Origin of the sequence: Caballeronia sp. INML1, from assembly GCF_023631085.1 — a bacterium.
Classification (GTDB): Bacteria; Pseudomonadota; Gammaproteobacteria; order Burkholderiales; family Burkholderiaceae; genus Caballeronia; species Caballeronia turbans.
This window is the reverse complement of the sequence record NZ_JALQDT010000045.1, coordinates 1-57,254: the sequence shown is the minus strand read 5'-3', so window position 1 is coordinate 57,254 and position 57,254 is coordinate 1. Positions and strand designations below refer to the sequence as shown.

Here is a 57,254-nt window from a genome sequence, read left to right as displayed (position 1 = left end):
TGCTCGGCGACCGGCAGGACGTCATCCTGTTCCGGCGCGCAGGCTCGGCGCCTTTCATCAACGTGGATCCGGAACAGATGCCGTTGCCGCCGCTTCATATCGTGCCGATGACGCGGGCCATCGGGCTCGACGATCTTTACGAAGGCTCGCGTGCGGACGGCGTGCGCATGCGCTGGGTCGGCGCACAGGCGCGTATCGGCCAGAGCGGCGAAGTGGTGGAGATCATCGCGGCGCACGTGATGACACAGGAAGCGATCGTCTTGTCGGCGTATCTGGAACGCGTGTGGATCACGGTGATCGGCGCGGTGCTCGTGACGCTTCTGCTCGCGTACTGGGTCACGAGCCGCGGACTCATGCCGCTGAAGGCAATGGCCGACAAGGCCGCGGAAATCACGCCGAACCGGCTTTCCGCGCGGCTCGATGTTGCGCACGCGCCCGCCGAGTTGCAGAGCCTCGCGGCATCGTTCAACGCGATGCTCGATCGTCTCGAACACGGCTATGAGCGCTTGCTGCAATTCTCCGCGGATCTCGCGCATGAGGTGCGCACGCCGATCGGCGTGTTGATCGGCGAAACGCAGGTTGCGCTCGCGCATGAGCGCAATGTCGCTGAGTATCGCGGCGTGCTGGAATCGAATCTCGAGGAACTGGAGCGGCTCGCGCGTATCGCGCAGAACATTCTGTTTCTTGCGCAGGCGGATCACGGGCGGCAGCGCATCGAGCGCGAACGGCTCGATATCCGCGAGGAACTCGAAACCATCGGCGCTTACTTCGAAGGCATCGCCGAAGAACGCCGCATTACCTTCGATATCGACGCCGACGGCGAAATGGTTGCAAATGCAATCATGTGCCGAAGGGCCATTGGCAATGTGGTTGTGAATGCGGTGCGTTATGCGACGCCGGGCACCGTGGTGCGGCTGAGTGGACACGCGGACGAACAGGGTGCGCGCATCGTGGTGGGCAATCGCGGGCCGCGCATCGGGCGGGAGGAGCTTGGCAAGCTCTTTGACCGCTTCTATCGTGGCGATGCGGCGCGTAGCGAGTTCACTGAATCGAGCGGGCTCGGGTTGTCGATCGTTCAGGCGATCATGCGGTTGCACGGCGGTAGTGTGACCGCTGACTGCACTCGTGATGAGTGGATCGAGTTTTCTTTGCTGTTTCCTTCTTGAGTTTGTTTTTGCTTTTCGCCTGGTCCCGTATTGGTGTTGGTTTATTAGCACTGCCCCTGTGCGGGGCGGCAGTCACTTTCTTTGCTGCTGCAAAGAAAGTAACCAAAGAAAGCAGCTCCACACGCCCGCGGTCACACGCAGTTTGACCATGCTTGCCATGTGACCGTGGGCTGCCTAAGTGTCGCCCTCATAGGCCCAACCGCGCTTGGCTCGCGCACGGTCTGTCTCATCGCACCACTCCACTTGCTGGTTCAGCACCAAATAGCTTCGGCAAAGCGCTACGCGCTGCCGACGGGTCTATCAGGGAAACCAACCTGTCGCACCTGCAGTGCGATGGAAGCGTTAGCGACGAAGCGCGCGCAAACCCGATGAACCCAGCGGCCGCGAAGCAGGCCGGAGCCATTTAGTGCTGAACCGCTCCGCTGTGCGGCGCGAGGTGACAGACCGTGCGCGAGCCAAGCCCGATTAGTCTTGTGAGGGCGACACTTAGGCAGCCCACGATCACATGGCAAGCATGGCCAAACTGCGTGTGACCGCGGGCCTAACAAGCTGCTTTCTTTGGTTACTTTCTTTGCTGCTGCAAAGAAAGTGACTGCCGCCCCGCATAGGGGCAGTGCTAATAGACCAACACGAATACGGGATCCAGCAAAAGCGAAGCAAAAAAAAACCTCACCCCACCCCCAATGCCTCCCGCTTGGCGAGCAGCCCATGAATCTGGGCAACCACCGCCGCCCCCTCCCCCACCGCAGCCGCAACACGCTTGGTCGAATTCGACCGCACATCACCGATGGCGAACACCCCCGGCACGCTGGTTTCCAGCGCCATCACGCCTTGCGTGCGTCCGTCGTGGGCCTCGGGCCCAGTGAGCACGAAGCCCTTGCCATCGACATTCACATTGCAGTTGCGCAACCAGTCGGTATTCGGATCCGCGCCGGTAAAGAGAAACAGATGCCGCGAGTCGATCTTGAGCGGTCCATCCGGCGTACTGCAATTGACGGCGGTCAGTGCGCGGCCATCGCCATCGAGCGAGGTGATCTGCGTATGCGTGCGCACCGTGACGTTCGGCAACGAGCCGATGCGCTCCACCAGATAATGCGACATGCTCGCCGATAGCCCCGCGCCGCGAATCAGCACATGCACATGCTTCGCGTGCGTCGCGAGATACACCACGGCCTGTCCCGCCGAATTGCCGCCGCCGACGAGCACCACTTCCGAGTTCTTGCACAGCTTCGCCTCGACCGGCGACGCCCAGTAATACGTGCCGTGCCCCTCGTACCGCTCGAGTCCGGCGATATCCGGTCGCCGATACGCCGCGCCCGATGCGATCACCACCGTCTGCGTCGTCACGCGCGCGCCGTTCTCCAGTTCGATCTGGATCGGATTGCAATCGCAATGCAGCGCCTTGATCTTGGTCGGAATCGCGATATGCGCGCCGAACTTCTGCGCCTGCACGAACGCGCGCCCGGCGAGCGCCTGGCCGGAGATCCCGGTCGGAAAGCCGAGATAGTTCTCGATGCGCGAGCTCGCACCCGCCTGCCCGCCCGGCGCGCGGCAATCGAACACCGCCACCGACAAGCCTTCGGACGCCGCATACACCGCCGTCGCGAGACCCGCCGGCCCCGCGCCGACGATCGCGACATCGTAGACATGCGCCGGATCGAACTCGGGCAGCCAGCCGAGCTGCGTCGCGATCTGATTCTCGCTGGGCGCGCGCAGCACGGTGCCGTCCGGGCAGATGACGAGCGGGAAGTCGGACGTCGATGCCGAGATGCGTTCGAGCAGCGAAATCGCATCGGGATCGGTGCACGCGTCGATCACCGTGTGCGGATAACCGTTGCGCCGCAGAAAGCCCTGCAGCGAGACCAGATGGCCATCGTCCGACTGCCCGAGCAGCACCGGGCCGCTGCCCTTTTCGATCAGCCCCACGCGCCGCAGGATCAGCGCGCGCATGATGCGCTCGCCCAGTTCCGCTTCGGCGACGAGCAGCGCGCGCAGCCGCTCAGGCGGAATCACGATGCCGTCGACGTCCTCGGCGGCGACGCCATCGACGAGACACGGCTTGCCCGAAAGCTGCGCCACTTCCGCCAGAAAATGCCCCGGCCCGTGCTCGACGACGAGATGCTCCTGCCCGAGCGCGTTGCGGCGCGTCACGCGCACGAGCCCTTTCAGGACGACCACCATGCCGCGCCCGGTCTCGCCCATGCGGAACAGCCACTCGCCCTGACGCCAGTGCGCGGCAGTCCCGAAGCGGCTCATGCGCTCGATCTCGTTGTCGGTCAGGCGCGGAAACATCTGGTGCGCGCGCGTTTCGAGCGGCGAGAAAGGCGCGCTGTCGTCGGACGCGGCGGCGGCTGCCGGCGACGGCACGACGTTCGGATCGGTATTCTGCACCGGCTCGCGTGCGCTCCACGCGACGACATTCGGCATGCCTTGACCAGGCTCGTTGAACGGCGTTGTGCTCATGCGCGATCTCCGTGTGGAAAACCAGCTTCGTGCAGGGATGCCGGGCCCGCGGGCGATGCCGCCGGCGCTTTCACGGGCCAGGGGCACATCGCCGCCATTTCCGCGACCTCCTCCGGTGTGGTCGCCGCGAGCTCGCCGAACTCGGTCAGCGTCGCGACCTCGAAACCGGCGAGGCGCCAGGCGTCCAGTCCGCCCGTGAGCGGCACTACGTCCCGGAAGCCCGCGTTGCGCATGGTCTTGGCCATCCACGCAGCCGACACTTCGTTCGGACACGAGCAGTAGATGACGACCTTGCGCGACTTGTCGTAGTTCTCGATGATCTTCGCGAGATCGCGCTCGTCGGCGAAGAGAGAGCCGGGAATCGCGGCCGGATCGAGCATGCGCTTCTCCGGCGAGCGAATATCGAAGATCACGGGCAGCGGCTCGTCGTTCATCAGCGCATACAGCTCGTCCACGCTGATGCGCGCCTTTTCCAGCGTCGCCATGAGCGCGCGGCGGCGCCACCAGCGATACGCGACGTAGACCGCGAGCAGCACCGCGACGACGGCCACCGCCTGTCGCCCGAGCTGCGAGATCATCGCGAAGACCATTTCCAGCTGCGCCGCGAAGATGACGCCGACGCTCAGCCCGACCGCGCCCCACAGCGCGATGCCCGCGCCATCGTGCGCGATGAAGCTGCGCAGCTTCACGCCCATCGCGCCCGCGAGCGGCACGGACACGAGCGAAAGACCGGGGATGAACTTCGCGACGAGCAGAATCCGCACGCCCCAGCGGCCGAAGAAACGTTCTGTCTTCTTCACGCACGTATCGCGCGACAGGGACAGCTTGCAGATGGTCTTGAGCGTCTTGTCGCCGTACTTGCGCCCGCCCTGGAACCAGACGAGATCGCCGAGCACGCCGCCCGCCACCGCGACGCACAGCACGCCGAGCAGCGCGGGCCAGAACGCGCCGCCGTTCACGGCCATCAGCGCGATGGAGGCGCCGACGACGATCATCGTCGGCATCGCGGGCACCGGAAGCCCGAGTGCCGAGCCCATTACGTTAATGAATACGATCGCCGGGCCGAATCGATCGACTAGCTGATGCAACAACATGGGAATCTCCCGCGCGGGAAGGTGTGGTCACGGGACGACGGGACGCGCGCCGCGATGCCGGCGTTGCGAAGGCGCAAGAAGCACGAAAGCGAAAGAGATACGAGCTTGCGGCCGCTCGTGGTTCAACGCGGTGCACGCGGCGCCGGGCCGACGTTCGTCACATTTAAGAGACAAGTGTAGCCCGGAAATGCGCATGTAAGCATGACAGGCGCGCGGGGACGCGGGCATCGCGCGCGCGACGCCCGGTGCAGAACGAATCGATGATGCAAGAAGTGGGATTCAGCCGCGTTCGTCGGCGATATAGGCGCGGATCACGTCGGCGAAATTCTTGTCGCCCACGAGGCCGAGTTGCTCCGCGCGTGCCGGGTTCCACGCGCCGGGCCAGCTGCAGACGATTTTCTCGATGCGTTCGTCGCGCTGCCAGTCGATGCGCTGCACCGCTTCCTCGCCCGCCACTTCGCGCAGCGCCGCGACCATCTCGTTCACGCTGACCGACAAGCCCGGCAGATTGATGACCGGCCGGAGCCCGAGCTTCGCGCGATCGATCTCGCAGCCCGCGATCAGCGCTTCGATCGCGCTTTTCGGCGACAGAACCCAGACGCGCGTGTCGCCATCGACAGGACACGTCGAGCGCTCGCCGTTCAGCGGCTCGCGAATGATGCCGCTCGCAAACGACGACGCCGCCGCGTTCGGCTTGCCGGGCCGCACGCTGATGGTCGGCAGGCGCAGCACGCGGCCATCGACGAAACCGCGCCGCGCGTAGTCGGAGAGCAGCAACTCGGCGATCGCTTTCTGCGTCCCGTACGACGATTGCGGATTGAGCGCGGTGTCGTCCTGCACGACATCGGGCAGCGTGCCGCCATACACCGCGACCGAACTCGTGAACACGACGCGCGGCTTATGGCCCGCAGCGCGGCACACTTCGAGCAACGCCCGCGACGCGTCGAGATTGATCTTCATGCCGAGATCGAAGTCTGCTTCGGCCTGGCCGCTCACGATCGCGGCAAGGTGGAAGATGGCTTCGGTCTGCGTGTCGATGTGGCGTTGCAGCACGGCCGGATCGGAGATGTCGCCGGTTTCGGCGCGCACGCGTTGGTCGGCGAGCAGTCGTTCGTCGTTCGGGCGCGCGACGTCGAGCAGCACCAGTTCCGTGACCGGCTTGCCGTTGAGTTCATTGCGCTCGAGAAGGCGCTTCGCGAGCCGCTGACCAAGAAAGCCCGCGCCGCCGGTGATGAGAATTTTCATGTAATCGCTTCCTTTCTCACAGATAAGGTTTGAGCCAGCCGAGGCCTTCGCTCGTGCCCGCCTTCGGCTTGTATTCGCAGCCGATCCAGCCTTCGTAGCCGAGCGAATCGATCAGCTCGAACAGATACGGATAATTGAGTTCGCCGATGCTCGGCTCGTGCCGCTGCGGCACGCCCGCGATCTGAATGTGGCCGATGCCCGCGTTCGGGCGCTTCATGTCGCGTCTGAGCTTCATCTCGATATCGCCTTCGACGATCTGGCAGTGGTAGATATCGAACTGCACTTGCAGGTTAGGCGCGCCGATTTCGTCGCAAATGGCTTGCGCGTCGTCCTGGCGGTTCAGGAAGAAACCGGGAATGTCGCGCGTGTTGATCGGCTCGATCACGATGCCGATGCCCGCCTTTTCCGCTTCCTTCGCCGCGTATTCGAGATTCTTCAGATACACCGCGCGGTGTTTTTCTCTTGGCTGATCCGCCGCGATCAGGCCCGCCATCACGTGCAGTTTTTTGTTGCCCAGCACGGCGGCGTATTCGAGGCCTTTTGCCACGCTCTGCCTGAATTCCTCTTCACGGCCCGGCAAGGACGCGATGCCGCGCTCGCCCTTCGCCCAGTCGCCCGGCGGGGCGTTGAAGAGCGCTTGCGTCAGGCCGTTGTCCTTCAAGCGTTGCTCGATGTCCTTCGCTGCGAATTCGTACGGGAACAGGAATTCAACCGCCTTGAAGCCGTCTTTCGATGCTGCGGCGAAACGGTCCAGGAACGGGTGCTCCGTGTACATCATCGTCAGGTTTGCGGCGAATTTTGGCATTTGCGTTGCTCCTGGTTTGATCTGGTTCGGCTCTCGTGGAATCCTGATTTCTTGTCGGTCTGCTGGCTGTGCCCCTGTCTGGGGCGGCAGTCACTTTCTTTGCTGCTGCAAAGTTGGCCGTGCTTGCCAGGTGAGCGTGGGCGGCCTGAGTGTCGCCCTCATAAGACTCACCCGGCTTGGATCGCGCACGGTCTGTCGCCTCGCTCCGCTTCACTCACTGGTTCCGCACCACACGGCTCCGGCCCGCTGCGCGGCCGACCGGCATTTCTTTACCATCGGGCGTTGAATGTCGCTCGCAAATCCTCGATCGCCGCTTCCGGTAACGGCTCGGGGCGCGGCATCGTCGATAGATACAGCCGCGCCGTCTCCTCCAGCTCCTCCAGCGCGTAACTCGCGTGCGACACCGATTTCTCCCACACCACCGGCCCAAGGCGCTCCAGCAACACCGCGCGCACCTTCGACGCCAGCGCCGCCACTTCCTCCGCCACGGCCGCATCGCCCGGACGGCGATATTCGATCAGTGGCACGTGGCCCACCTTCATCACGTAGTACGGCGTGATCGGCGGCAGGACATCTTCCTTCTTCCAGACGCCCGCCAGCGTCAGCGCCACGAGATGCGTCGAATGCGTATGCACCACGCCGCGCGCATCCGCATTGCTCTCGTAGATGCGTCGATGCAGCGCGAGCGTCTTCGACGGCCGTCCGCCCGACACGTGATTGCCCTGAAGATCGACCTTCGCGATGTCGTTTGGATCGAGGCGGCCAAGGCACGCATCCGTCGGCGTGATGAGCCAGCCGTCATCGAGCCGCGCGCTGATGTTGCCCGCACTGCCGACCGTATAGCGCCGCTCGTACAGGCTCTTGCCGGTGACGCAGATCTCTTCGCGAATGGAATGTTCGTTCGATGCCATCACAGTGCCTTCAACGCCTTCTCGAAGAAATCGGTCGCGCCGAAATTGCCGGACTTGAGCGCGAGGGCCAGCGATTCATCGGCATTCGCGCCGATCGACTGCGTCGCCGGCACGCCCGGATCGATCTGCGGCCCGATGCGCAGCGTGCGCACATCGAGCGCCTGCACGACCGCGCCCGAGGTCTCGCCGCCCGCCACGACGAACTTGACGCAGCCTTCGTCGCGCAGCGTGCGCGCGATGGACGCGAGCGCGTCTTCGACCAGTTGCCCCGCCTTCTCGACGCCCAGTTCCTTCTGCACCGCCTTTACTTCATCGGGCGACGAAGTCGCGTAAATGAGCACAGGCTCGTTGTGCGTGCGCGCGAATTCGACAGCGTTTTGCACGACCGGCTCGCCGCGCGACAGCGCCAGCGGATCGATACGGAAACCCGGCTTCGACTCGCGCCAGTGCGCGACCTGCGCGTTCGTCGCCTTCGATGCGCTGCCCGCCAGCACCACCGACTTGCCTTCGATTTTCGGCAGATCGGCGGCATGTTCCGCATGCGCGAGCAGGTTCGCGGCGCGGAAGTTTTGCGGAAGCCCGAGCGCGATGCCCGAGCCGCCCGTGATGAGCGCAAGTTCGCGGCACGCGTCGCCCAGCGTGTAGAGATCGGCGTCGGATATGGCATCGGCGATGGCGAGGCGCACGCCGTCTTTCTTCAACTCGTCGATGCGCGCCCGGATCGCGTCCGCGCCCTTGGCGATCGTGTCGTAGCGGATCAGCCCGACTTTCGATTGCGTCTGACGCTGCAAGACGCGCACGAGGTTCGGATCGGTCATCGGCGTGAGCGGATGATTCTCCATGCCCGACTCGTTCAGCAACACATCCCCGACAAACAGATTGCCGCGAAAGATCGTGCGGCCGTTCTCGGGAAACGCGGGGCAGGCGATCGTGAAATCTGCCTTCAGCGCATCGAGCAACGCGTCCGAAACGGGGCCGATGTTGCCCTTATCGGTGGAATCGAAGGTCGAGCAATACTTGAAGAAGAACTGGCGGCATCCCTGCGCGCGCAGCCATTCGAGCGCGTCGAGCGACTGGCGCACGGCCTCGGCGGCGGGAATCGTGCGCGATTTCAGCGCGACGACGATCGCGTCCGCATCGATTAGCGTGCCCGCTTCGGGAATGCCAATGGTCTGCACCGTGCGCATGCCGCCGCGCACGAGCATGTTGGCGAGATCGGTCGCCCCCGTGAAATCGTCGGCGATACAGCCGAGCAGTGTCTGCGCCGTCTGCGTCATTCCTTCGCTCCCTTCGGGATGTCGATGCCCGGAAAAATCTTGATGACCGCGGAATCGTCCTCGCCGCCGTGGCCGGCGGTGGACGCCATCATGAACATCTGGTGCGCCGCCGCCGAGAGCGGCAGCGGGAATTTCGACGTGCGCGCCGTATCGAGCACGAGGCCGAGGTCCTTCACGAAAATATCGACGGCGGAAAGCGGCGTGTAGTCGCCCGCCAGAATGTGCGGCACGCGGTTCTCGAACATCCACGAGTTGCCGGCGCTGTGCGTGATGACGTCGTAGAGCGCATCGGGATCGACGCCTTCGCGCAGGCCGAGCGCCATCGCTTCGGCGGCCGCGGCGATATGCACGCCCGCGAGCAGTTGATTGATGATCTTCACCTTCGAGCCCGCGCCGTGCGCGTCGCCGAGACGATAGACCTTGCCCGCAATCGCACCGAGCACGTCTTCGCACGCGGCGTAGGCGTCGGCCGGGCCGGAGGTCATCATCGTCATGTCGCCGGAATTGGCCTTGGCCGCGCCGCCGGACAGGGGCGCGTCGAGCAGCAACACGCCTTTTTCCCCGATGCGCCGGCCGAGGTCGGCGGCGAATTGCGGCGATACCGTCGCGCATGCGAGCACGACGCTGCCGGGTTTCATCGCCTCGAGCGCACCGTTCTCACCGAACAGCACAGCCTCCGTCTGCGCCGCGTTGACGACGACCGTCAGCACGACCTCGCACTTGCCGCCCAGTTCCGCCGGCGACGCGCACGCAAGGCCGCCTTCGGCCGCGAACGCATCGAGCGCGGGCTTCTTCACATCGTACGCATGGACGGCGAAGCCCGCGCGCAGCAACGAACGCGCGACGCCCATGCCCATTGCGCCCAGGCCGATGACTCCCACGTTTCTCGTCATAGCGTTTCTCTTCCCGATGAATTAGCAGATGCCCGCTTCCGCCAGGCGGCGCGCGGCGTTGATGAGATGGGTCTGGGCGGCGTTGCGCGCGGCGACCGAATCGCGCGAGCGGATCGCCTCGACGATCGCCGCGTGCTCCTCGCGCACCTGACGCATGAAGTCCTCGCGCAGGGCCTCGTTGCCGCGCGTGACGAGCGTGCCGGCTTCGAGATACTGATTCAGAAAGGTGAGGGTTTTCAGGAAGTACGGGTTGCCGGTCGCGTTCGCGATTTCGCGATGGAACGCGACGTCTTCCGCGACGCCGTCCCTGCCTTCGCGAACCGCTTCGTCGATGCGCCCGAGGGCGTCATCGATAGCGGCCAGGTGCTCGTCGGTGCGGCGCAGCGCGGCCTCGGACGCGACTTCGGCCTCGATCGCCCGGCGCAGCGCGAGAATCTGGACGACCGCGCCCGGCTCGACGGCCTGCGCGTAATCGATGCGCAACGGCCGGATGCCCGCCCGCTCCACGATGAACACACCGCTGCCCTGGCGCGGCTCGACCATGCCTTCGTTCTTCAGCCGTGAGATGGCTTCGCGGATCACGGTGCGGCTCACGCCGAATTCCTGCGCGAGCACGGCTTCGGTCGGCAGCTTGCCGGTCGTGGCGAAGCTGCCGGTCTCGATGAGCTTCTGCAATTTCTGCGCGACCGTGTCCGACAGGGCGCGCGGCGGGATCTTCTCGAACATGCGACTCGATGGAACGCGTAAAGTCATCGGGTCATCATACAAGTTTCGGGAGCGGCGTTGACCGAGGAATAACCCTCGGAGGAACGCTATTGCGCGAGCGGTTCGTCGATGAGCGCGAGCGCGTCGCGTATTTCGGAGACGTCGCCGGGGCGCACGAGGCGCGCGACTTCCTTGCCGCCGAGCATGAAGACGAGCGTCGGCCAGAGCTTCACGCGAAACGAGCGGCCGAGCGGTCGGCCGCTGCCGTCTTCGATCTTCATATGCTTCACCGCGCCATGACCCTGGAACGCCTGCGCGATGAGCGGCTGCGCGGCGCGGCAGAAGCCGCACCAGTCGGTGCCGAACTCGACGACCATCGGGCCGCTCAGCGCGTCGATTTCGGCGCGCTCGGGCGCGGTCTTCGCGTATTCGATATTCATGCTCATGACGCTCGTCCTTGCTCCCTTGTGATTTCGGTGAAACTAGCAGAAAACTTGCCCACCCGCCGTAGCGAGCGGGCGCGGGAGCAGGGATATTACGATCCGACGGCGATCGCAGTCACCTCATGATTGGCGCCGCCCGTTATCGTGACCGGAATGTTCATCCGCAGCGCCATCATGAAAAGGCTGTTTCGGTTGTCGTAGTTATCCCTGTTGGGCCACATCTGGGCGCAGTATCGCGAGCCGTCGCTCGTCTGGAGCACGTAGGTGACCGCCGAACCTGGATCCTTGTCGACGATTCTCACCACCGTGCCGGTACGCGTGTCCTGCAACTTTAGAAACGCGGAATTCAGGGATGGAATCGGCGAATCACTCTTCGCAACGGCGAGGCCGGTTATGTTTCCCGAATCGTCACCCGAGAGTGTGACGGGCAGACCGTAATCCAGCGCCATCATCAGGAGATTGTTTCTATTTTCGTGAGTGACGATATTCAGTTGACCACAATATAACGCGCCCTCTCCGGTTCGAATGACGAAATTAACGTTCTCGAGATCATTCGAATCGATTATGCGGGTGAGAAAACCACCCTTGACGCCCGTGAGCGGAATGCCGCCTCGCACAAGGCCGAGGTTGACGGAACTATCAATGTTTCTCACTCGTGATCCTTTTTTCATGATTCCAAAATCGCGCGCCTCCGGATAATGGAGCGACGCGGCATGTGACTTTTTACGGGCGCCCGCTACGCGCGTCGTTTGGGTTCGATCCACCAGTCGATTCAAAAAGCGCATGACTGGGAGCGCCGACCATCGCCGCCTTCACATAACTGTTGATTCCGCCGATAACCATGACCGAGCGTCCTGATTCCAGCGCGAGCCGCAGCAGCGCATCGCGATTGCGCCGGCGCCGGACGTCCATCTGCCCGCAGTATTGCGTGCCGTCCGCCGTCTGAACGAGGTAATTCGCATACACCGACGCATCCGAGTCGATGATACGCACGACCACGCCGGCCTGCGCGCCATCGAGGGGAACCCCGGGGCAGATGAGCGATGGGATTACAGGCGAACTTCTGATTTTCATTTAAACGTCTCCTGACATGTAATTGGCCATTCAGGGAAATGGATGTTTATGCGAACAAGGCGATTATCGTTCGTTGAAAGGCTCTTCTCAGTTTTACGCTGATTGACATATATCACGCTTGGTATGTAAATTCTTAATCATGTTTTCGTACAAATTCGCGTCAACCAGTAAAAATTCAACGGCGAACAAAGTCCGCGCGCATCGCCAAAAGGCGTTGCGTGGCCATAAACAAGCTATTTAATATTACTAATGCGGTCAGGAAAACGATTAATCAGCGCCGATATTCGCGACTTGTCGCAGGCAAAATCTAGTAGCGAAAATTATGTCAGTCAATTTAGTAATTGTCATTTTTTGAGATGTCACTGACATAAAAATCCAACGCCGCCATTTCGGCGGCGCGTGAATCGTGGCAGGTAATGCTCAGGCGCGGGACATGCGAGCGCGCCGTGCCTCGTAGGCCTTCAGATGCGCATAAGCCACCGCGAGCGCCGACACACCGCTGAAAGCGGTGCGCCGCCGTGCCAGCAGATCCCCGACGATGTGATCCGCCTCGATCGGCGCGCCGTTCTCCAGATCGCGCAGCATCGACGCGGTCATCAGCGAGCCGCGTTCCGCGAAGAACGCACGGGCGCGCGCGACGACCGCCTCGCCCGGCGCGTGCGTGTTGTCGGCGGCGATGCCGCGGCATTCGTCGAAGAGCTGGAACAGCAGCGCTTCGCCGCCCGGTGCCGCGAGAATATCGCCGATGGGTGCGCGCATCAGGCACGTTCCCGTCGCGAGCGTCGCGAGGAACACCCACTTGTCCCACATCGATTGCAGGATGTTTCCGCTTACGTCCAGATCGAAGCCCGCGCCGCCGAGTTGTGCAGCGATCGCGTCGATGCGCGTTGTGCGGCCGCCGGCGCGTTCGCCGATGGTCATCGAATGCATCTTGTTCAGGTGCAGGATCTCGCCCTCGGCGTCGAGCGTCGCGGCGATCACGCATTGGCCGCCGAGCACGTTCGCCGGATCGAAGCGGGCATCGAGCGCATCGAGATGGCCCATGCCGTTCAAAAGCGGCAGGATCGCGGTGCCGGGGCCGACCGCGGGCGCGAAGGAATCGATCGCGCCTCGCAGGTCGTAAGCCTTGCAGCTCAGCAACACGAGGTCGTAAGGCCGGTCGATGTCCTTTGCGAGCACCATCGGCGGACAGGCGAACGCGAGATCGCCCTCCGGGCTCTTCACTTTCAGGCCGCATTGCCGCAGCCGCTCGGCGCGCCGCTCGCGCACGAGGAAGGTCACGTCCCTGCCCGCATCGAGCAGCCGCGCGCCGAAATATCCGCCGATGGCCCCCGCGCCCACTATCAGAATCCGCATGTATCGCTCCTCATGGTTTGATGCACCGCTTTACGCCTGCCACACGCCATAACCCGCTTCCCGCAAACCTATCGCCAGTTCCACTTCCATGTCGCGCGCGCCGTCGTAGGGCATCGGGTTGTACATGTCGTACAGATGCGGCAGAAGCCGCAGCCCGAACTCGCGTACGAAGCGGTTCGACTGGATGCCCGCCTTGTGCTTGTCGAAGCGCACGTCGGGATCGATGCCCGTCATGCCCACATACACGAACGGCATGCCGGTCACGTAGTCCGGATTCGCGCGGCGAAAGCGCGCTTCGTTCCAGACCGTGCCGGACAGTTCGATCACATAGACGGAGTAATGATGGCTGCGCGCGCGCCGGGATGGCGGCATGTCTCGGGTGGCCTTCGCGGCGTGCTCGTTGCGGGCGTTCATTCTAAGACTGCGTGACGCAACGCGCTCGATCGTCCGGCGCGCGGCCTGCCGGATGCGGCTCGAAGTGGTAAATTCGGGGCGGTCTGCGCTCGCGCAAGATGATCGGATCGCCGCACCGCCCGTCGAGCCGCCGATCAAGACTGAGATGACCTCTCACGCGAGCGCCGCTCCCATCGACACGTTTTCATCCCGAAGCCGCGCCACGAGCCGCGTCCGCTTCGGTTATCCGGAGATCAAGCATGAGCAAACAAGCTATCGGCGTGGTGGGCCTCGCCGTCATGGGCCGCAATCTGGCCTTGAACATCGAGAGCCGCGGTCACGCCGTTTCGGTCTACAACCGCAGCCGCGCCAAAACCGACGAACTGATTGCCGAACATCCCGACAAGAAGCTCGTGCCGACCTACACGCTCGAAGAGTTCGTCGAGTCGCTCGAAAAGCCGCGCCGCATCCTGATGATGGTGAAGGCGGGTGCCGGCACCGACGAGACCATCGCTTCGCTGCGTCCGCTGCTCGAGAAGGGCGACATTCTCATCGACGGCGGCAACACGCATTTCACCGACACCATCCGCCGCAATCAGGATCTCGCGAAGTCGGGCCTGCATTTCATCGGCACGGGTGTGTCGGGCGGCGAGGAAGGCGCGCTGAAAGGCCCGTCGATCATGCCGGGCGGACAGAAAGAAGCCTACGAACTCGTCGCACCGATCCTCACCGAGATCGCGGCGAAGGCGCCGGACGGCGAGCCGTGTGTCGCCTACATGGGTCCGGACGGCGCGGGCCATTTCGTGAAGATGGTGCACAACGGCATCGAGTACGGCGACATGCAACTGATCGCCGAGAGCTATGACGTGCTCAAACGTGTCGCCGGTCTGTCGAACGAAGAACTGGGCAAGGTCTACGTCGAGTGGAATCAGGGCGAGCTGGACAGCTACCTGATCGAGATCACGTCGAAGATCTTCTCGAAGAAGGACGAGGAAACCGGCAAGGATCTCGTCGATGTGATTCTCGATCGCGCCGCGCAAAAAGGCACGGGCAAGTGGACGAGCCAGAATGCGCTCGATCTCGGCGCACCGCTGCCGTTGATCACCGAAGCGGTGTTCGCGCGCGTGCTGTCTTCGCTGAAGGATCAGCGCGTGGCGGCGAGCAAGGTTTTGAGCGGCCCGTCGCCGAAGTTCGATGGCGATCGCGCGGCGTTCGTCGAGTCGGTGCGGCGCGCGTTGTATCTGTCGAAGATCGTTTCGTATGCGCAAGGGTTTGCGCAGTTGCGTGCCGCATCGGAAGAGTACAAATGGGACCTGCATTACGGCGAGATCGCGAAGATCTTCCGCGCGGGCTGCATCATCCGCGCGCGCTTCCTGCAGAAGATCACCGACGCGTATGAGAAGAATCCGCAACTCGCAAACCTTCTGCTCGATCCGTATTTCAGCGATATCGCCGCGAAGTATCAGGACGCATTGCGCGATGTGGTCGTCGCGGCGGTGAAGGCGGGCATTCCGGTGCCCGCGTTTTCATCGGCGATCGCCTATTTCGATGCGTATCGCTCCGAGCGGCTGCCCGCGAATCTCGTGCAGGCGCAGCGCGATTTCTTCGGTGCGCATACGTTCGAACGCGTGGACAAGGCGGGAAGTTTTCACGCGAATTGGGCGTGATTCCGTAACGATTGCGGCTCTGAGTTGAGAAACGCGGCTCTTGCGGGAGTCGCGTTTTTTCGGATGTACCAAATTAATATCGTCCGACTTATGAATGATTCACGGACGAACATGGGCCAGCGCTACCAATACGGCATGCATACGGATTTAGAGCCCGCCGAGCTGTTTTTCTTATCACAATCGATGAGATTTACAGAGAGACCGGCATAGACGATCTGTCGAGCATCGCGATGACCCTGCTGGGTCAGTTGCGTCGATCGTCTCCAGAACGATGCTGCCCTTCGACATCAAGTACAGAATTTTGCCGACGGTGACATCCTTTTGCGCGTCAAGTTCACTCGCAATCTGGGAGCCTTCGTTGCAAGGGCGATTCCGGGCGTCGGCTGGGTGCTTCTCGCCACCGATGTATCGACCATTCTGTTTCGATCGGTTCAGTCTTACAACGGTATCGTGAAACCCGAGGATCGGCTGTAAATGATTGCTCGACCGGAAGCGTGGGAGCGGCTCGTCGACTTCATAGAAGCCAAGCTGGGCAAACCGTTCCTGGGACAGAACAGCCTCGCGCCCGAGACCGATCTGTATCACGACCTCGACTTGAATCCACCGGAGATTTCAGCGTTGCTCAGCGAGTGGGGAACGAAATTCGACGTCGACATGAGCGAATTCCAGCTTGGCCACTATTACCCCTTCATTCAGTTGAGCAAGCCGGCGTTTTTCTGAACAGTACTCAAGTCCCCCTTCAGCCTCGAGGCTCGAGAAACGCTCGGCGGATGGCAGCTCACACTCGGCATGCTGGAGGAAGCGATGATTCGGGGAAAATGGGTGATCGACTAAAGCATCCGAATCAAGCAAGCGTCACCCATTCAGCATTCCTCTCGCTGCTTCTCAACACCGCATCCACGAACCTCAATCCCGCGACGCCGTCCTCGACCGTCGTAAGCCAGTCATCCCCTTGCGTAGTTCCGCTCGCGATGCACGCCGCCGCATCCGTATAAAGCTGCGCGAACGCTTCCAGATACCCTTCGGGATGCCCCGCCGGCACGCGCGTCGCATGCTGCGCTTCGGGGCTTTGCACGCGGCCACGCGTGATCCGTTCCGACGCGCCGCCGATAGTCGTGAACCACAACTCATTCGGCTTCTGCTGATCGAATGCGATGCCCGCCTTCGTCCCATACACACGCAAACGCAGCGCGTTCTCCTCGCCCGCCGCAATCTGGCTCGCCCACAACATTCCGCGTGCGCCGCCGGTATATCGGAACATCGCCTGCACGTGATCGTCCACACGGCGATTCGGCACGAATGTCGTCACCTCCGCCGACAACTCCGCCGGCCGCATGCCCGTCACGTAGTCCGCGAGCTGATACGCGTGCGTGCCGATATCGCCGAGACAACCCGCCGGACCCGCCAGCGCAGGATCGGTGCGCCACACCGCCTGGCGGTTCGCCTGCGTCTCGACGGGCAGCGAAAGCCAGTCCTGCGCATACTCCACCTGCACGACGCGAATATCGCCGAGCAGGCCGCGTCGAACCATTCCGCGCGCATGACGCACCAGCGGATAGCCCGTATAGGTATAAGTCACCGCGAACACGCGATCCTTCTCGCGCGCGAGTTTCGCGAGCGCCTCGCCTTCATCGAGCGATACTGCGAGCGGCTTGTCGCAAATCACGTGAATGCCCGCTTCGAGAAACGCCGTCGCGATCGGCGCATGCAGATGATTCGGCGTGACGATCGCCACCGCCTCGATGCCGTCCGAGCGCCCCGCCTCGACGCGCGCCATCTCGCGATAATCGTCGTAACTGCGCGCAAGCCCGATCGCCGCCGCACTCGACGCCGCACGCCGCGCATCCGACGACAACGCGCCCGCGACGAGTTCATAGCGATCATCGAGCCGCGCCGCGATGCGATGCACCGCGCCGATGAACGCGCCCTCGCCGCCGCCGACCATGCCCAGCCGCACGCGGTTCATCGCGTCTCTCCCGCCTGGTCTCCGATCCCGAGCACACCGCGCATCTGCTCGCGGCTCGCGCCGCTGCCCGCGAAGTCATCGAATGCACGCTCGGCCACGCGGATGATGTGATCTCGAATGAACACGGCGCCCTCGCGCGCGCCGTCTTCCGGATGCTTCAACGCGCATTCCCACTCGAGCACGGCCCAGCCGGGAAAATCGTATTGCGCCATCTTCGAGAAGATTGCCTTGAAGTCGATCTGGCCATCGCCCAGCGAACGGAAACGTCCCGCGCGATCGGTCCATCCCGAATAGCCACCGTACACGCCCTGCTTTCCATTCGGCCGGAACTCCGCGTCCTTCACATGAAATGCCTTGATGCGCGCGTGATAGATGTCGATGAACGCGAGGTAATCGAGTTGCTGCAGCACGAAGTGACTCGGATCGAACAGGATGTTGGCGCGCGGATGATCGTCCACCGCCGCGAGAAAGCGCTCGAACGTGACGCCGTCGTGCAAGTCCTCGCCCGGATGCAGTTCGTAGCACACGTCGATGCCCGCGCGATCGAACTCGTCGAGAATCGGGCGCCACCGTTTCGCGAGTTCCTCGAACGCGGCTTCGACGAGACCCGCCGGACGCTGCGGCCACGGATAGACATAGGGCCACGCGAGCGCGCCCGAAAACGTCACGTGCGCGCTCAGGCCAAGACGCTTCGACGCCGCCGCCGCGAGCTTCAATTGCGATATCGCCCATTGCGTGCGCGCCGCCGGATTGCCCCGCACGTGCGGTGCGGCGAACCCGTCGAACAGCGTGTCGTACGCCGGATGCACCGCGACCAACTGGCCTTGCAGATGCGTGGACAATTCGGTGATCGCCACGCCCGCATCGTCCACCGTGCGGCGGATGTCGTCGCAATAGGCATCGCTCGAGGCGGCTTTTTCCAGATCGATCAGGCGCGGATCGGCGGGCACCTGGATGCCTTGATAACCGAGCGAAGCCGCCCACGACGCGAGGTTCTCCAACGTATCGAACGGCGGCTCTTCGCCCATGAACTGCGCGAGAAATATCGCCGGCCCTTTGATGGTCTTCATCTTTCGCCTCTAGGAGAAAGAAGGCCGGGTGAACGGCCTTCGCACATCAGAACGGCGAGTTCGGGAAATAGAACTGCTTGGCGTTGTCCTTCGTGATGAGCACCGACGGGATGATGGTCGTCGGCGGCAGCTTGTCGCCCTTGAGGCGCGCCTCGGCGGTCAGCTTGATCGCGTCATAGATGAACTTCGGCGAGTACGACACGTCGGCCTGCACGCGCTTGTCGCCGTCCATGATGCGCTTCACGGCTTCCTTCGATCCGGCGCCGCCGAAAACGATCTTGACGTCCGTGCGCTTCGCCTGATCGATCGCCTTCAGCACGCCGACCATCATGTCGTCGTCGGCGGCCCAGACGGCGTCGATGTGCTTGAAGCGCGTGAGATAGTCCTGCATCACCTTGAAGGCATCGTCGCGGTTCCAGTTCGCGTACTTGGCGTCGAGAATCTTCATGTCCGGATGCTGCTTGATCACACCTTCGAACGCGGTCCAGCGCTCGTTGTCGAGGGTCGTCGGAATGCCGCGCAGCGCGACGATGTCGCCCTTGCCGTTCAGCGTCTTCGCGATGTATTCCGCGGGAATCTTGCCGAATGCGGTGTTGTCGCCGGCGACATAGGCATCCTGCGCGCTGGGGTCGGTGAGACCGCGATCGACCACCGTCACATAGACGCCCTTCTTCTTCACCTGCGCGACAGGTTGCGTGAGCGAAGCCGATTCCTGCGGGAAAATCACGAGCGCATTGATCTTGTTGACGGTCACGAGGTCCTGCAACTGGTTCGCCTGCTCGGGCGCGGTGCCGGCGGTCTTCACGATGACCTTCAGGTCCGGGTGCGCCTTTTCCAGCTCCTTCTTCGCTTCGTTGGCCCACCACACGATGCCGCCCGTGAAGCCGTGATCCGCGGTCGGAATGGCGACACCGAGCACGACCTTGTCGGCGGCGTGAGCGCACGGCAATGAGGCGGCGAACGCACTCGCCGCAAGCGTGAGCGCGCCGAGCGCGCGAAGCATGTTCTTCATGACGAAGTCTCCTTGTCTTGTGGATATTCCGGCTAACGACGACCGCGCTGCAAAAATGCTACGAGGATGATCACGGCGCCCTGCACCGCCGCGTTCAGATACACGCTGATGATGCTCGTCAGGTTCAGGATGTTGTTGATGACCGAAAGCAGAATCGCGCCGATGACGGTGCCGATCACGCGCCCTTCGCCGCCTTTCAGCGCAGTGCCGCCGACCACGACGGACGCGATCGCTTCGAGCTCCCAGAGGAGGCCCGTCGTCGGCGTGGCGGAGCCGAGGCGCGGCACGTACAGAATCGTCGCGACGGCAACGCACAAGCCGAGCAGCACATAGGTGACGATCTTCACGCGATCCACGCGAATGGCCGCATAACGCGCGACCTGCTCGCTCGAACCGATCGCCTGCACATGCCGTCCATACACCGTCCGATTGAGCACGACGGCGCCGCCCGCCGCGACGATCAGGAAGATCCATATCGGCACCGGCACACCGAAGAGGCTCGCGTAATAGACCGGCCCGTAGAGATCGACGAGCGAGTTGTCCAGCGTGAGCGCGCCGCCGTCCGCGAGCCATGTGAGCAGCGCGCGAAAAATGCCGAGCGTGCCGAGCGTGACAATGAACGGCTCGATGCGCCCCTTCGTCACCAGCACGCCGTGCGCGAAGCCGAACAGCCCGCCCAGCACGAGCGCGAGCACGACGCCGAGCGCGATGATCAAGAGCGGCGGCACCGCGTGCCCGTGAAAGCCCTGCATGAGCGCGTTCATCATGTAGATCATGCTGCCCGCGATCAGCGCGGCCATCGACCCGACCGACAGGTCGATGCCGCCCGAGATGATCACGAAGGTCATGCCCACCGCGATGATGCCGATGAACGATGTGCGCGTGAGCACGTTCATCGCGTTGTCGAGGGTGGCGAAGTCGCCGTTGAGCAACGTGCCGCCGACGCACAGCGCGATCAGCCCGATCAGCGGCCCGACGCCGAACAGAAAGCGCGCGGCGGCGGAAAGACGGCTCTCGCTGTCGATGTCTTCAGTGTGTGCCGGTCGCATGCGCGATCAACCTCTCTTCGGTCAAAAGATCCATGCCGAGCGTCGCGACGAGCTCGCCCGCGCGCATCACCGCGACGCGATGACACAAGCCGATCAGCTCGATCAGCTCGGATGAAATCACGATCACCGCGCGGCCCTCGGCGGCCAGCCGGTGAATCAGGAAATAGATGTCGCGCTTGGCGCCGACATCCACGCCGCGTGTCGGTTCGTCGAGCACGATCACGCGCGGATCGGGATTCAGGAACTTCGCGAGCGCGAGCTTCTGCTGGTTGCCGCCCGACAGCATGCGCGCGCGAATCGACGTGTTCCCCGTGCGAATGCCGAAATCGTTCACGGCTTTCTTCAACGCGTCGCGTTCGGCGTGCATGTCGATGAACGGATGCGCATAGCGCTCCAGCGTCATCATCGTCAGGTTGTCCTTGAGCGCCATGTCGACGTGCAGTCCGCGTCCTTTTCTATCCTCGCTCAGGTACGTGAGGCCCTGCTTCATCGCTTCGCGCGGGCTCGTCAGGCTGACGGTCTTGCCGTCGATCACGACGTGTCCCGCGCTCAACGGCCGCAAGCCGACGAGTGCCTCGAACAACTCCGTTCGTCCCGCGCCGACGAGTCCCGCGAAGCCGAACACTTCGCCTTTGCGCACCGAAAAGCCGATGCCGTTCGCCCAGCCCGGAACCGATGCGCCTTCGACCTCGAATGCGACCGGCGCGTCGTCGGTCAGCGGTGGCTTGTCGGGAAACATGTCGGAGACTTCGCGGCCGACCATCAGATTGGCCATCTGCTGGCGCGTGAGCTCCTCGGTCGGCGCGCGCGCGACGAAGCGGCCGTCGCGCATCACGATCACTTCGTCGGTCACGCGCTCCACTTCGTCGAGCTTGTGCGAGATATACACGATGGTCGTGCCCGCATCCTTCAGGCGCGCCATGAGGCTGAACAGACGCTGTGTCTCCGATGGCGTCAGCGTCGCGGTCGGCTCGTCCATGATGAGCAGCCGCGCGTCGCGCAGCATCGCCTTCGCGATCTCGACGAGCTGCTTCTCCGCGACGATCAGGTCGCGCACCTTCGTATCCGGATTCTTGTGCAGGCCGACGTCGTTCAGTCGCGCACGCGCGGCTTCGCGCATCGCCGGTTCGTCGAGGAAAAGGCCTTTCTTCAGCTCGTGGCCGAGGAACATGTTCTGCGTGATGCTCAAATGATCCGCGAGATTGAGTTCCTGGTGAATCAGCACGATCCCCGCGTGTTCGGCCTCGCGTGAACTCGCGAAGTCGCGCACGCGTTCGTCGATATACAGCTCGCCCGCGTTCGCGCGCTCGTAGCCCGCGAGGATCTTCATCAGCGTGGATTTGCCCGCGCCGTTTTCGCCGAGCAATCCATGGATGCGCCCCGGCGCGATATCGAAGGTGACGCCGTGCAGCACGCGCACCGGCCCGAACTGTTTTTCGATGCCCTGAAAGCGCACGGCGAGGCTCATCGTCACGCGCTCCTTCTTTGAATCAGCCGATGCGGCAGCAGCACGCCCGGCACTTCGGCGCGCGGATCGCGCAGGCGCTTGAGCAAGAGTTCAGCGGCGGTTTCGCCGAGCAGTTGCATCGGTTGCGACACGGTCGTCAGGGGCGGATAGACATGCGCGGCGACGGCGATATCGTCGAAGCCCACGACCGCGACATCGTCCGGCACCGCGAGCCCCACGCCGCGAAAGCCGTTCATCACGCCGATGGCGAGCGTATCGGAGACGGCGAAGGCGGCGGTCGGCCTTGCATCGCCGAGTGAAGCCAGTTGCACGGCCGCGCGTTCGCCGGCGTCGTAGTCGAGACTGTCGAGCTCGATCAGCCACTCCGCACGCGGCTCGATGCCCGCGTCCTTCAGCGCGTCGCGATAACCCGCGAGGCGTTGACGCCCGTACAGATAGCCCTGTCCCGAGTTGATGAGCGCGATGCGCCGATGACCCTTGGCCGTCAGATAGCGCACGACGTCGCCTGCCGCGAGATGATTGTCGATGCCGACATACGGCACGCCCGCCGCCGGATCGAACTCGCAGCACGCGACCCACGGCAGCGCCGACGCTTCTTCGGCGAGCGCCTTTTGCACGGCGGCAGGATCGAGGCAGATCGCGCCATCGGCGCGGCGTCCGCGCAGAAGATCGAAATAGCTGCGCTCGCGTAGCGGGTCCGCACCGGTGTCGCACAGCAGCATGAAGTAGCCGTTCTGGCGCGCGACGCTGTCGATGCCGCGCACGATCGCCGCATAGAACGGGTTGCCGAAGTCGGGGACCATCGTGAGCAGCAGGCGGCTTTCCGCCGTGCGCAGATTGCGCGCGAGCTCGTTGATGCGATAGCCGCTCAGCGCGACCGCTTCGCGGACTTTTTCTCGCGTCGCCTCGCGAACGTTCGTGTGGCCGTTAAGCACGCGCGAAACGGTGGCCACCGACACGCCCGCGCGCTCGGCGACGTCGGCAATCGATACTTCCTCACGTGGACGAACCGTATCTGACATTGCGGCGTCGCTCGCGGCGATCGAGATGTAATGGATTACATTATTTGATCGTACGAGCGCAATGGCAACAGCAATCGACTAGGGACAAACGCTTAAGACAGAAATCCACGGGCATGTGTCGATCCCTTGCAGGGTTGCGCGTCGTAAGGTGTGAGCGGGCCGATCACGCTCGACACCAATACACTCTTTTGAAGGAGCAATCCACATGCGATTCATGATGCTGATGATCCCGCGCGGCTACGAAAGCGCGGAGCCGGGCGCGATGCCGAGTGCGGAAGCCGTCGCCGCCATGATGAAGTACAACGAGGAATTGCAGAAGGCCGGCGTGCTGCTCGCGCTCGACGGACTGCATCCGCCGTCGATGGGCGCGCGCGTCACGTTCGAAGGCGGCAAGCCGCGCGTCACCGACGGACCGTTCGCCGAGGCGAAAGAAGTGCTCGGCGGCTACTGGATGATCCAGGTGAAGTCGCGCGAGGAAGCGATCGAATGGGCCAAGCGTTGTCCCGGATCGGAGAACGAGATGATCGAAGTGCGGCAGGTACAGGAGATGGAGGATTTCCCGCCGGACGTGAAGGCAGCCGCGGCGGGGTTCGACGAGATGCAGAAAGCGGTCAGGAAATGAGCGAGAGCCGGCCCCGATCGTGCCGGCCCCGCTCACGTCACGACGCTCAGATCAGGCGCTCCAGCGCGAGCGCAATGCCCTGCCCGCCGCCGATGCACAACGTGACGATCGCGCGCTTCACGCCGTCACGGCGCATTGCGTGCGCGAGACGCGTCGTGAGCACCGCGCCGGTCGCGCCGATCGGATGCCCGTGCGCAATCGCGCCGCCCTCCACGTTGACGATATCGTCCGGCACGCCGAGCGTCCTCGCCACGGCGATCGGCACCGCCGCGAAGGCTTCGTTGATCTCGAAGCGCTCCACATCGGCGAGGTTCCATCCCGCGCGCTGCAACGCCTGCTGCACCGCAGGCACCGGCCCGAGCCCGAACATGCCCGGTTCGACCGCCGCCACGCCGAACGCCGCGAGCCGCACGAACGGTTCGATACCGCGCGCATCGGCTTCCTTGCGGCTCGTCACGATCATCGCCGACGCGCCGCTGTTCAGCCCCGGCGCATTGCCCGCCGTGATCGTGCCGTCGGGACGAAACGCCGGGCGCAGTCTGGCGAGCGTCGCGAGACTCGTGTCGGGGCGCGGCTGCTCGTCGCGCGCGAACGTGACGGTTTCCCGGCCCGCCTTCACATCGACGCCGACGATTTCCGCATCGAACGCGCCGTCCTGCTGCGCGGCCGCGAACAACTGTTGCGAACGCTCGGCCCAGCGGTCCTGCGCTTCACGCGTGATATCCAGCTTCGTCACGAGGTCTTCGGTGTGCCAGCCCGAATGCTCGCCGGAAAACGCATCGACGAGGCCGTCGCGCAGCATGCTGTCGTAGATCTGCGCGTTACCCATGCGATAGCCGCGGCGCCCGCCGTCGAGCAGATACGGCGCGCGATCCATGTTCTCCATGCCGCCCGCGACCGCGAGCCTGGCGATGCCCGCCGCGATCTCGGTCGCGGCTGTCGCAATGGCTTGCGCGCCCGAGCCGCACACGCGATTGACGCTCAGCGCGGGCACGGAGACGGGCACGCCGCCGCCGACCGACGCCTGCCGCGCCGGATTCATGCGGTTGCCCGCCTGGATCACGTTGCCGAACACGACCGAGTCGATCGACGCGGGATCGAGCGCGCTGCCCGCCCGCCGCAGCGTTTCCGCGATCGCCGCCGCGCCGAGATCGACGGCGGGCGTGTCCTTGAGCGCGCCGTTGAACGCGCCGATCGCCGTGCGCACCGGATGAGACAAAACGATGTCTTGCGCAAACATGGCGGTGCCTCGCTTAGCGTGGGATGCCGGTGAGATAGATCGGCGTGTCGGTGGAGAGCGAACGCTTGACGTCGCGCCCGGTGTCATCGACGAGCACTTCTTCCTGGTTCTTTTCCAGCGCGGCGAGCACTTCGTTCACCACATGCGCCGGCGTCGACTTCGGCGCGGTGACCTGCGCCGTCATGTCGGTGTCGATGTAGCCGGGATGCGCCGCCACGACGAGCGTGCCCTGCTCGCGCAATTCCTCGCGCAATGCGTTGGTGGCCGCCCACGCCGCCGCCTTCGAAATGTGATACGCGCCGCCCGCCGGCAACGAAACCCAGCTCAGCACCGACAGAATGTTGACGACCGCGCCGCCGCCGTTCCTCTTCAGAACGGGCGCGAACGCCTGCGTGAGCGCGATCGGGCCGAACGTGTTGATCTCGAGCAGATCGCGGATGCCTTGCGTCGATGCCGGATCGACGAGCAGGCCGCGCGTCGTCGCGCCCGCGTTGTTGACGATCACCTGCACGTCGCTATAAGTCGCGGCCGCTTCGGCGATGTCGGCCGCGTTGGTCACGTCGAGGCGGATCGCTTCGACGCCGGGAATATCGACGCTCTTCGGATCGCGAGCGGCGGCGTAGACCTTCGCCGCGCCCGCTTCGAGCAGCGACTTTGCGAATTGCTTGCCGAGGCCGCGATTGGCGCCGGTGACGAGAACGACTTTTCCTTTGATCTGCATGATGTGCTCCATCAAACTGTGCATATGCACTAATACGATACGAAAAAGGCCCGCGCCCGGCGAGCCTGGTCGATGCCGCTCACTCCATCGTCGTCAGTTCGAACAGCGATTGACGCAATGCCTTCGCGCGCTTTTCGCCGAACTTCGCTTCGAATTCCGCCTGCGCGACACGCCATTGCGCCGATGCCTTGACGAGCGTGTCCTTGCCGGATGCCGTCAGCCGCAGACCGACCGCGCGCGAGCTGGCGGATTCCTGCGCCGCTTCGACGAGGCCGTCGCGCTGCAAGGGCTTGAGCGCGCGCACGAGCGTGGTGCGGTCCATCACCATCGACTCGGCGAGCTCGGCCATCTGCACGCCGGGCCTGCGCCCGATCGCCGCGAGAATCGTGAACTGCGCCGCCGTGATGCCGACCACGTTCAGGTGCCGCTCGTACATCTGCGACACATAACGCGCCGCCTGGCGGATAGCGAAACAGTTGCAGTCGAGAGGAGAAGAGTGGGAAGTCATGTCGAGCAGGATATGAGTGCATATGCACTTTGTCAAGCAAGGGAATATCGATCGTTGCGATAGGCGCCGCCCGGCGATGGTCGGGAATCGTCGTTCGCCGCGCGGTGCCGAAACGCGCCGAGCCGCCCCCGGCTTGCGATCGCGGCACATCGGGCCTGTGCCGAAATCCGCATCGGACGCGCGACTTAACACCAAGACGCGGCGAAATTGGCTTTCTACATTGCGCATGTCCGCTGCCTGTGCCGGGCCGCGCGCGAAGCGGCTGCTTTCATCGCCGGATTGCCGGCCGTCGAGGGCAAGTCCGTCTTGCCGGCACTGGACCGGTCGTGTTCCATTCGATTGCCAAATCAAAAGGGAGAGGAAAACCATGCGCATCCGTACCAAACCTTTGGCATGGCTCGTGGCATGCGCCGCGGCCACCTTCGCCGCCGCGCCCTTCGCCGCGAGCGCCGACGAACTGCCGGTGAAAGTGGGTTTTGCCGCGCCGCTGACCGGCGCGAACGCGGGTTACGGGAAAGACCTCCAGAACGGCGTGCAGCTCGCGCTCGACGAAGCCAACGCGAAGAAGATCATGATCGGCGGCAAGACGGCGAAGTTCGAGATCCGCGCGGAAGACGACCAGGCCGACCCGCGCGTCGGCGTTCAGGCGGCGCAGAAGCTCGTCGATGATGGCGTGGTAGTCGTCGTCGGGCACTTCAATTCGGGCACGACGCTGCCCGCCTCGCCGATCTACAACAGCGCCGGCATCCCGACGATCGACCCCGCCGCGACCAATCCGACCATCACGACACGCGGCCTGGAGAACATGTTCACCGTGATTTCGAGCGACGCGCAAAACGCGGGCAACGCCGGCGCGTATGCAGTGACGACGACGAAGGCGAAGCGCATTGCGATCATCGACGATCGCACGGCCTTCGGTCAGGGCGAAGCCGACGAGTTCGAGAAGGCAGTGAAGGCGAAAGGCGGCACGATCGTCACGCGCGAGTACAGCGACAATCAGACCGTCGATTTCAGCGCGCAGCTCACGCGCATCAAGGCCGCCAACGCCGATCTGATCTTCTTCGGCGGCCTCGACCGCCAGGCGGCGGCAGTCGTCAAGCGGATGAAGCAGCTCGGCATGAACGCGCAGTTCGTCGGCGGCGGCGGCGTGATGGACGCCGATTTCCTCAAGCTCGCGGGCGATGCCGCCGAGGGCGCGCAGGCGTGGGAATACGGCAGCCCGCTCGACAAGCTGCCCGAAGGCAAGGCGTTCAGCGACAAGTTCCAGAAGCGCTTCGGCGTCGCGATTCTCTCGTATGCGCCGTTTGGCTACGACGCCGCATGGGCCGCGATCAACGCGATGCAGAAGGCCAATTCCATCGATCCGAACGTGTACCGGCCCGTGCTGAAAACGAACACGTTCCAGGGCATCACCGGGCCGATCGCGTTCGACAGCAACGGCGCGCTGAAGAACGCATCGTCGACGCTGTATCAGGTGAAGAACGGACAGTGGGCGTCGGTCGTCACCAAGCACGGCATGTAACGATGCTTCAGGCCGGCGCCGCGTGCGTCCGCGCCTGAAGTCCCGCGCGCGTTTTCGCCGCCTCGTCGCCCAGCCATTGCGCGAATTGCTGCAATGCGGGCGACGGCGCGGGCCGCTCCGGATACGCGAGGTAATACGCCGCGCCGCTCGTCACGCACAGCGGGAACGGCGCGATCACGCGCTTCGCGCGCAAATCTTCCTCGATCAGCGAGACATCGCCGATCGTCACGCCCAGACCCTGCATCGCCGACGACATCGCCAGATCGAGCGTGTCGAAATGCTGCGCTTTCGTCGACGGCAGGCCCGCATAGCCGTAGGCGCCGAGCCACAGAAGCCAGTCGCGGCGGTCTCGCGTGGGATGCAGAAGCGTCTTGCCGGCGAGATCGTCGGGCGCGGGCGCGGCGTGCTTTTTCGGCTTCCACAATTCGGGCGCGCAGACGGGCGTCAGCACTTCATCGAAAAGATGATGCGACACCACGCCTCTGAGCGACGGCGCGGCGCCGAACACGATCGCCGCATCGAACGCCTCCGCGCCGAACTCGACGCCGTGCGACACCGACGCCGTCACCTCCACCACCAGCTCCGGGCGCTCATTCTGCAAGCGGATGACGCGCGGGAGCACCCAGCGCATCGCGCAGGTCGGGCACTTCACGCGCAGAATGCCGGATTGCGCGCCGCCTTTCGCGAGCGCATCGTCGATATGCGCGAACGCCTGTTGCAAGGGCGCGACGAGCAGCGCGCCGTGCTGCGTCAACGCGAGCCCGCGCGCCTGCCGCGTGAAAAGCGCGTAGCCGAGATGCGCCTCGAGTCCCGCAATCTGGCGGCTGACCGCGCCTTGTGTCACGTTCAGCACCTCGGCGGCGCGCGTGAAATTCAGCTTCTGCGCGACCACGAGAAAGGTCTTGAGCAGGTCGAGGGAGGGGAGCTGTTTCATCGGAGCTATCGGGTTTTTGACATGTAGCCATGAATTGCAAGCATGGCTAGTATGACAAAGTTTCGATTGTCCGCGCTTTATTGCTGCGGTTGAATCGACGGCAGTCATCGCCGAACCGCAATACCGGAGACACTCGCCGTGCAAAGCGCCTGCATTCCCGAATCGAAGCTGCCGAAAGTCGGCACGACCATTTTCTCTGTCATCGGCCAGTTGGCCGAGGAGCATCACGCGCTCAACCTGTCGCAGGGCGCGCCGAACTTCGCGTGCGATCCGAAGCTGATCGAAGGCGTCGAGCGAGCCATGCGGGCAGGACATAACCAGTATTCGCCGATGTCCGGCGTCTTCGCGCTGCGCGAGGCAATCGCCGTGAAGACGCAGAAGCTGTATGGCGCGCAGTACGATCCGGACACGGAAATCACGGTGGTCGCGAGCGCGAGCGAAGGCCTGTACGCGACGATCAGCGCGCTCGTGCATCCCGGCGACGAGGTCATCTATTTCGAGCCGTCCTTCGACAGCTATGCGCCGATCGTGCAGTTGCAGGGCGCCACGCCCGTCGCAATCAAGCTTTCGCCCGAGACTTTCCACATCGACTGGGACGAAGTCGCCGCCGCGATCACGCCGCGCACGCGCATGATCCTCGTCAACACGCCGCACAATCCGACCGGCAGCGCGTTCACATCCGCCGACATCGAACGGCTCACCGCCCTCACGCGCGACACGAAGATCGTCGTGCTGTCGGATGAAGTCTACGAGCACGTCGTCTTCGATGGCGCGCCGCATCACGGCATGGCCCGCTATCCCGAGCTGGCGCAACGCAGCGTGATCGTGTCGTCGTTCGGCAAGTCGTATCACGTCACGGGCTGGCGCGTCGGCTACTGTCTCGCGCCGGCGCCGTTGACGGCCGAGATCCGCAAGATCCACCAGTTCATGACCTTCTCCGCCGATACGCCGATGCAAATGGCTTTCGCCGAAGCACTCGCGGACGAAGCGAGCTATCTGAATCTCGGGCCGTTCTATCAGCACAAGCGCGACCTGCTCGCCGAATCGCTGAGGCAATCGCGCTTCGAACTGTTGCCGAGCGCGGGCAGTTTCTTCATGCTGGCGCGGTATGACGCGATCTCGAACGAGTCCGACAGCGACTTCGTGCTGCGCCTGATCCGGGAAGCGCGCGTCGCGACGATTCCGCTGTCCGCGTTCTACACCGACGGCACCGACAACCACCTGATCCGTCTTTCGTTCGCGAAAGACGACGACACGCTCGTCGAAGGCGCGCGCCGCCTTTGTTCGATCTGACGATTTCCCTGGAGACCAACACGATGAAACTCAAACACATCGCCAGCGCCCTGTTCGTCGCATGCACGTTCGCGAGCGGTGCGGCGCTTGCCGCCGATACGCTGCGCTTCGGACTGGAGGCGCAATACCCGCCGTTCGAATCCAAATCGTCGACGGGCGAACTGCAAGGGCTCGACATCGACGTCGGCAACGCGGTCTGCGCCGCCGCGAAGATGCAGTGCAAGTGGGTCGAGACGTCGTTCGACGGCCTGATTCCCGCGCTGCAGGGCCGCAAGTTCGACGCGATCAACTCCGCGATGAACGCGACCGACCAACGCCGCCAGGCGATCGACTTCACGACGGTCGTGTATCGCGTGCCGACGCAACTGATCGCGAAGAAAGGCAGCGGTCTGGAGCCGACGTCGGCATCGTTGAAGGGCAAGAGCGTGGGCGTGCTGCAAGGCTCCATTCAGGAGACGTTCGCGAAGGCGCACTGGGAGAACGAAGGCGTGAAGGTCGTGCCGTATCAGGATCAGAACCAGGTATATGCGGATCTGAAGTCCGGCCGTCTCGACGCGACGCTCGTGCTCGCGCCCGCCGGACAGACCGGGTTCCTGTCGAAGCCGGACGGCGAAGGCTTCGCGTTCGTCGGTGCGCCGGTGCGCGACGACAAGATTCTCGGCAGCGGCATCGCTTACGGCGTGCGCAAGGGCGACGATGCGCTGAAGGCGAAACTCAACGCGGCGATCGAGAAGGTTCGGGCGGACGGGACCATCGACAAGTACGCGAAGAAGTATCTCGGCAATATCGATATTTCAGCGAAGTGACACGGCGGCGGCTTCAGCAGCTTTTTTTGAGCGCAGGCACACTGGCGGCTTGACCTTCTCGGCCGCGGCGCGACCATCGCGGCCCCGAGCATTGGAGCCGCATGAGCACGCCGACGACGCCCCGTTCCGCCGCCGCATCGCCACCTGCGCCGCCTGCGCCGCTCGCAGGCGGCCAGCTCGTCCTCGCCACCTTCGCGGTGGCGCTCGCGACCTTCATGAACGTGCTGGATTCGTCGATCGCCAATGTCGCGATTCCGACGATCTCCGGCAATCTCGGCGTGTCCGTCAACGAGGGCACGTGGGTCATCACCGTGTTCGCGGCATCGAACGCCGTCTCCATTCCGCTGACCGGCTGGCTCACACAGCGGCTCGGGCAAGTGCACCTTTTCGTCGGCGCAATCCTGATGTTCGTGCTGTCGTCGTGGCTGTGCGGCCTCGCGCCGAATCTGCCGGTGCTGCTGTTCGCGCGCGTGTTGCAGGGCGCGGTCGCCGGGCCGCTGATTCCGCTGTCGCAGGCGATCCTGCTCGGCTCGTATCCGAAAGAGAAATCGTCGATGGCGCTTTCGCTCTGGGCGATGACCGCGACCGTCGGGCCGATCGCCGGTCCCGCGCTCGGCGGCTGGATCACCGACAGCTATTCGTGGTCGTGGATCTTCTACATCAACATTCCGGTGGGCATCTTCGCGGCGGGCGTCACGTGGCTCATCTACCGCGATCGCGAATCGCCGACGCGCAAAGCGCCGATCGACGTCATCGGTCTGCTGCTGCTCGTTTCGTGGGTGGCGTCGCTGCAGATCATGCTCGACAAGGGCCGCGACCTCGACTGGTTCTCGTCGCCGCTGATCGTGGTGCTCGCGATCGTCGCGGCCATCGCGTTTGCGTTCTTCGTCGTGTGGGAGTTGACCGACCCGAATCCGGTCGTCGATCTGCGTCTTTTCGCGGGGCGCAACTTCTTCGGCGGGACGGTGGCGATTTCGGTCGCGTACGGCGTGTTCTTCGGCAATCTCGTGCTGCTGCCGCAATGGATGCAGCAGTATCTGAACTATCGATCCGTCGATGCGGGGCTCGTCACCGCGCCGCTCGGCATCTTCGCCGTGATCCTCGCGCCGGTGATGGGCAAGGTCTTGCCGCGCAGCGACGCGCGCATCATCGCGACGATGGCGTTCATCGGTTTCGCGTTCGTGTTCTGGCTGCGCTCGAAGTACGTGATCGAGATCGACACGTGGCATCTCGTGCTGCCGACGCTCCTGCAAGGCATCCCCATGGCGATGTTCTTCGTGCCGCTCACAGCGATCGTGCTCTCGGGATTGCCGCCGTCGAAGATTCCGGCGGCGGCGGGGCTGTCGAATTTCGCGCGGGTGTTTTGCGGCGCGGTGGGCACCTCGCTCGCGGGCAACGCGTGGGATAACCGCATCGCGCTGCATCACGAGCGGCTCACCGAGCAGGCGAATGTCTACAACCCGGCGTTTCTGCAGTCGCTCGGGCTATCGCAATCGACACTCGATGTCAGCGAAGCGCAAGCACGCGGGATGTTCAATTTCACCGTCAACACGCAAGCCGCGATGATGGGGCTCAACGATATCTTTCTGATCTCGGCGGTGATCTTCATTTTGATCATTCCGCTAATCTGGATTACGAAGGTGGCGAAGGGAGGCGGGGGCGGGGCGGCTTCGGGGGCGCATTGAAGGTAGCGCGAGCCTCGCGCGGCTCGCGTGGCTCGCGTGGCGTGTTACTCGGGCAAAAACCCCTGCTCCAGTACCGAGGACATCGTCCACGGACAGCTTTCCGGGAAATCTGCGAAACCGATACGCGCTTCATTCGCCGCCTGTTCGCGCGCATCGCCCCACATATCGGCGATCCGGTCCTCTTCGGTGAGCATCGGCTTCAGACTCGGCGTTTTCCTGAGCCGTCGCTCGATTGCGGCGCGCTGAGTCAGGATGGTGTTCGTCCAGCTATTGGTTCGCCGCTCCGGCTGAAACTGCCACTTCAGCAAATGCGCCAGCAAGATCGCCATCCTGCTCGCGAATTCCCTTTGTTCACTCTTACCGACGTCCTCGATTTCCTCAGCGATATGCTCGATATCGATGGACGCAAGCTTCCCTGCACGCAGCAGCGCGGCCTGTTCATAGGCCCACGCCACCACGTCCTTTTCATAAGGTGTTCCCATCGGCAGATTCCCGTTTTCCTTCGGATTTTCGGTATCGCCCATGCTAGTTTGCATTCCCTTGTTCATGCAGATCGTCCAGACGGCTAACGCGACTCACTTCAAACCGAGTTCCACGCGCGAACCCGCCCCCTTGTCCTTGATATCGTCCGCGGACATCTTCGGCGCGACGACAAAAATCCGCTTGCTGTCGATCTTCCCGTCGAAGTACTCCTGCACCGCCTGCGCGCGACGCTGCGCCAGATCGCGCAGCGACCCGTCATCCACCGGCGCATTCTTCGTCAAGGCCGCTTTCATGTCCGCATCGGACACCGTCTTCGTCATGCCGATGAAGTTGGTCGGCTTCTTGAACTCCGCCGACTTGTACACCTTCGCCAGATACTTGTCGTAGTCGGCATCCGATATCTTGATCGCGTTCCAGTCCACGGTCTCGCCGTTGTCGGACATGTCGCGCACCTTCGCGCGCTTGACCTGGCCGTCGAGCCACGCGGCCCGCAACGCCGGCTCGTCCGTATTCGGATCGACACGGCCCGTCACGTCCATTCGCACCGACGGCTTGTCCACCAGCGCCTTGGCAATCGTATCCAGCTTCTTCTGCGCGGCATCGTTCAACGCGGCCGAACCCGCATCGAATTCGATGTAGTTGAGATCCTCGCCGCTGCCGCCGCCGAACGCGTGCGCGAGCAGCGTGAACGGCGCGGTCACCGCCTTCTGCACGAGATTCACGATCGCCTGCCACACGAGCCCGCCGATCGAAAACTCCGGATTGTCGAGCGACCCGGAAATCGGAATGTTGACGTCGATCTCGCCGCGCGAATTCTTCAAGAGCGACACCGCGAGCCTCACCGGCAGCTTCGTCGCCGTCGGATTGTCGATGTGATCGCCGAACGTCAGCTGATCGATGAAGAGATGATTGTTCGCCGTGAGCTTGTTGTCGGCCAGCATGTAGTGCAGATCGACGTTGAGCTTGCCCTTCGTGATCGGATAGCCCGCGTACTTGGACGAATACGGCGTGAGGTTCGTCAGCTCGACGCCGTGCGCGCTCGCCGTCAGATCGAGCGCCGGCTTCTCGATCAGCGGGTTGATTTGCCCCTTGATCGATACCGGCCCGTTCGCCGCCAGCTTCGCCGATACATCGACGGGCGCGGGCGTCGTCGAACGCGTGCCGAATGCGCCGATCGTGCCGTTGATCGCAACGAGATTCGCCGTGTAGTTCGGCTTGATGAAGTTGTCGGTATAGGTCACGCGGCCGTCCTGCAGCACCAGCTGGCCGAAGTGCATGTTGACCGGCGGCCCGGAATCCGACGCGGTTTTCACCGGCACAGTCGCGGGCGCGCTCGCCGCCGCCGGCGCAGACGCGCCTTCCTCCTTCGCTCCGCCGCGCGTCACCGATTGCGGCCCGCCCTCACCCGCCACCACGCTCTTCAGGTTCAGCCTGCCCTGCGCGTCGAGCAGCACGCGGCCGTAGAACTTCGCGAAGGTCACGCGCGCCGCGTCGATATCGGTGCCGCGCTCGCTGTAGTTCACCTTCGCGTTGGTCAGGCCGAGCAGCTTCCAGCCCGCGAAGCGGTCGGACGTCGCCTTGTCGAGCATGCGCACATCCGACAACGAAACATCGCCCTTATACGACGCCGCGAGCGTCTTGCCGCTGCCCGACATCGCGACATCGCCGTTCGCGTTCAGATAGGCGCTCGTCACTTCGATGTTCAGCCTGTCGCCGAAATACGGCTCGAACGCGGAGGCATCGACCTGATCGCCCTTCACGTGCAGCGCGAGCTTGAGCGGCGTGACCGTGACATTGCCGCCGATCGCGAGCGCGCCACGGCCGTTCAACGTGAGCTTGCCATCGACGGCGAGCGGTTTGGTCAGATCGTCGCTGAACTGCTTCACGTTCACCGCGAGCGGCGCGACGCGCAGCTTGACCGGCCGCGCCGTGGATTCGTCGGTGATATTCGCCGATGCATCGGCGAGCGTGATCTCGCCGATCTGATAGCGCCACGCCGGGCCGGCCGCCTGCGCCTTCTGGATCTTGCGCGTCGCGGTCTGCTCGGGCGCGGCCTCGTGCGGCCCCGCGAGCGCGGCGAGATCGATGCTGCCGTCCTTGCGGCGCGTCGCGTCGAGCGCGAGACCGCTCAGTTGGACGCTGTCGAGCGATGCGTTGCGCGCGGATACATCGACCTTGCCGATCTTCGCCACCGCCGACGCCAGCTTGATCGGCGCGCCGCCGCCCGCATTGGGCACGAGCGCGAGCGCATCGAGTTTCACATTGCCCGCGCCGACCTGCACGCCGCCATCCGGCTTGCTCCAGTCGACCGACACCGGCAGGTTCGCGCCGAGCGTGCCGCTCGTCACCCGCGCGGCCATCAGGTTCGCGAGATACGGCTGCAGCGGCGGCAGCGCCAACGCGTTCAGCGCCAGCTTCACGTCCGCCGTCTTCGCGGCGAGCGTCACGTTGCCCGAGGCATCGAGCGCGCCGCCCTTGTCGAATGCGGTCTTGAGCGTGTATTTCGCGGGGGTCTTCGCGAGCGTCGAGAAACCGTCGAGCGTGACGGCGAGGCCGGTGAGCGCACCCTGCGCGCGTGTCTTGAGCAACTGGTCATCGAGGGCGATCCTGCCGCCGTCGATCGCGAGATGACGGATCGTCAGATCGAGCGGAGGCGCGGCCTTTTGCGCTTCCTTCGCGTCTTTCGCCGGCGCGGGACCGGCCAGTTTCTGCACATTCAACTGTCCCGCCGGATCGCGCGCGAGATGCACATCGGGGTTCGACAGCGTCACTTCGTCGAAGTGATAGATGTCGCGCAGCGGCTCTGCGTTCGCGATCTTCACGTGCAGCGCGCGGGCCGCGACGAGCGGCGCGTTCGCCTTGTCGATGACGGCGAGATCGGCGAGATCGGCGGTGCCTGCAATGCGGATCGTCGGCGTGTCGCCCGAGATCGCGAAGTTCACGTTGAGATCCGTCGACAGCTTGCCGCTCTTCACTGCGACCGGCACCGAGGCCGGCGCGTATGACGCCATCTGCGGCACGTCGAGGCCATCGAGCGTGAGCGCGATCTCGGATTCGCGCGACTGCGCGAACGGCTTGGTGCGCCCTTTCACGACGAGCGGCGAGCCGTCGATACGCGCCTGCAACAGCGGCGTCACGAAAATGTCCGTGGCCGACGGCAGCGTCGCGATGAACGGGATGCCGAGCGCGAAGCGGTCTATCACGTGCTTCGCCTTCAGCAGCCTGTCATCGAATGTGATCTGGCCATTTTCGAGCCGGATGTTCGACACCGAGAAGCGCGCGGGCTTGTCCGAGGGCGTCGGCGAGGGCTTCGAGAACTTCGCGATCAGATCGGAGAAGTTGAAATGCTCGCCGTCGAAGCGCACGACGTTGATGCGCGGCGAATCGATTTTCAGTTCATTGACGACCGGCGCGAGCCTGAACACCGACGACCACGAGGTGCGCACGACGAGCCGCGACACATCGACGAAATCGGCCGGGGCGCCCGGCGTCTTCGCGAGATTCGCGGGCGATTCGCCGATATGCACGCCATCGGCTTCGAAATCGAGCGTGTAGGGATTGAGCGAGATGCGCCTGATGCTGACCGGGCGATCGAGCTGCTGCGCGAGCTGCTGCTCGGCGATATGCCGGATGACCGGCGGCGCGACGAAAAACCCGAGCGCGCCGATGACGAGTAACGCAATCAGCAAGCCGATGAAGATGCGCCGCGTGCGCCGCGCATGAACGACTCCGCGCAGGGTTTGACCGGCGGAGGCAAGAGAAGACCTGGTGATGCTTGACATTCGATGCGCGGCGACAGGCCGCCCGTATGAGCGCCGCCCGAGCTTCGCCGTCCCGGAAAGATGATGTTCGAGTATACGACGAGGCGGCTCGCAAACGTTGCCCAAACCGCGTATCAAAAACATGAAGGCCGCGAAAAAATCGCGGCCTTCATGTTTCAGTCTGATTGCTTTCGCGAGTCTGACTCACTGCCGGTGAACGGGCGGCGGCGCCCATGTGCCGTCGCTCGCTTGCGCCTTGGGCGCATAGAGACGCATCGCGAGCTGGAATTCGCCTTCGGGCGCGGGCAGCCAGTTCGCGTCGCGCGCGCGTCCCGGCGACTTCGCCGACACGATCACGTCGACGGAACCATCGCGATTCTTCTTGAGCCGGTCGCGGTCGGAGAGCGACAGGCGCGGCAGCGTCTCGTTCGCGAGCGCGCCGTCCTTCGTATACGCGGTGATCGTCCAGAAGCCGCGCACCGGCGGCAACTGATCGGGCGCGAAGTGCAGCGTGTACGCTTTCGTGCCGTCGAGCGCGTGGCCTTCGCTGTCCACGCGCGTCACCGGCTTCACTTCGCCTTCCTTCGTGCTCGTCGCAGTCTGGCGGCGTGCGAGATAGGCGCGCAGCGTGTAGTCCGTGCCGTAGATGCCCACGCCATCGCCGAACCAGGTCCAGCCGTTCTTCGTGATCGCGTTCGGCGGCACCGTCGCGAGCCGCTCGCGCGCATCGGCGAGGCCGGAATCGAGGAGCGGCGCATCGGTCTTCCTGAACTGCACCGGCTCGCCGGGCTTCACGCCGAGTTCGGCGAGCTGGCTCATCGCGTGGGCATCGTCGGTGGCGGCGGGATTGTCGTCGAGCGAGCGGGCAAGGCGCGCGAAGAACGCGTTCGCGTCGAGCGCTTCGGCCTGCGCGCCGGGTGCTACCGTTGCCAGTGCGGAGGGCAGCGGCGGCACCGCGGGCTGGCGCGCGCCGTTCGCGGGCCACGCGCCGGCCACCGCCGGCGTCGGATCGGCGGCCGAGCCCTTCGCGGGCGTCAGCGTGTCGATGCGCATCGACGTCTGCAGCTTGCGCGCCTCGCGCACATCGCGCGGGCCGTTCACGCGCACGCGCACCGAAAGCCACACGTAACGCGTGCGCGTCTCGACGCGCGTCGCAACGGCGGGCAGCGTGCCGGTCCAGCCCGCGGGCACGAACGCGATCAGTTGCATCTTGGGATACGGCGTCGTGTCGGCGCTGGAATAGAGCGCGTTGGTCCACGCGTCGAACGCGCGGGCGTCGAGATAGCGGCCGTGCGGCGCGGCGGGCAACGAGACGATCACCGGATCGGCAAAGACATCGAGCCAGGCGGTCGATTCGAGCGTATCGACGCTCGGCCAGCCCGCCGCGCCTGCGGGCGGCAGCGCGATCGCGTGACGGAACGTGTTGAGCGGCGTCTGCCCGGGCTGCCCGGTGCGGCCGCTGGCACGCTCGCGGGCGATGTCTGAGGCGACGAGCGGAAATCCGAACGTATAGGCGTCGGCGACCTGATTTTTCACCCAGCCCGTGCTGGTCGGCTTCACCTCGGGCTGCTTTGTCGCACAGCCCGCCAGGAGCGCCATGCCGGCGAGACTCACGCTCATCCAGGTTGCGGTGTTGAGCGGAAACGTCCAGCGTCGGTTGTTCTTCATTCGAATGTAAATCCGGTTCTTCTTTCGATTTGGGTCTTCGCGCGATCCGGTTCGGGATCGATTCACGGCACGCTCGCAAGCGGCTCGATGCCGCCCCGAATCCCCGCGCGGCGCGCCACGAGCATTATCTCGAAATTCGGGTTTTAACTTAACCGCTGACGATAGGCAAGATGAAGCGTATAAAAGCGCTCCGGCAGGTCGAAGAATGCACCAGATGCCGGTCAAAAGCACTGAATGTCGCGCGTTTCGTCCTTCGAATACGATGATTTTCGATGTATTGCACGATCGCACGACGCCGTCCATTGCGTCCTTGACCTTCCAATCATTGGAAGGTCGATACTCGTGTCGTGAGGGATCTGCGCGATCCCAGCCAGACCGGAGCGTTTCACTATGTCCACAGCATCATCCGAGAATCCGAGAACCGCGCAACTCGCCGTGAGCGGCATGACGTGCGCCTCGTGCGTGGCGCGCGTCGAGAAAGTGCTCAAGCGCGTGCCTGGCGTCGAAAGCGTCGCGGTCAATCTCGCGACCGAGAAGGCGACCGTGCACGCGAACGGCGCCGTGACGGACGATCAGCTCGTCGCCGCCATCGCGAAGGCCGGCTATGAAGCCGCGCCGATTCTGCCCGAAGCCGCGCCCGCCGCCGCGCCGGCCGCATTCGATCGCGAGTTCGCCGCGGTGTTCGCCGCCGCCGTGCTCACCGTGCCGCTCCTCGCGCCGATGTTCGGGCTCGCGCTGAATCCGTGGCTGCAACTCGTGCTCGCGAGCGTCGTGCAGTTCGGCTTCGGCGCGCGTTTCTACGTCGGCGGCTATCGCGCGGTGCGGGCGTTCGCGGGCAACATGGACCTGCTCGTCGCGCTCGGGACGTCGGCGGCCTGGGGCTTGTCCGTCTATCAGATGTTCGCGCACGGCGGCATGACGGAGCATCTGTTCTTCGAGGCGTCGGCGGTCGTCATCACGCTGGTGCGCTTCGGCAAGTGGCTGGAAGCGCGCGCGAAGCGCCAGACCACCGACGCGATCCGCGCGCTCAATGCGCTGCGTCCGGACAAGGCACGCGTGCGCGACCGCGACGATCCGGCGCGCGAACGGGACGTCGCGCTCGCCGATGTGCGCGTCGGCGATATCGCCATCGTGCGGCCGGGCGAGCGCGTGCCGGTCGACGGCATCGTGCGCGAGGGCCGCACGCATATCGACGAATCGCTGATCACGGGCGAAAGCCTGCCCGTCGCGAAGGAACCGGGCGCCCGTGCGACCGGCGGCTCGATCAACGGCGAAGGGGTCATTGCGATCGAAACCACGGCGATCGGCGCGGAAACGACGCTCGCGCGCATCATCCGGCTCGTCGAATCGGCGCAGGCGGAGAAGGCGCCGATTCAGCGGCTCGTCGATCGCGTATCGGCGGTGTTCGTGCCGGCGATTCTGGCGATCGCGCTCGTCACGCTCGCCGGCTGGCTGCTGCACGGCGCAGGCGCCGAAACGGCGCTGCTCGACGCGGTCGCGGTGCTCGTGATCGCCTGCCCGTGCGCGCTCGGCCTGGCGACGCCAACCGCGATCATGGCCGGCACCGGCGTCGCGGCGCGCCAGGGCATTCTCATCAAGGACGCGCAGGCGCTCGAGCAGGCGCATGCGATCCGGATCGTCGCGTTCGACAAGACGGGCACGCTGACCGTCGGCCGGCCGAGCCTCGTCGCGTTCGATGCCGCGCCCGGGCAGGACCGGGCCGAAGCGCTCGGGCTCGCCGCCGCCGTGCAGCGCATGAGCGAGCATCCACTGGCGAAGGCCGTCGTGGCCGCCGCGAACGACGCGCCGCGTTTCGAGGCGAGTGCGGCGCGCGCGGTGGCCGGGCGCGGCGTGGAGGCGAAGGTCGGGGCGCGGCGCGTCGCGATCGGCAGCGCGCGCTGGGTCGCGGAACTGGGCGCGGGCGTGCCGGCATCGCTCGAAGCGCGGGCGCGCGAACTGGAGGCGCAGGGCAACACGATTTCCTGGCTCATCGATCTCGATGGCGCCGTGCTTGCATTGCTGGCATTCGGCGACACGATGAAGCCGACCGCGCGTGCCGCCGTCGAACGCCTGGCGAGCATGGGCGTGAAAAGCGCGCTCGTCACCGGCGACAACGAAGGCAGCGCGCGAAGCGTCGCGCGTGCGTTGGGCATTCCATCGGATCTCGTGTTCGCACAGACGCTTCCCGACGACAAGGCGCGCGTCGTCGCGCAACTGAAGGCGTCGGCGGGCGGCATCGTGGCGATGGCCGGCGACGGCATCAACGACGCGCCCGCGCTCGCCGCCGCCGACATCGGCATCGCGATGGCGAGCGGTACCGATGTGGCGATCGAAGCGGCCGGCCTCACGCTGATGCGCGGCGATCCGGCGCTCGTCGCTGATGCAATCGACATCTCGCGGCGCACGTACCGCAAGATCCGGCAGAACCTCTTCTGGGCGTTCGTCTACAACCTGATCGGCATTCCGCTCGCGGCATTCGGCTTGCTCGATCCGATGTTCGCGGGCGCGGCGATGGCGTTCTCCAGCGTGAGCGTGGTGACCAACGCGCTGTTGCTGAGAACGTGGCGCGCTCAGGCCGGCGCCGTCGAGGAAGCGCGCGCGGGCAAACCGATCACGCGTCCGGCGTAAGGTGCATCCGTGAGCGCGATGGCCGGCTCGGCGGCGATGCGCGCGGCGATGTCTTCATCGAACGATGCGGACTTCGGCGCGCCGCTCGAATCGATGTGCAGCATCATCTGCTCGCACGCCGACACCGGCTCGGCGGCATCGCCCTCGAACATCTCCATGTATAGATGGATGCGCTTTTTGTCGTGCGCAATCACGTGTGCAACGACCCGCACCGCCGCTCCTTCCTTGATTTCGCGCAGATAGCTGATGTGCGCTTCGAGCGTGTAGAGCGTGCGCTGCCTCGCGCGGCGGCCCGCGTCGTCGAGACCGATGCGGTCCATGAACGCATCGGTCGCGAGGCTGTAGATCAGCATGTAGAACGCATCGCGCAGATGGCCGTTGTAGTCGACCCATTCGGGTTTGACCGTATCGCGATAGATCATCGTCGTCGTTCCTCTAGTCTTCGATGCCGTGGCGTGCTTTCGCCTGTGCGATCGCCTCGATTACGCTCGCGATGCAGTCGTCGCGATAACGCTCCAGTTCCTTGATGCCGCGCCCGCTCGTCTGCCGCGACGTGCCCTCGACCACGCGGTCGATGAGCTCGTCGGTCAGCTTCGGCGCGACGAGCTTCGTCCACGGCAATTCGAGCGCAGGGCCGAACTGCTGCATGAAGTGTCGCATGCCCGCCTCGCCGCCCGCCAGCGTGTACGTAAGGAACGTGCCCATGAACGACCAGCGGATGCCCGCGCCGTAGCGGATGGCATCGTCGATTTCGCCGGTCGTCGCGACGCCGTCGTTCACGAGATGCAGCGCCTCGCGCCAGAGCGCTTCGAGCAGGCGGTCCGCGATGAAGCCCGGCACCTCCTTGCGCACGCGCAAGGGCCGCATGCCGATGGATGCGTAGAAGCTCATTGCCGCATCGATCGCCTCGCCCGACGTCGCTTCGCCGCCGAGCACTTCGACGAGCGGCAGCAGATACACCGGATTGAACGGATGTCCGACGACGCAGCGCCCGGGATTGACGGCGCGCGCATAGAAATCGCTCGGCAGGAGCCCGGACGTCGACGACGCGATGATCGCATCGGGCTTCGCCGCGCGGCTCACGCGCTCGTGCAGCGCGAGCTTCAGTTCCTCGCGCTCGGGCGCGCTTTCCTGGATGAAGTCCGCGTCGGCGACGCATTCCTCGACCGTCGATACGACACGCAGCCGCTCCTGCGATGCGCCCTTGGCCAGTCCAGCGCGTTCGAGCGCCGGCCACGCGTTCGCGACGTTCGCGCGAAGCTGCGCCTCGGCGCCGGGCGCCGGGTCCCACGCGGTGACGTCGAGGCCTGCTCCGAGCGCGCGCGCCACCCAGCCGCTGCCGATCACACCCGCGCCGAGCGCGGCGAATTGCTTCACTTGCATGTCGATGTGTCCTTGTCTTGTCAGGCGAATTGTTCGGCGATGCGCTTTTCCAGCGGACGTTCGCCGCGCGGGGGAAGTCCGAGCTTTCTGCGTCCTTCGGCGGGTGTGAGCGCGCGTGCGCCCAGACGCTCGATGATTTCGACCGCGCGCTGCACGAGCGAGCCGTTGGTCGCGTGCACGCCGCGATCGAGCCACAGGTTGTCTTCGAGACCGACGCGCACGTGGCCGCCGAGCAGCATCGCCTGCGCGACCATCGGCATCTGCATGCGGCCGATGCCGAAGCCTGCCCAGTGCGCGCCGGGCGGCAGGTTGTCGACCATGGCTTTCATCGTGCCGGTGTCGGGCGGCGCGCCCCACGGAATGCCCATGCACAGTTGAAAGAGCGGCGGGTCGTCGAGCAGGCCTTCTTTGAGCAGCTGGTTGGCGAACCACAGGTGACCCGTGTCGAAGATTTCCAGTTCGGGCTTCACGCCGAGTTCCTGGATGCGCTTGGCGCCGGCCCGTAGCTGCGCGGGTGTCGATACGTAGATGTAGTCGCCGTCGCCGAAGTTGAGCGTGCCGCAATCCAGCGTGCAGATTTCGGGCAGCAGTTCTTCGACGTGGGCGAGGCGCGTGAGGCCACCGACGAGATCCGTGCCTTTGCCGAAGCGCATCGGCTCCTCGCCCGGGCCGATCTCGAGATCGCCGCCCATGCCTGCGGTCAGATTGATGATGACGTCGGTGTCGGAGGAGCGGATGCGGTCTACCACTTCCCGGTATAGCGCCGGGTCGCGGCTGCCTCTTCCAGTCTTCGGATCGCGGACGTGGCAGTGGGCGACTGTGGCGCCGGCGCGGGCCGCTTCTATTGCTGCTTCGGCTATTTGCTTCGGCGTTACGGGGACTGCAGGGTGCTTGCCGGTGGTGTCGCCGGCGCCCGTCACTGCGCACGTTACTATCACTTCGTAGTTCATGGGTTTTTGCTTCCTCGGGTTGGTTAGGGTTCCTTCTTTTTCCTGGTTGCTTGCGCCTTCTTGGGATCCCGTTTTGGTTTTGGTTTATTAGCACTGCCCCTGTGCGGGGCGGCAGTCACTTTCTTTGCTGCTGCAAAGAAAGTAACCAAAGAAAGCAGCTCCACACGCCCGCGGTCACACGCAGTTTGGCCACGCGTGCCAGGTGACCGTGGGCTGCCTAAGTGTCGCCCTCACAAGACTAACCGGGCTTGGATCGCACACGGTCTGTCACCGCGCGTCGCACAGCGGAGCGGTTCAGCACCAAATGGCTCCGGCCCGCTTCGCGGCCGTTGGGTCAATCGGGTTTGCCCGAACTTTCTTTACTAACGCCTCCATCTCACTGTAAGTGCCGACCGAGGTTGTCCCTTGCAAACCCAGCGGCAGCGCGTAGCGCTGTGCCGGCGCTGTTTCGTGCTGAACCAGCGCGTTTGAACAACTAGCTAGTCAGACCGTGCGCGATCCAAGCGCGGTTGGGCCTATGAGGGCGACACTTAGGCAGCCCACGATCGGCTGGCAAGCATGGTCAAACTGCGTGTGACCGCGGGCCTAACAAGCTGCTTTCTTTGGTTACTTTCTTTGCAGCAGCATAGAAAGTGACTGCCGCCCCGCATAGGGGCAACGCTAATAAACCAATAACAAAGCGGGATCCGCCGAAAAACAAAAAAATCAAAGCCCCAAATACTGCCGAACCGCCGGCAGCCCCTCCTTCCCATCCACAGTCTTGACGCCTGCAAGCCACGCATCCAACACCTGCGGATTCTGCTTGAGATAAGCCTTGGCCGCATCGGAAGGCCGTTCCTTGTTCATCACAGGCTGCATCAACCGATTCTCGAGATCGGTAGTAAACCGCAAATTGGAAACAAACTTCCCCGCATTAGGACACCGCGTCAAAAAGTCCGTGTTAGTCAGCGTATAGACCCGCGCCTCGCCATAGTTCGGCCCGAACACCTCATCCCCACCAGCGAGATAGTTGATCTTCATCTGAATGTTCATCGGATGCGGCTCCCAGCCAAGAAACACAACAGGCTTCTTCTCGCGGATCGCGCGCTCGACCGTCACCAGCATTCCCGCCTCGCTCGACTGCACGAGCTTGAATCCGCCAAGTCCGAACTGGTTCGTGTCGATCATCTTCTGGATCTTGGCGTTCGCGCTGCTGCCAGGCTCGATGCCGTAGATCGTGCCGCCCAGCTCATCGCGATGCTTCGCGATATCCGCAAACGTCTTGATGCCCGCGTCATACGCGTAGCTCGGCACCGCGAGCGTCGCCTTCGCGCCCGACAGATTCGGCGGCTCGAGCTTCTCGATGCTCTTCGCTTCGAGGAACGGCTCGACCGCCTTTTGCTGCACTGGCCACCAGTAACCAAGCGACACGTCGATCTGCTTGCTCTTCAGGCCCGCGAGCGAAATCGGCACCGAGGCGACCGTGGTCCGCGGCGCATAGCCGAGCCCTTCGAAGACGACCGAGGCAAGCGCCGTCGTCGACGTGATGTCGGTCCAGCCAATATCGACGAAGCGCACCGTGCGGCAACTCGCGTCCTCCGCGTGCGCGCCCGGCGCGACGAACGCGGCGCATGCGCCGGCGAATAGCAGAGTGGAAATCAGGCGTTGTGTCATAACGAGCCTTCCGTGGAGGGTTGAATCGATGCGCCGGTTCGAGTGCCGGCGTGCATCAAAAGTACCGCCGCATAAAAGCGCCCGAACGCCCGCGTGCGACCGTGACTTGACCGCTTGCGACCTCGCCGCAACGTTCTCTTGCGGATGCACGTCCGCCGGACGCGCGTCTCAGCGTTAACGCGCATTGAACTGATGAGTTCGGTACGGATGCGTATTTATTGCCGCACTTAATCATTCGAATACATGTCCGGCGCGCTTGCGCAAGGTCAATCTTTGCCGAAACGCCACAGCGTCTGTGGTTGGTCGCACATAGCAAGGATTTCTAACCGGGTAATGTGCGGGCAAAGGGTTATGCTCGGCTCGCAATGGCTCGGCCAAAGGAAATGGAGAGGTTTCCCGCGATGCCGCCGGGCACATGTTGTTTACTGCACGCTTCCAATCAAAGGCCTGGATAATGGACCGTCAAGACGCCATCCGAGAGAGTGCGCGGCTGTACGCGCGCGAACCGCTGTTCTCGCCTTCCGCCGACCAGATTTCCGCATCGCGCATGACGGCCTTTACCGAGGCCTTCCAGAAAGCGACCGGCGAGCGATTCACCGACTATTCGGCATTACACGTCTATTCAGCCCGTGAATATCGCCAATTCTGGAAATGCTTTCTCGAATCGGCGCATGGACTCGAATGGTCGGGATCCGATGAGCCGGTTTGCATCGGCGATCAATGCGAAACCGCACGGTTTTTCCCCAATATCGAATTGAATTACGCCGAGAATCTGCTCGGCAAACGCATTGCGCCCGATGACGCCCCCGCCATCACCTCGTGCTTCGCCGATGGCAGCCGCGTCACCTATACGCGCGGCGAGTTGCGCGAGCGCGTCGTGCGCCTCGCGCAGGCGCTCTCCGAACTCGGCCTGACGCAAGGCGACCGCGTGGTCGCGATCATGCGCAACGACTGCGAGGCGATCACCGCGGCGCTCGCCGTCACCGCGCTCGGCGCAACGCTCTCGACGGCCGCGCCGGAAAACGGCGTGCAGGCGATTCTCGATCGCTTCGCGCCGCTCGCACCGACGATGATGTTCGCGCACACGATGCAGCGCCCCTTCGACACCGGCGGCTCGCTCTCGGGACACGTTGCGGCAGTCGCCGCGCAACTCCCGTCGCTGACCGACATCGTCTGCCTCGAAGACATGGAGCTGCCAAGCACGGTGACGCAGCGCCAGCACGAACTGCGCTCGCTGATCGCGCAAGGCGACGCGATGCGCTTCGCATGGAAGCGCTTTCCGTTCAATCATCCGCTCTTCATCATGTTTTCGTCGGGCACGACGGGCAAGCCGAAATGCATCGTGCACGGCGCGGGCGGCACGCTGCTCGAACACGTGAAGGAGCATCGCCTGCACAGCGACTTCGGTCCCGGCGACAAGCTTTTCTTCCACACGAGCTGCTCGTGGATGATGTGGAACTGGCAGATGTCGGTGCTCGCGTCGGGCGTCGAGATCATCACCTACGACGGTCCCGTGGCCGCCGTCGACACGCTCTGGCGCCTCGTCGCCCGCGAACGCGCGACCGTCTTCGGCACGAGTCCCGCCTATCTGAAGATGAGCGAGGACGCGGGCATCGAGCCCGCCGCGCAGTTCGATCTCTCCGCACTGCGCGCGATGATGTCGACCGGCGCCGTGCTCTACGACTCGCAGTTCCAGTGGGTCTACGAGCACGTGAAGCAGTTGCAATTGCAATCGATTTCGGGCGGCACGGACATCATCGGCTGCTTCGTGCTCGGCAATCCGAATCTGCCCGTCTATGCGGGCGAAGCGCAGTGCAAGAGTCTCGGCCTCGACGTGCAGGCGTTCGATCAGGGCGCGAGCACGATCATGCCGGGCGAGCTCGTCTGCACGAATCCCTTCCCGTCGAGGCCGCTCGGTTTCTTCGGCGACGACGACGGCTCGCGCTTTCACAAGGCCTATTTCGCGGCCAACGAAGGCGTGTGGACGCACGGCGACGTCATCGAGTTCTCGCCGGAGGGCTCCGCGCGCCTGCACGGGCGCAGCGACGGCGTGCTCAACGTGCGCGGCATCAACGTGAGCCCGGGCGAGATCTACCGCATCCTGAGCGAGATTCACGAAATCCGTCATGCGATGGTCGTGGCCCAGACCGGCGCCAATGCGGGCGATGCAGGCCAGCGTATCGTGCTCCTGCTCGTGCTGCGGCCCGGTGAGCAACTGAACGCTGCGCTCGCCGCGCGCGTGCGCCGCGACCTCACGCGCCAGGGCTCCGCCGCGCTCGTGCCCGACGTGATCGCGCAAGTCGACGGCCTGCCCGTCACGCACAACAACAAGCCGTCGGAAGCGGCCGCGCGCGATGCGGTCAACGGGCTGCCCGCGCGCAACGTTTCGTCGCTCGCCAATCCGGAATGTCTCGATCAGATTCGCGAGCATCCGTCGCTCACGCGCGTGAAGCGCGATCTGCCCGCGCCGGGCAAATCGGCCGAAGAGATCGAAGCGTATCTGTGCGCGCTCTGGGAGCAGCATTTCAGCTTCTCGCCCATCGCCCGCGACGACAACTTCTTCGAACTGGGCGGCCATTCGCTGCTCGCCGCGCGCATGCTCGCCGACGTGCAGCGCGCGACCGGCCGCACGCTGCCGCTTTCGACGATGATCGTCGCGCCCACCATCGCGCGCCTCGCGGCGGTTCTCGTCGCCGGCGCGGACATGCGCGCGGGAGACTCGACGCTCGTGCAGATGCGCGCGGGCAGCGGCCGGCCGCTCTTCATGCTGCACAGCATCACCGGTTCGGTGATGGAGTGCCTGACGCTCGCGGGCATGGTGCAGAACGAGCGGCCCGTCTACGGCCTGCAGGCGCTCGGCCTCGACGGCGACGAAGCCCCGCAGCATAGCGTCGAAGCGATGGCGCGCGACTACGTGTTGCGTATGCGCGAGGTGCAGCCGAGCGGGCCGTATGCGCTCGTCGGCTATTCGTTCGGCGGCCTGATTGCGTTCGAGATCGCGCAGCAGCTCGTCGCGGCGGGCGAGAAGATCGAAATGCTCTGCCTGCTCGATACCTACGTTCACACGCGCTGCCTGCCCTTGTCACAGTGGACGCGCTATCAGGCCGCGGTGGTCGTGGAACGGCTGCGCGAATTGCGCTCGCTCGAAGCGAGCCAGCGTTTGGGCTACATGCGCGGCAAGGCGGCGGTCATCACCGACCGCGTGCGCATGCGCATGGGCAAGCAGGCGCACAAGCCCGCGCCCGATGCGGCCGCCCTGCCGCCCGTGCTGCAGCGCGTGCGCGAATCGATGCGCGTCGCGATGTCGACCTACAAGCCACGCCGCTATGAAGGCGGTCCGATCGTCTACGTGCGCGCGAGCTTGCTCGACAACTCGCGCAGCGATCCGCTACCGGTCTGGCAGCGCGTAGCGAAGCGTGGCCTGCAGGTCATGCAGGTCGATGGCAGGCACACCGATCTCGTCGTCGAGCCGCAGCTCGCCACCGTCGCGCGGACGCTCTCGAACGCGCTCGCGAGCGCCTGACTCCGCATAGAAGTAGCACCGAATCCGGCCGCCCTACGGGGCGCGCCGGATTGCGCGCGTTTTTTGCGCTTGCTAGCGTGGACGGCTTGCTCATCGACCCGTCGCTATCGATCCGATGTCCGCGCCCCACGATTTCCATTTCCTTCTGCTGCCCGAATTCTCGTCGATCGGATTCATGTCCGCGATCGAACCGCTGCGCGTCGCGAATCGCTTCGCGGGCGACCTGTATCGCTGGCATATTCTGAGCGTCGATGGCGGGCCCGTCGCCGCGAGCAACGGCATCACGCTCAACGCCGAAAGCGCGTTCGATCAGGTGAGCGACGCGCGCACCGTGTTCGTCGTGTCTGGATTCGAGCCGCTCTCGGGCTACACGCGCGCGATCGGCGACTGGCTGAAGCGGCTCGACCGTGCAGGCGCGACGCTCGGCGGCATCGACACCGGCAGCTTCATCCTCGCCGAAGCGGGGCTGCTCGCGGGCAAGCGCGCAACGCTGCATTGGGAAGCGGCAGCGGCGTTCGCCGAACGCTATCCGGCTATCGAGACGAGTCAGGAGCTCTTCGAAATCGACACGCGGCGCATCACGTGCGCGGGCGGCACGGCCTCGATCGACCTGATGCTCGACGTGATCGCGCGCGAGCACGGCGCGAGCCTCGCCGCGCAGGTGTCCGAGCAGTTCGTGCTGGGCCGCATCCGGCAGCGCTCGGATCACCAGCGTCTGCAGATCGCGGCGCGCTACGGCATCCACAATCGCAAGCTGATCCAGGTGATCGAACTGATGGAGCAGCATATGGAGGAGCCGCTCTCGCCCGATGCGCTTGCCGAATCCATCGGCGTGACGCGGCGTCAGCTCGAACGGCTGTTCTGCGCGTCGATGAAGGACACGCCGACGCATTTCTATCTCGGCCTGCGCCTCACGCGCGCGCGCGAACTGCTTCAGCAGACCGACATGTCGATACTTGCCGTCTGCGTCGCGTGCGGCTTCGAATCGCCGTCGCATTTCTCGCGCACGTATCGCACGCGCTTCGGCACGAGCCCGAGGCAGGACCGCAGCGCACTGCGCGCCGTCCTGCCCGCGCGGCTCGCCGCGGCTTAGGTCTGTTCCCTAGAACGAATGCCGCATGCCGACACGCACATCGGCCTGCGTATTCGATGACGACGGCGTGAAGCTGTAGCCGATCACCGCATCGATCGGACCGGATGCGCGCAGATAGTCGCCGGAGACATAGACATCGGTGCGCTTCGAGAGCAGATAGTGCAGGCCGAGCGAACCCTGATTCCAGTGATTGCCTTCGAAGCGCGTGTGCTGATAGCCGCCGTAGAGACTCAGGTCGGGCATGAAGCTATATGACGCGCCGCCTTCGTACACCTGCATGTGCGACGTCTGGCCGAGGCCCTTGATGGTCGTGTACGTGAAGTTCCCCGACAGCATCAGGTTGCCGATGGTCCACGCCGCGCCCACGGCAAACGCGCCTTGCTTATCGACGGGGAACGGGTTCGCGCTGTAGAGATCGGTGACGGCGCCCGTCGCCGGATCGACGGATACGGTGGGCTGGCCGAGGAACGTGCGTGCGCCGATCATCGCGTAGGGATCGAACGCATAGATGCCGTTGGGATTGTTGAGTTGCGTGTACGCCGCGCCGACGTTGAAGGTGTTCGCCGCATAGTGCGCGCCCACGCTCCACGCGCTGTTGCGATGGAAGTTGCCCGCCTGGTTGCCGAACGAATACATGCCGCCGAACGTGAAGCCGCCGAAGTTGTTCGACAGGAACTTGATCGAGTTCGGCAGGCGGTCGCCGTTCATGCGGTCGAAGTCGCCCTGGTGAATCGCATAGCCGCTCGCCCACGCCGAGATGTTGTAGAGATAGACGAACTCCTCGGTCATGTCGAGCTGATTGCCGAGCGAGAGCGTGCCCCACTGGTTCTTGAGGCCCACATAGGCCTGCCGGCCGAACTCGGCGCCGCCGAATGCGTACTGGCCATTGCCGAGATGAAAGCCCGACTCCAGCACGAAAACCGCCTGCAATCCGCCGCCCAGATCCTCCGTGCCGCGAAAGCCGATGCGGTTGCCGTAGGAGATGCCGTCGTCGAACTTCACCACGTGCGAGCCGCCGGTGTTGCTCACCCAGGTGATGCCCGCATCGAGAATGCCGTAGAGCGTCACGCTGCTTTGTGCATGCGCCGCCATCGGCATGGTCGCGGTCCCCGCTGCAAACGCGAGGCCGGCGATCTTCGCGGCATGTCCTTTTTTCATATGCTGGTCCTTTGCTCGTCTTGATCGATATTGCGTTGGAAAAAGCGATGCCCTGCCTCGCGCGCGGCGTGAGGACATAGCGCCAGGCTGACGTTGCCGGTAGCTGCCGAAGTGCCCTTGAGCGGCTATGCGACGCGATGAAGATGCGTTGCGTCGACGTTGTCAAAAATAAGGCCCCATATATGTCGCGGCTCGACCCGGTGCGACGCAAATCTGCCCAGTTGCGACTACGGCATTGCGGCGTGCGGCGTCGATAGAACTCTTTCGATTTCGGACATGCCCGATATGCACGGCAGGGTATGGCTCCCATACTTCCGAATCTGTAAAAAACCCGCATTGCCGCACGACCTGAATTCGATCCGAACGATATGACGACCCGCTGCCTGAGCATCCTCCAAGCCGAAGCACCCGAAGTTCTCATCAACCACAAGCATTACGCGGCGCGCCTGGGTTACGACCACGCCACCATCTCGATGGCGGGCATACCCTGCCCTTCACAACGTTTGCTGCTCAAGTACGAAGCCGTCCTGCATCACCTGCGTCAGATGGCCGATATGGCGCTGCTCGTGTGCATGGGCGAAGACTGCATCGTGCTGAATATGCATCCCGTCGAACCGATCGCCGACGGACGGCAACACACGCTCATGGCCGTATCCGGGAATGGCGAAGCGCATCAGACGGCCGTGCAGATCTGGCGCAACACGGCGGAAATCCGCCAGCTCATCGTTTATTTCATCGGGCAATGCAAGCTCGGCGGCGCGCCGCAAAACGAGGTCGCGATGCTCTCGTCGCTCGACTACATCGAGCCGCACGGCGCACGCGGCGGGATCACGTGCACGATGCATTGCGGTCCGCGCTTCGAACCGGTCTGGACGAAGTACCCGCACCTCTGGACCATCGTGGTGGCCGAGGAAGCGGTCTACGGCGGCATCCCGTCGAGCTTTCGCAACGCGCTCGCAGGGCACATCAACGACTGTCAGCAGAAGGGCCTGCCGCTGCTGCAGTTTCCGGCACAAAGCGCGACGCCGGACGAGGCGTGCAGCGTCTATAACCCCGGCAAGCCCATCGCGCTCGTCACGTACTACACGCCCAACGTGCGCGCGTACGGCGCAATCGCCGAACGGAACATGCGCCGCTATTGCGAACGCCACGGCTACACGCTCTACGTCTATCGCGAGACGCCCGCCGAAGTCGGGCCGGGCACATCGGGCACGTGGCTCAAGCCGTGGTTCCTGCGCAAATATCTGCCGCATCACGAATGGGTGATCTGGGTCGATGCCGATATCCTCTTCTTCAATCAGCGCGAGCCGCTCGAACCGCTGCTCGTCGGACGCGACATTCTCGCGGCGCACGACATCGGCCCGTGGGTCATCAACGCCGGCGTGCTCGGTTTCCGCAGCAAGCCCGCGACCATCGCGTTCGTCGAAGAGATCTACGAGCACGTGAGCGCGGCGCCCGATAAATCGACCACTTACGCGAACGGCGGCGACCAGACGATCATCGCGAACCTGCTGATCGACCGGCTCGGCTGGAAGCTCGAGCACGGCCTCGACTGCATGACCATCAACACGCCGTGGTACTTCCAGCAGGCGGACAGCCTGATGGTGCATTTCGTCGCGATCCAGTCGTCCATGCGCGCCGTGCTGATGGGCGTACAGGATCGCGCCAGCATGCAGCTCGGCTGATCGAGTTCTCCGCTTCTCTCGTCTCTTTTCCTTCACTTCACCCCGAGCGCGCTCTGAACGGCTTCCAGGCCGTTCCCGCCGCTCGCCGTGGTCACGCCGTCGAGCCACGACTTCAGCAGTTCCGGATGACGCTTAAGCGCATCCGTCGCGGCTGCATCGACATTGGTCTTCTTCTCCAGCACGTCGGCGATCACGCCGTTTTCAAGATCGACGTTGAACGCCATCTGCCTGAAGAGCCGGCTCACGTTCGGGCATTGCTGCTCGTAGCCGCTGCGGGCCACCGTATTGACCGTCGCGCCGCCGTAGTTCGGGCCGAAATATTTGTCGCCGCCATCCAGATAGGCGAGCTTGAACTTCGTGTTCATGAGATGCGGCTCCCAGCCGAGAAACACGATCCACTTCTTGTCGCGCACCGCGCGCTCCACTTGCGTGAGCATCGCGGTTTCGCTCGATTCGACCAGCTTCCAGTCGCCGAGGCCGAAGGCTTTGTCGTCGACCATGCGCTTGATGTTCTGATTCGCGGGCGCGCCCGGCTCGATGCCGTAGATGCGGTTATCGAACTTGTCGGCGTTCTTCGCGAGGTCCGCGAACGAGTGCACGCCGGCCGCCGCCACATAGTCCGGCACGGCGAGCGTGAACTTCGCGTTGGAGAGATTCGGGCGCACCACGTCGATCGATTTCTCCTCGAAGAACGGCTTCACGAGCGGCGCTTGCGCGGGCATCCAGTTGCCGAGGAAGACGTCGATCTGCCCTTTCTTCATGCCCTGATACGTGATCGGCACCGACAGGTTCGCGACGTTCTGCCGATAGCCCAGCGCCTTGAGCACGATGCCGCTCATCGCGTTGGTCGCGTCGATGTCGGTCCAGCCGGGCCCCGCCATGCGCACCTGCGTGCAGGCCTGCGGCTCGGCTGAAAACGCGTGAGACGCCACGCACGCCAGCGCGGCGGCGAAGAGCGCATGGATGAACCCCTTATTCATGGTGCGTTCCTGTCGGATGGGATGATGAAGGTGAAGGGAATCGCGTTCTCAGTGCTCGACGGCGGGAAAGCGCGCCATCGCTTCGAGATCGTCCAGATCGATGTGATTGCGCATATAGCGCTGGCTCGCATCGACGTGAGGCTGCCAGTCCCACGATTGGATCGTGCCGCGTGTCGTCGCCGCGAAATGAAAGTGGCGCCGCCGCTGGCTTTTCAGCACGTCCTGATGCAACGCGTCGAGGTTCCAGCGGCGCGCGATTTCAGCGCGGAATTCGGCCACTTGCGCGGCGTGACGTTCATCGCCCGCGAGATTTTCGCGCTCGAACGGGTCCGCCTTCACATCGAAGAGCTGATCGGGATCGACGCTCGAGTGAATGAATTTGAAGCGCCCGCGCCGGATCATCACGATGGGCGCGACCGCGCCTTCCGCGAGATATTCGCCGATCGCTTCGTCATGGCCGCCGCTAGCGCGCAGATGCGGCACGAGGCTTCGGCCGTCGATGCTGTCGGGCCACGATTGTGGCGCTTCTCCACGCGCGAACTCGACGAGCGTCGGCAGCACGTCGAGATGCGAGACCGATTCCGCCACGCGACGCGCACGGAACTGCTTCGGCGCATGCACGATGAGCGGCACGCGGCAGCCGCCTTCGAAGAACGTCATCTTGTACCAGAGGCCGCGCTCGCCCAGCATCTCGCCGTGATCGGACGTGACGACGACGATCGTATCGTCGGCCAGGCCGGCCTGTTCCAGCGCTTCGAGGATCGATGCGAACTGATCGTCGACGTAGGACACCGCGCCGTAATACGCGCGGCGCGCGTGACGAATCTGATGCTCGGTCGGAGGCGTGCGGTCCGCCTCATACACGTGACGCAGGCGCTTCGAATGCGGATCGCATGCGTCGAGCGAATCGCGATACGAAGGCATGTCGATATCTTCATCGCGGTACATGTCCCAGTACTTGCGCGGAATCGCATACGGATCATGCGGATGCGTGAGCGATGCGACCATCATGAAAGGCCGAGCGTCGCGGCCCGCATTGCGCTCTCGTGCGATATCGAAGAGCTTCTGACGCGCGGTGAACGTCACTTCGTCGTCGAAGTCGAGTTGATTGGTGCGCACGCACGGACCCGCGTCGATGACCGAGCTCATGTTGTGATACCACGTCGGGCGCGCATCGGAGTTCTGCCAGTCGGGCGTCCAGCCGAAATCGGCGGGATAGATGTCGGTCGTGAGGCGCTCCTCGAAGCCGTGCAACTGATCCGCGCCGCAGAAATGCATCTTGCCCGAGAGGATCGTGCGATAGCCTTCGGCGCGCAGATAGTGCGCGAAGGTCAGCGTTTCGGAGGGAAATTCGGCGGCGTTGTCGTACGCGCCGATGTTCGATGGCAGCTTGCCCGCGAGTAGCGAGAAGCGCGACGGCGCGCACAGCGGACTTGCGCAATACGCGGATTCGAACACGACGCCTTCTTTCGCGAGCGCATCGATGCGCGGCGTCTTCGTCACGCGATTGCCGTATGCGGAGAGCGCGAAGGGCGTGAGTTGATCGGCCATCAACACGAGGATATTTTGTTTCGTCTCAAGCATGAATGCGTGCCTCGAATAGAATCTTTGATTGAAGCGTTCAGCGTCACTATTGCCGTTTAAATCGCGGCTGTGAAGACAGCAAAACGTTATGCGTTCATAAGGGGGAGTTATGCCGCGGCCGGACCGCCTGCCACCGATGCAGGCGTTATCGATGTTCGAATCCGCCGCGCGTCTCGCGAGCTTCACGGCAGCAGCGCGCGAGCTGGGCTCGACGCAACCCGCCGTGAGCCAGCGCGTCGTGCAGCTGGAGGAATCGCTGGGCGCGCCGCTTTTCGAGCGCGGGCATCGCGGCGTCACGCTCACGGAAGACGGCGCCCGCCTTTTCGATGCGGTGCGTCAGGGGCTCGACCTCATTCGCGCGGCGACATCGGAGATCCGCGCGCGTCACGCGCAACGCACGCTTACGCTCTCGACGGACTTCGGCTTCGCCACCTATTGGCTGATGCCGCGCCTGCCGCAGTTCAAGGCGCTGATGCCCGATGTCGATGTGAAGATCATCACGTCGCAGAGCCTGCCGAGCGCATCGGGCGATCATGCGGATGTCGTCATCGTATTCGGCGATACGCAAGCCGAATGGGGCACGAAGAGCGCCGTCAAGCTCTTTGCCGAGCGCGTGATGCCGGTATGCAGCCCCGCGCTGATCGCGGGCAGGAGCGAACCCGTGTCGCCCGCCGATCTGCTCGGACTGCCGCTTCTGCATCTCGAACCGACCTTTCCCGAGCGCTGGCTCTCGTGGAGCGCGTGGTTTGAAGCGCAAGGCCTCACGGCGCCGCCGACGCACGGCGGCTTCACGTTCAACAGCTATGCGCTCGTCGCGCATGCGGCGGTGATGGGCCAGGGCATTGCGCTCGGCTGGGCGCCGCTCATCGACGAACTCGTCGCGACGGGGCAGCTCGTCGCACTCTGCGATGCGCCGCTCGTCACCGATCGCGGCTACGTGCTCGTCACGCCGCGCGAGCCGCCGGCGGCCGTGCGCGCGTTCAGCGAGTGGCTGCTCGACGAATGCGACGTCGCCGGCTGACGCTTTCGTACTATTCGCTCGGCGGTTCGCTTCTATCCGGGACGAGCGCGCGTTTGCTCTACTAGCGCGTACGCTCGCCGCATTTCGCGGCGCTGCAACCATTCGAATGTGGAGCACGCATGGCAGCCGATTCCCGCTTTGATCAACTGGTGCTTACCGTTTCGTGCCCGAGCGCGGCGGGCCAGGTCGCCGCCATCGTCGGTTTTCTGGAGCGGCATCACGGTTATATCGACGAGCTCACCGTCTTCGATGACGATTTATCGGAACGCTTTTTCGTGCGCTGTGTATTTCATGGCGCGCGTCCTGAAGAGCCGCTCGATCTGGCGATGCTGAAGCGCGAATTCGAGCCGATTGCCGGGCGCTTCTCGATGACCTGGGCGATGCACGATCTCGCAGTGCGGCCGAAGGTGCTCATCATGGTGTCGAAGCTGGAGCACTGTCTCGCCGATTTGCTGTTCCGCTGGCGCATGGGCGAGCTGAAGATGGATATCGTCGGTATCGGGTCGAATCATACTGATCTCGCGCATCTGGCCGAGCAGCATGGCTTGCCGTTTCACCATCTGCCGATCACCGCCGATACGAAGTCGCAGCAGGAAGCGCGTTTGCTCGATCTGTTCGAGACTTCAGGCGCGGAGTTGATGGTGCTTGCGCGGTATATGCAGATTCTTTCTGGCGAGACGAGTCGCAAGCTTGCCGGGCGTGCGATCAATATTCATCATTCGTTCTTGCCGGGGTTCAAGGGTGCGAAGCCTTATCATCAGGCGCATACGCGAGGGGTCAAGTTGATCGGCGCGACGGCGCATTTCGTCACCGATGATCTCGATGAAGGGCCGATCATCGAGCAGGAAGTCGAGCGGGTCGATCATTCTTATGGCCCGGAGCGGTTGTTGGCTACCGGGCGGGATGTGGAGTGCATTACGCTGGCGCGGGCTGTCAAGGCGTTTATCGAGCGGCGGGTGTTTATCAATGGGGAGCGGACGGTGGTTTTGCGGTAGCGCCGGATTCCGGGTTCTTTTTGGTTTATTAGCGCTGCCCCGAAGAACGGCTTTCGCCGGATCCCGTTTTGTTTGTGGTCTATTAGCACTGCCCCTATGCGGGGCGGCAGTCACTTTCTTTGCTGCTGCAAAGAAAGTAACCAAAGAAAGCAGCTCCACACGCCCGCGGTCACACGCAGTTTGGCCACGCGTGCCATGTGATCGTGGGCTGCCTAAGTGTCGCCCTCATAGGCCCAACCGCGCTTGGATCGCGCACGGTCTGTATCATCGCACCACTCC

47 protein-coding genes and 1 pseudogene (1 of these 48 running past the window's edge) are annotated in these 57,254 nt (G+C 64.1%); 15 read left to right on the top strand and 33 right to left on the bottom strand.

What is annotated here, in order from left to right; all coding sequences use genetic code 11:
• Positions 1-1,166, top strand: the 3' portion of a protein-coding gene (locus NCR38_RS14125; RefSeq protein WP_250477267.1) for a heavy metal sensor histidine kinase. The gene continues 229 nt to the left of window position 1, outside the view; only the last 1,166 of its 1,395 coding nucleotides appear in the window; the start codon falls outside the window, past its left edge; its stop codon occupies positions 1,164-1,166.
• A 669-nt stretch (positions 1,167-1,835) separates the two neighbouring features.
• Here the strand turns inward: NCR38_RS14125 and NCR38_RS14120 are convergent.
• From NCR38_RS14120 to NCR38_RS14060, 13 genes are all read right to left on the bottom strand, one after another.
• A complete protein-coding gene (locus tag NCR38_RS14120) occupies positions 1,836-3,629 on the bottom strand; it encodes an FAD-dependent oxidoreductase (protein WP_061120843.1) in 1,794 nt (597 codons plus the stop codon).
• Positions 3,626-4,720 (bottom strand): DedA family protein/thiosulfate sulfurtransferase GlpE, encoded by a 1,095-nt coding sequence (locus tag NCR38_RS14115; RefSeq protein WP_409219286.1) that lies wholly within the window; start codon positions 4,718-4,720, stop codon positions 3,626-3,628. Before NCR38_RS14115 ends, NCR38_RS14120 begins: the two co-directional genes overlap by 4 nt.
• 282 nt (positions 4,721-5,002) lie before the next feature.
• A complete protein-coding gene (gene denD / locus NCR38_RS14110) occupies positions 5,003-5,968 on the bottom strand; it encodes a D-erythronate dehydrogenase (protein WP_061120841.1) in 966 nt (321 codons plus the stop codon).
• Positions 5,969-5,984: 16 nt separating this feature from the next.
• Complete coding sequence (otnI, locus tag NCR38_RS14105; RefSeq protein ID WP_250477266.1) at positions 5,985-6,773, bottom strand: 2-oxo-tetronate isomerase; 789 nt, start codon at positions 6,771-6,773, stop codon at positions 5,985-5,987.
• 269 nt (positions 6,774-7,042) lie between these two features.
• Positions 7,043-7,684, bottom strand: coding sequence for an aldolase (locus tag NCR38_RS14100; protein ID WP_061120839.1), 642 nt, complete (start codon positions 7,682-7,684; stop codon positions 7,043-7,045).
• On the bottom strand, positions 7,684-8,961 hold the full coding sequence (gene otnK, locus NCR38_RS14095; RefSeq protein WP_061120838.1) for a 3-oxo-tetronate kinase: 1,278 nt from the start codon (positions 8,959-8,961) through the stop codon (positions 7,684-7,686). The genes NCR38_RS14100 and otnK overlap by 1 nt, the downstream gene beginning before the upstream one ends.
• Positions 8,958-9,854, bottom strand: a complete 897-nt coding sequence (gene ltnD / locus NCR38_RS14090; RefSeq protein WP_061120837.1) for an L-threonate dehydrogenase — start codon at positions 9,852-9,854, stop codon at positions 8,958-8,960. The genes otnK and ltnD overlap by 4 nt, the downstream gene beginning before the upstream one ends.
• A gap of 21 nt (positions 9,855-9,875) precedes the next feature.
• Positions 9,876-10,580 carry a FadR/GntR family transcriptional regulator gene (locus NCR38_RS14085; RefSeq protein ID WP_061120836.1) on the bottom strand — a complete coding sequence of 235 codons (705 nt, stop codon included), beginning with the start codon at positions 10,578-10,580 and terminating at the stop codon, positions 9,876-9,878.
• An 86-nt stretch (positions 10,581-10,666) separates the two neighbouring features.
• Positions 10,667-11,005: a thioredoxin family protein gene (locus NCR38_RS14080; RefSeq protein ID WP_061120835.1), complete on the bottom strand. Its 339-nt coding sequence runs from the start codon at positions 11,003-11,005 to the stop codon at positions 10,667-10,669.
• An 89-nt stretch (positions 11,006-11,094) separates the two neighbouring features.
• Positions 11,095-11,655 carry a hypothetical protein gene (locus NCR38_RS14075; RefSeq protein WP_061120834.1) on the bottom strand — a complete coding sequence of 187 codons (561 nt, stop codon included), beginning with the start codon at positions 11,653-11,655 and terminating at the stop codon, positions 11,095-11,097.
• 70 nt (positions 11,656-11,725) lie between these two features.
• Positions 11,726-12,076 (bottom strand): hypothetical protein, encoded by a 351-nt coding sequence (locus tag NCR38_RS14070; protein ID WP_143756420.1) that lies wholly within the window; start codon positions 12,074-12,076, stop codon positions 11,726-11,728.
• A 420-nt stretch (positions 12,077-12,496) separates the two neighbouring features.
• On the bottom strand, positions 12,497-13,432 hold the full coding sequence (panE, locus tag NCR38_RS14065) for a 2-dehydropantoate 2-reductase (protein WP_061120832.1): 936 nt from the start codon (positions 13,430-13,432) through the stop codon (positions 12,497-12,499).
• Positions 13,433-13,462: 30 nt separating this feature from the next.
• A complete protein-coding gene (locus NCR38_RS14060) occupies positions 13,463-13,804 on the bottom strand; it encodes a hypothetical protein (RefSeq protein ID WP_061120860.1) in 342 nt (113 codons plus the stop codon).
• A gap of 281 nt (positions 13,805-14,085) precedes the next feature.
• Between NCR38_RS14060 and gndA the strand changes: the two genes are divergently transcribed.
• The 3 genes and pseudogenes from gndA (at position 14,086) to NCR38_RS14050 (ending at position 16,212) form a co-directional block, all read left to right on the top strand.
• Positions 14,086-15,492: an NADP-dependent phosphogluconate dehydrogenase gene (gene gndA, locus NCR38_RS14055; protein WP_061120831.1), complete on the top strand. Its 1,407-nt coding sequence runs from the start codon at positions 14,086-14,088 to the stop codon at positions 15,490-15,492.
• Positions 15,493-15,603: 111 nt separating this feature from the next.
• Positions 15,604-15,966 (top strand): annotated as a pseudogene (locus tag NCR38_RS34455) (STM2901 family protein).
• Entirely contained in the window at positions 15,967-16,212 is a 246-nt protein-coding gene (locus NCR38_RS14050) for a DUF1493 family protein (protein WP_250477265.1), read from the top strand.
• A gap of 124 nt (positions 16,213-16,336) precedes the next feature.
• Here NCR38_RS14050 and NCR38_RS14045 read toward each other — a convergent pair whose 3' ends face one another.
• The 6 genes from NCR38_RS14045 to NCR38_RS14020 are packed head-to-tail and all read right to left on the bottom strand — an operon-like array spanning position 16,337 to position 23,079.
• A complete protein-coding gene (locus tag NCR38_RS14045) occupies positions 16,337-17,458 on the bottom strand; it encodes a Gfo/Idh/MocA family protein (RefSeq protein ID WP_061120830.1) in 1,122 nt (373 codons plus the stop codon).
• Positions 17,455-18,528, bottom strand: a complete 1,074-nt coding sequence (locus NCR38_RS14040; RefSeq protein ID WP_061120829.1) for a sugar phosphate isomerase/epimerase — start codon at positions 18,526-18,528, stop codon at positions 17,455-17,457. Before NCR38_RS14040 ends, NCR38_RS14045 begins: the two co-directional genes overlap by 4 nt.
• Positions 18,529-18,574: 46 nt before the next feature.
• Positions 18,575-19,540, bottom strand: coding sequence for a substrate-binding domain-containing protein (locus tag NCR38_RS14035; RefSeq protein WP_061120828.1), 966 nt, complete (start codon positions 19,538-19,540; stop codon positions 18,575-18,577).
• Between the two features lie 32 nt (positions 19,541-19,572).
• Positions 19,573-20,589 carry an ABC transporter permease gene (locus NCR38_RS14030; RefSeq protein ID WP_061120827.1) on the bottom strand — a complete coding sequence of 339 codons (1,017 nt, stop codon included), beginning with the start codon at positions 20,587-20,589 and terminating at the stop codon, positions 19,573-19,575.
• Positions 20,570-22,057 carry a sugar ABC transporter ATP-binding protein gene (locus NCR38_RS14025; protein WP_061120826.1) on the bottom strand — a complete coding sequence of 496 codons (1,488 nt, stop codon included), beginning with the start codon at positions 22,055-22,057 and terminating at the stop codon, positions 20,570-20,572. The genes NCR38_RS14030 and NCR38_RS14025 overlap by 20 nt, the downstream gene beginning before the upstream one ends.
• A 2-nt stretch (positions 22,058-22,059) precedes the next feature.
• Positions 22,060-23,079: a LacI family DNA-binding transcriptional regulator gene (locus NCR38_RS14020; protein WP_061120825.1), complete on the bottom strand. Its 1,020-nt coding sequence runs from the start codon at positions 23,077-23,079 to the stop codon at positions 22,060-22,062.
• Between the two features lie 205 nt (positions 23,080-23,284).
• On the opposite strand from NCR38_RS14020, the gene NCR38_RS14015 reads away from it, so the two are divergent.
• Positions 23,285-23,701 (top strand): YciI family protein, encoded by a 417-nt coding sequence (locus NCR38_RS14015; RefSeq protein WP_061120824.1) that lies wholly within the window; start codon positions 23,285-23,287, stop codon positions 23,699-23,701.
• Positions 23,702-23,747: 46 nt separating this feature from the next.
• Here the strand turns inward: NCR38_RS14015 and NCR38_RS14010 are convergent, their stop codons facing one another.
• The 3 genes from NCR38_RS14010 to NCR38_RS14000 all read right to left on the bottom strand — a co-directional run bounded on the left by NCR38_RS14010 (position 23,748) and on the right by NCR38_RS14000 (position 26,170).
• Complete coding sequence (locus NCR38_RS14010; RefSeq protein ID WP_061120823.1) at positions 23,748-24,941, bottom strand: thiolase family protein; 1,194 nt, start codon at positions 24,939-24,941, stop codon at positions 23,748-23,750.
• A 13-nt stretch (positions 24,942-24,954) separates the two neighbouring features.
• Positions 24,955-25,662, bottom strand: a complete 708-nt coding sequence (locus NCR38_RS14005; RefSeq protein ID WP_061120859.1) for an SDR family oxidoreductase — start codon at positions 25,660-25,662, stop codon at positions 24,955-24,957.
• Positions 25,663-25,741: 79 nt separating this feature from the next.
• Positions 25,742-26,170, bottom strand: a complete 429-nt coding sequence (locus tag NCR38_RS14000; protein ID WP_061120822.1) for a MarR family winged helix-turn-helix transcriptional regulator — start codon at positions 26,168-26,170, stop codon at positions 25,742-25,744.
• 367 nt (positions 26,171-26,537) lie between these two features.
• On the opposite strand from NCR38_RS14000, the gene NCR38_RS13995 reads away from it, so the two are divergent.
• Complete coding sequence (locus NCR38_RS13995) at positions 26,538-27,692, top strand: branched-chain amino acid ABC transporter substrate-binding protein (RefSeq protein ID WP_061120821.1); 1,155 nt, start codon at positions 26,538-26,540, stop codon at positions 27,690-27,692.
• 7 nt (positions 27,693-27,699) lie between these two features.
• On the opposite strand, the gene NCR38_RS13990 is transcribed toward NCR38_RS13995, so the two are convergent.
• Positions 27,700-28,626, bottom strand: a complete 927-nt coding sequence (locus tag NCR38_RS13990) for a LysR substrate-binding domain-containing protein (protein WP_061120820.1) — start codon at positions 28,624-28,626, stop codon at positions 27,700-27,702.
• A 138-nt stretch (positions 28,627-28,764) separates the two neighbouring features.
• Between NCR38_RS13990 and NCR38_RS13985 the strand changes: the two genes are divergently transcribed.
• From NCR38_RS13985 to NCR38_RS13975, 3 genes are all read left to right on the top strand, one after another.
• Positions 28,765-29,919 carry a methionine aminotransferase gene (locus NCR38_RS13985; protein ID WP_061120819.1) on the top strand — a complete coding sequence of 385 codons (1,155 nt, stop codon included), beginning with the start codon at positions 28,765-28,767 and terminating at the stop codon, positions 29,917-29,919.
• A gap of 23 nt (positions 29,920-29,942) precedes the next feature.
• Positions 29,943-30,725: an ABC transporter substrate-binding protein gene (locus NCR38_RS13980; RefSeq protein WP_061120858.1), complete on the top strand. Its 783-nt coding sequence runs from the start codon at positions 29,943-29,945 to the stop codon at positions 30,723-30,725.
• 101 nt (positions 30,726-30,826) lie between these two features.
• Positions 30,827-32,410: a DHA2 family efflux MFS transporter permease subunit gene (locus tag NCR38_RS13975; protein ID WP_061120818.1), complete on the top strand. Its 1,584-nt coding sequence runs from the start codon at positions 30,827-30,829 to the stop codon at positions 32,408-32,410.
• 44 nt (positions 32,411-32,454) lie between these two features.
• Here the strand turns inward: NCR38_RS13975 and NCR38_RS13970 are convergent, their stop codons facing one another.
• From NCR38_RS13970 to NCR38_RS13960, 3 genes are all read right to left on the bottom strand, one after another.
• Positions 32,455-32,892, bottom strand: coding sequence for a DUF29 domain-containing protein (locus tag NCR38_RS13970; protein WP_061120857.1), 438 nt, complete (start codon positions 32,890-32,892; stop codon positions 32,455-32,457).
• Between the two features lie 93 nt (positions 32,893-32,985).
• Entirely contained in the window at positions 32,986-36,675 is a 3,690-nt protein-coding gene (locus NCR38_RS13965; RefSeq protein ID WP_250477264.1) for a DUF748 domain-containing protein, read from the bottom strand.
• A gap of 183 nt (positions 36,676-36,858) precedes the next feature.
• Complete coding sequence (locus NCR38_RS13960; RefSeq protein WP_061120816.1) at positions 36,859-38,322, bottom strand: DUF1254 domain-containing protein; 1,464 nt, start codon at positions 38,320-38,322, stop codon at positions 36,859-36,861.
• Between the two features lie 390 nt (positions 38,323-38,712).
• Between NCR38_RS13960 and NCR38_RS13955 the strand changes: the two genes are divergently transcribed.
• Entirely contained in the window at positions 38,713-40,950 is a 2,238-nt protein-coding gene (locus NCR38_RS13955; RefSeq protein ID WP_086961472.1) for a cation-translocating P-type ATPase, read from the top strand.
• On the opposite strand, the gene NCR38_RS13950 is transcribed toward NCR38_RS13955, so the two are convergent.
• The 4 genes from NCR38_RS13950 to NCR38_RS13935 form a co-directional block, all read right to left on the bottom strand.
• Positions 40,893-41,372, bottom strand: coding sequence for a thioesterase family protein (locus NCR38_RS13950; protein WP_061120815.1), 480 nt, complete (start codon positions 41,370-41,372; stop codon positions 40,893-40,895). The two genes, NCR38_RS13955 and NCR38_RS13950, sit on opposite strands and share 58 nt — an antisense overlap.
• Before the next feature lie 13 nt (positions 41,373-41,385).
• Positions 41,386-42,333 (bottom strand): L-carnitine dehydrogenase, encoded by a 948-nt coding sequence (locus NCR38_RS13945; protein ID WP_061120814.1) that lies wholly within the window; start codon positions 42,331-42,333, stop codon positions 41,386-41,388.
• Positions 42,334-42,353: 20 nt separating this feature from the next.
• On the bottom strand, positions 42,354-43,283 hold the full coding sequence (locus NCR38_RS13940; RefSeq protein WP_061120813.1) for a 3-keto-5-aminohexanoate cleavage protein: 930 nt from the start codon (positions 43,281-43,283) through the stop codon (positions 42,354-42,356).
• 705 nt (positions 43,284-43,988) lie between these two features.
• Complete coding sequence (locus NCR38_RS13935) at positions 43,989-44,936, bottom strand: choline ABC transporter substrate-binding protein (RefSeq protein ID WP_061120812.1); 948 nt, start codon at positions 44,934-44,936, stop codon at positions 43,989-43,991.
• A gap of 454 nt (positions 44,937-45,390) precedes the next feature.
• On the opposite strand from NCR38_RS13935, the gene NCR38_RS13930 reads away from it, so the two are divergent.
• On the top strand, positions 45,391-48,459 hold the full coding sequence (locus NCR38_RS13930; RefSeq protein WP_061120811.1) for an acetoacetate--CoA ligase: 3,069 nt from the start codon (positions 45,391-45,393) through the stop codon (positions 48,457-48,459).
• A 115-nt stretch (positions 48,460-48,574) separates the two neighbouring features.
• Entirely contained in the window at positions 48,575-49,552 is a 978-nt protein-coding gene (locus NCR38_RS13925; protein WP_061120810.1) for a GlxA family transcriptional regulator, read from the top strand.
• Between the two features lie 9 nt (positions 49,553-49,561).
• Here the strand turns inward: NCR38_RS13925 and NCR38_RS13920 are convergent, their stop codons facing one another.
• Complete coding sequence (locus tag NCR38_RS13920) at positions 49,562-50,710, bottom strand: porin (RefSeq protein WP_061120809.1); 1,149 nt, start codon at positions 50,708-50,710, stop codon at positions 49,562-49,564.
• A gap of 368 nt (positions 50,711-51,078) precedes the next feature.
• On the opposite strand from NCR38_RS13920, the gene NCR38_RS13915 reads away from it, so the two are divergent.
• Positions 51,079-52,395, top strand: coding sequence for a hypothetical protein (locus NCR38_RS13915; RefSeq protein WP_061120808.1), 1,317 nt, complete (start codon positions 51,079-51,081; stop codon positions 52,393-52,395).
• Between the two features lie 32 nt (positions 52,396-52,427).
• Here the strand turns inward: NCR38_RS13915 and NCR38_RS13910 are convergent, their stop codons facing one another.
• Positions 52,428-53,375 (bottom strand): choline ABC transporter substrate-binding protein, encoded by a 948-nt coding sequence (locus NCR38_RS13910; protein WP_061120807.1) that lies wholly within the window; start codon positions 53,373-53,375, stop codon positions 52,428-52,430.
• Positions 53,376-53,423: 48 nt separating this feature from the next.
• Entirely contained in the window at positions 53,424-54,959 is a 1,536-nt protein-coding gene (betC, locus tag NCR38_RS13905) for a choline-sulfatase (protein ID WP_250477263.1), read from the bottom strand.
• A gap of 109 nt (positions 54,960-55,068) precedes the next feature.
• On the opposite strand from betC, the gene NCR38_RS13900 reads away from it, so the two are divergent.
• Together NCR38_RS13900 and purU are read left to right on the top strand one after the other, a co-directional pair.
• Positions 55,069-55,980, top strand: a complete 912-nt coding sequence (locus NCR38_RS13900; RefSeq protein WP_061120805.1) for a choline sulfate utilization transcriptional regulator — start codon at positions 55,069-55,071, stop codon at positions 55,978-55,980.
• A gap of 119 nt (positions 55,981-56,099) precedes the next feature.
• Positions 56,100-56,975 carry a formyltetrahydrofolate deformylase gene (purU, locus tag NCR38_RS13895; RefSeq protein ID WP_250477262.1) on the top strand — a complete coding sequence of 292 codons (876 nt, stop codon included), beginning with the start codon at positions 56,100-56,102 and terminating at the stop codon, positions 56,973-56,975.
• Positions 56,976-57,254: the final 279 nt, after the last annotated feature.

What these genes read in the sequence shown, in the direction of transcription:
- NCR38_RS14120 (WP_061120843.1), bottom strand. Translation starts at nt 3,629, where the DNA reads ATGAGCACAACGCCGTTCAACGAGCCTGGTCAAGGCATGCCGAATGTC.
- NCR38_RS14050 (WP_250477265.1), top strand. Translation starts at nt 15,967, where the DNA reads ATGATTGCTCGACCGGAAGCGTGGGAGCGGCTCGTCGACTTCATAGAA.
- purU (WP_250477262.1), top strand. Translation starts at nt 56,100, where the DNA reads ATGGCAGCCGATTCCCGCTTTGATCAACTGGTGCTTACCGTTTCGTGC.
- NCR38_RS14000 (WP_061120822.1), bottom strand. Translation starts at nt 26,170, where the DNA reads ATGACTTCCCACTCTTCTCCTCTCGACTGCAACTGTTTCGCTATCCGC.
- NCR38_RS14010 (WP_061120823.1), bottom strand. Translation starts at nt 24,941, where the DNA reads ATGTTTGCGCAAGACATCGTTTTGTCTCATCCGGTGCGCACGGCGATC.
- NCR38_RS13990 (WP_061120820.1), bottom strand. Translation starts at nt 28,626, where the DNA reads ATGAAACAGCTCCCCTCCCTCGACCTGCTCAAGACCTTTCTCGTGGTC.
- NCR38_RS13975 (WP_061120818.1), top strand. Translation starts at nt 30,827, where the DNA reads ATGAGCACGCCGACGACGCCCCGTTCCGCCGCCGCATCGCCACCTGCG.
- NCR38_RS14005 (WP_061120859.1), bottom strand. Translation starts at nt 25,662, where the DNA reads ATGCAGATCAAAGGAAAAGTCGTTCTCGTCACCGGCGCCAATCGCGGC.
- NCR38_RS14070 (WP_143756420.1), bottom strand. Translation starts at nt 12,076, where the DNA reads ATGAAAATCAGAAGTTCGCCTGTAATCCCATCGCTCATCTGCCCCGGG.
- denD (WP_061120841.1), bottom strand. Translation starts at nt 5,968, where the DNA reads ATGAAAATTCTCATCACCGGCGGCGCGGGCTTTCTTGGTCAGCGGCTC.
- NCR38_RS13980 (WP_061120858.1), top strand. Translation starts at nt 29,943, where the DNA reads ATGAAACTCAAACACATCGCCAGCGCCCTGTTCGTCGCATGCACGTTC.
- NCR38_RS13945 (WP_061120814.1), bottom strand. Translation starts at nt 42,333, where the DNA reads ATGCAAGTGAAGCAATTCGCCGCGCTCGGCGCGGGTGTGATCGGCAGC.
- NCR38_RS13940 (WP_061120813.1), bottom strand. Translation starts at nt 43,283, where the DNA reads ATGAACTACGAAGTGATAGTAACGTGCGCAGTGACGGGCGCCGGCGAC.
- NCR38_RS14025 (WP_061120826.1), bottom strand. Translation starts at nt 22,057, where the DNA reads ATGAGCCTCGCCGTGCGCTTTCAGGGCATCGAAAAACAGTTCGGGCCG.
- panE (WP_061120832.1), bottom strand. Translation starts at nt 13,432, where the DNA reads ATGCGGATTCTGATAGTGGGCGCGGGGGCCATCGGCGGATATTTCGGC.
- NCR38_RS14020 (WP_061120825.1), bottom strand. Translation starts at nt 23,079, where the DNA reads ATGTCAGATACGGTTCGTCCACGTGAGGAAGTATCGATTGCCGACGTC.
- NCR38_RS14035 (WP_061120828.1), bottom strand. Translation starts at nt 19,540, where the DNA reads ATGAAGAACATGCTTCGCGCGCTCGGCGCGCTCACGCTTGCGGCGAGT.
- NCR38_RS14030 (WP_061120827.1), bottom strand. Translation starts at nt 20,589, where the DNA reads ATGCGACCGGCACACACTGAAGACATCGACAGCGAGAGCCGTCTTTCC.
- NCR38_RS13920 (WP_061120809.1), bottom strand. Translation starts at nt 50,710, where the DNA reads ATGAAAAAAGGACATGCCGCGAAGATCGCCGGCCTCGCGTTTGCAGCG.
- NCR38_RS13965 (WP_250477264.1), bottom strand. Translation starts at nt 36,675, where the DNA reads ATGTCAAGCATCACCAGGTCTTCTCTTGCCTCCGCCGGTCAAACCCTG.
- NCR38_RS14045 (WP_061120830.1), bottom strand. Translation starts at nt 17,458, where the DNA reads ATGAACCGCGTGCGGCTGGGCATGGTCGGCGGCGGCGAGGGCGCGTTC.
- NCR38_RS13915 (WP_061120808.1), top strand. Translation starts at nt 51,079, where the DNA reads ATGACGACCCGCTGCCTGAGCATCCTCCAAGCCGAAGCACCCGAAGTT.
- otnK (WP_061120838.1), bottom strand. Translation starts at nt 8,961, where the DNA reads ATGACGCAGACGGCGCAGACACTGCTCGGCTGTATCGCCGACGATTTC.
- NCR38_RS14100 (WP_061120839.1), bottom strand. Translation starts at nt 7,684, where the DNA reads ATGGCATCGAACGAACATTCCATTCGCGAAGAGATCTGCGTCACCGGC.
- NCR38_RS13930 (WP_061120811.1), top strand. Translation starts at nt 45,391, where the DNA reads ATGGACCGTCAAGACGCCATCCGAGAGAGTGCGCGGCTGTACGCGCGC.
- NCR38_RS14015 (WP_061120824.1), top strand. Translation starts at nt 23,285, where the DNA reads ATGCGATTCATGATGCTGATGATCCCGCGCGGCTACGAAAGCGCGGAG.
- NCR38_RS13970 (WP_061120857.1), bottom strand. Translation starts at nt 32,892, where the DNA reads ATGGGAACACCTTATGAAAAGGACGTGGTGGCGTGGGCCTATGAACAG.
- NCR38_RS13935 (WP_061120812.1), bottom strand. Translation starts at nt 44,936, where the DNA reads ATGACACAACGCCTGATTTCCACTCTGCTATTCGCCGGCGCATGCGCC.
- NCR38_RS14040 (WP_061120829.1), bottom strand. Translation starts at nt 18,528, where the DNA reads ATGAAGACCATCAAAGGGCCGGCGATATTTCTCGCGCAGTTCATGGGC.
- NCR38_RS13900 (WP_061120805.1), top strand. Translation starts at nt 55,069, where the DNA reads ATGCCGCGGCCGGACCGCCTGCCACCGATGCAGGCGTTATCGATGTTC.
- NCR38_RS13925 (WP_061120810.1), top strand. Translation starts at nt 48,575, where the DNA reads ATGTCCGCGCCCCACGATTTCCATTTCCTTCTGCTGCCCGAATTCTCG.
- NCR38_RS14080 (WP_061120835.1), bottom strand. Translation starts at nt 11,005, where the DNA reads ATGAGCATGAATATCGAATACGCGAAGACCGCGCCCGAGCGCGCCGAA.
- NCR38_RS13995 (WP_061120821.1), top strand. Translation starts at nt 26,538, where the DNA reads ATGCGCATCCGTACCAAACCTTTGGCATGGCTCGTGGCATGCGCCGCG.
- NCR38_RS13910 (WP_061120807.1), bottom strand. Translation starts at nt 53,375, where the DNA reads ATGAATAAGGGGTTCATCCATGCGCTCTTCGCCGCCGCGCTGGCGTGC.
- NCR38_RS14085 (WP_061120836.1), bottom strand. Translation starts at nt 10,580, where the DNA reads ATGTTCGAGAAGATCCCGCCGCGCGCCCTGTCGGACACGGTCGCGCAG.
- NCR38_RS13955 (WP_086961472.1), top strand. Translation starts at nt 38,713, where the DNA reads ATGTCCACAGCATCATCCGAGAATCCGAGAACCGCGCAACTCGCCGTG.
- NCR38_RS13960 (WP_061120816.1), bottom strand. Translation starts at nt 38,322, where the DNA reads ATGAAGAACAACCGACGCTGGACGTTTCCGCTCAACACCGCAACCTGG.
- betC (WP_250477263.1), bottom strand. Translation starts at nt 54,959, where the DNA reads ATGCTTGAGACGAAACAAAATATCCTCGTGTTGATGGCCGATCAACTC.
- NCR38_RS14060 (WP_061120860.1), bottom strand. Translation starts at nt 13,804, where the DNA reads ATGCCGCCATCCCGGCGCGCGCGCAGCCATCATTACTCCGTCTATGTG.
- otnI (WP_250477266.1), bottom strand. Translation starts at nt 6,773, where the DNA reads ATGCCAAAATTCGCCGCAAACCTGACGATGATGTACACGGAGCACCCG.
- ltnD (WP_061120837.1), bottom strand. Translation starts at nt 9,854, where the DNA reads ATGACGAGAAACGTGGGAGTCATCGGCCTGGGCGCAATGGGCATGGGC.
- NCR38_RS13950 (WP_061120815.1), bottom strand. Translation starts at nt 41,372, where the DNA reads ATGATCTATCGCGATACGGTCAAACCCGAATGGGTCGACTACAACGGC.
- gndA (WP_061120831.1), top strand. Translation starts at nt 14,086, where the DNA reads ATGAGCAAACAAGCTATCGGCGTGGTGGGCCTCGCCGTCATGGGCCGC.